The following is a 57,671-nucleotide window of genomic DNA, read 5'->3' on the forward strand; positions in this document are numbered from 1 at the left end:
TAACAATTGAACAATGCTCAAAAGCTTATTCTATAAGGTTTTCATGATTCTAGGGCTGAAAAACGCTATAAACTTTGACCAATAAGGGTTTTAGCCATTTTTTTAGCTTAATTCCCAACAACTCTATTATTCGGGATTTTATTAACCAGAATAATTTAGGAAAAGTCCTTGAAAAAAAGGAAACAGAAGTTAGTCTGAAAATCTCTTCAGATACTGTAAATCAATTAGATAATAGTTTGGGATTTAAGAGTGATTCCATTTCACCTCCACCAGTACCAGAAGTCACTCCTAAGTTTTGTAGTAGTTGTGGAGCAAAGCTGCGTTTAGGAAATCGTTTTTGTAATAATTTTGGTACTAAAATTGGATCATTTTTGTAATAATTTTGGTACTAAAATTGGGTAGTCAATAGTTATGTATTTGTGTAGAACACATCTCTATTTGATGAACCACATTTTCACAAGCAAAACCCAGTAGGCACCTCCCATGGAACGTCCCTACTGTGGTCTACCGTGCAGGAAAACCGCTGTAAGGAATCATTCGCAATCCTTTAGCCAAAGCATCGTTATTTTCTCTGAGACCTTCATAGAAAAATAACACTTCTCCGTTAATCCCTACAGAACGATTATAAGCGATCGCCTCCAACAAATAATCTACGCTAATTCGATAAGAGCCAACTTTAATTAAAATCCCTGGAAACACCTTACTTAACTGACTACAAGTAAACTGTTGTTTCACTAACTGTTGGACAATAGTTTTGTAACTAGCAAAGTCACGACGGTAAAGTTGAGGGTGAATAATATCGACAATTCCTTGATTTATCCAAGTGGGGTAGTCTTGTAAGTATTCATTTAAACTCCACTTGTAAAAACTGGGAGCCATTGAAACCAAAAGTTCAGGCTTAATTGCTTTCACTTCCCGATGTAAACGAGTTAAAAAATTTGTCAAAATATCTGCACGCCATTGTAACCACTTGTGATGTTTATGATTTTTGGGTGGATGACAAGAAAATTGCTGACGATAACGTTCTACTGTTTTTGCATCGTAGCCACCTTCTGAAGGAAATGCTGGCATTCGGTCGTCTCCCTGGATGCCATCAATGTCATAATTTTTCACAACTTCCAATACTAGATCGAGCAGAAAATTCTGCACTTGCTCATCCAAAGCATTCATCCACTCAAAACCATTTTTTACTAATAAATTTCCCCTACAGTCACGAGCTGCCCATTCTGGTTTTTTTGCTAGAAGTAACCCTCCATTTTGTTTGTAAGAACTGACAAACCCATATTCAAACCAAGGGATAATTTTAATACCGACTCGCCGTGCTTCTATAATTACTTCTGCTAGGGGGTCGCGACCTTTGTATTGGGAGTCTATTTCTCTACCAAAAGTTGTCTGCATCAGTTGACTGGGGTAGAGGGTAAATGCTTTATTCCAGACCACGGGAAATACAACATTAAATCCTGTTTCAGCAAGAAAGTCCATTGCTTCAGCAATATTATCTCTGGAATAGAGGACTTTACTATCAACATTTGTGAGCCAGATACCGCGTAATATCATGTCCGGTTGAATAGTTATAAATAAACTACGGATGAGTCAGGAGTCAGGAGTCAGGAGTCAGGAGTCAGGAGGAAAAAAGAAGGAAGAGAAGAAGAAAGTTTTTTATCACTAATTATCCGGACATGATATGATACTATGTCCGGTAGCATCGGTATTGTATAGAAAAGGTAGGCAACAGGCAACAAACAGGAAGGCAATTGAGCAAGAAAAAAACTTAAATTTCCTGTAGATATCCACGCTAACTTTTACACAAACGATACCCGCGGACATGATATAACCCCATAAATTAAGGAAGAAAGGAATAAGGTTAAGTATTTACATCTGAATTATATAGTCATTCTGAATAAGACTGGAACACTTTTTTAGCTGAAACTCTTTCAAGGTAAGAAACCCTTGTCTCAATCTTAACTGGAATGACTATATATAACAAAACTGTCATGTTTTTGTAGTGCTAATATCTTGATTCATAAATATAGTTTAGTTGAAATGCACAACTGCTTTTGAATGCTGTACTCAATAATTATTATTTCTAAAGTTAGGGAAAATCTAATATATTCTTAGCAGTTACTTCTTAATCATTCTTAATGTAAATTCTCATCCATTCATTTTAATCTATAGAAATAGGCAATAGATTTCTAAATTTCTGTAGGAATTGATACGCCAAATCGTATAGTTTAGTATTGGTAAGGAAAATTTAACATGAGTGTAAACCTAGCAACTCAATTGCGTGAAGGAACCAAAAAAGCTCATACAAATGCAGAAAACGTAGGTTTTGTCAAGTGTTTTTTAAAGGGTGTTGTAGAAAAGAATTCCTACCGGAATTTAGTTAAGAATCTTTACTTTGTTTATTCCGCCATGGAAGAAGAGATGCAACGCCACCAGAAACATCCAATTCTTTCTCAGGTTTATTTTGCCGAGCTAAACCGTAAACAGAGTTTAGAGAAAGACCTAAAGTATTATTATGGTGCTGGTTGGCGCGATCAAGTTGCTCCTTCTACTGCGGGTGAAGCTTATGTACAGAGAATTAGAGAAATTTCAGAAAAAGAACCAGAATTATTAGTAGCTCACTCCTATACTCGCTACTTGGGAGATTTGTCTGGCGGTCAAATTCTCAAGAAAATTGCTCAGAGAGGTATGAATTTAATTGATGGGGAAGGTACTGCTTTCTATGAGTTCCCAGAAATTTCTGATGAGAAGGCATTCAAGAATATGTATCGTCAGAGGATGAATGATTTACCCATAGATCAGGCAACAGCAGATAGAATGGTTAATGAGGCGAATGCTGCTTTTGACATGAACATGAAAATGTTCAATGAACTAGAAGGTAATTTAATTAAGGCGATCGGTGTGTTGTTGTTCAATACTTTAACTAGAAAACGTAGTTCAGGCAGTACAGAGTTGGCTACTGCTGCTGAATAATAACGGTTGATTGGTTAATATTTCTATCTTAGTAGAAAGAATACTTTTAAGTTATCTTGATAAATCCTGGGGATTTGATGGCTGTCAAGCAGTCACCAAGTATCCAGGATTTTGCTTTTGAAGAGGAGCATGGAAAGGAATCTCAGACTAAATCTGGTTTAGTTAGTATCTTTAGATTAGTAATATTGTTTTCCTTTTTTTTTCTTCTCTCTTCCTTCTTTTCCACTTTTAATTGTTGTATAGCGCTGTGCGCAGGGAACAGGCAACACTTAACTGGGAACAGGGGGAATAAATTGCCGTTTGCGCAAGCATTCCGTAGGAATCATATAAGACTTCTAGCTCTTTTGCCCCTACTACAATTTGTAAATATACCAGCGCTCATTGCTATAGTAGTTAAACTGGTAATGTAATACCAAGCGTGAAAAAAGAATGTGTTCAAATAATACAGCGCTTTTCAAATTGATGAACCACATCTTCACAAACAAAACTTTGTAGGGACGTTCCATGGAAAGTTCCTACTGTGGTCTACCCAAATGAAAACCGCTGTAAGTGCCATTGGTATAATTTCATTTTTTGCGTAAGTCCTGATTATAGTTAATCTCAAGAATGTGTAGCAGTTTTTCACGCTATTGAAGCTGGAAATTCTAAATCACAATACTCTTTTAGCAAGCTTTGAATATCTGCAAACTTTTCCATCAGCTATTCACTCTCAATTTATCTAATATCTAAGTCTTAAGATAACTTTACTGCCACAGATAAATGTCAAATCCTTCTTATTCCTCATTAGACATCTCCAGAAAAGAGGGAACAGGGAACAGGGAACAGGAAACAGGGAACAGGGAACAGGGAAGAGTAATTGATGATTTCTGGATAATAATTGATTTTACTTTTGATTATTGGGGATGTGTATTAGAGATAAAATAGGCTTCCATACAATATGTCTTTCACAAGGAATCACTTTCAAGCTCTATAACGCTAAAGCTCAGTGATGTGGATTCTTTGAGTCCACTACAGCAACTTGTTATGTTTCAAGTTTCTTGTACATGACATAAGCATCAACAAATCCTTCCTTAGGATGTTTGAATGCTTCGGGAACCGTGCCGATGATATCAAAGCCATGCTTTTGCCAAAGACGAACAGCACCAGTATTAAGGCATTGCTGAATTAAGGTATGAAAGTAGGTTTATAGGGAACACTTAACTGGGAACACTTAACTGGGAACAGTTAATATTAACAAGTAGTTCAAACCATCCAAAATAAAAAATCCCAAATACAAAATTATCAAATCATACCCACCAGTCAGCAATGCCAGTATTAATGGATACAACAAGGTTGTACTGCATGGCGTGGAAACCAAGCTCCACCGCTTCCTTCTGAGAATGCTCACACATAGCAGAGGCGACCCCTTTGCCACGAGTCGCTTCCCTGACCACATATCCGCAGTTGCATACATGAGACCCCTGGCCAGGTTGATTCGGCTTGAGGTAGTAGGTGCCCAATATCAACCCTGAATCATCTTCAGCAACGTAGGTTGCCTCTGGCACCTCAATCCAGGCATGAAAGGCATCCTGCTCAGGAATATCGGTGGGGAAGGTATAGGTCTCGCCAGATCGAAATACTGGCTTGACAATCGCCCAAATTCTTGGCCAATCTTGCTCCTGAAAACGGCGGATTTTAATCATGGGTAAGTAACCTTTCTTGAAGTATAAACTTGTAAGTACATCGCAGTTGGGGTACAACATTTTGTATAAAATGACTGTTCTGCAAAACAATATAATTACGTCAATGTTCTAAAAATGTCTAGAACCCGTGGTTGTTCAGGATTTATATCTTGTTGACGTAAAAGCCTCTGCTAGTCTATATTTGAGACTGTTTTCCGGTTCTATTTTATTTAAGTCCCAATAGCTCGCTTAACTGATAACTGATGACTGAACCTCATGCTGGATATACTCTACCTGTATTTGCTTGTGCTGCTGCTGTAGCTGCACTCCGTTGGGTACGTCAAAATATCTCGTCTTTGCCTACCGTATCAATTAATTTACTAGAACCAGCAAAAATTGTCGATATTCTTATCGAACAGGTAGCTTTACTGAAAAATAATACTGCCTTAGCTATTACCCGTTCTGACCCCGGTAATAATCTCGACCTAACTCGCAATACTCCTGTGTGGGCTATGATAGAATTGGCCAAAGTTTCCCCTACAGAGGCTTCAGAACAAATTGTAATTATAGGTGGAGCAGGAATTGGACATAATATTCATTCTGGGGAAGCAGCTATATATAGTTATGCGCGACGACTGCTGCAAGAAAATCTTCCACCCTTGCTCAACCAAAATGAACAAATTAAGGTCTCCATCATTTTACCAGAAGGTCGTCAATTAGCAACTCGGACTTCTAATTCTGCTTTTGGTATAGTTGAAGGTCTTTCTTTGTTAGGCACTACCGGGGTTTCTCAACCTTTAAGTGTGCCTGGGCAACTTGATGCTTATCGGGATGAGTTACAACAAAAGGCAGCACAGTTTAATTGTTTGGTGTTTTGTGTGGGAGAAAATGGTTTAGACCTAGCGAGGAAAATGGGGATACCACCACAGCAGACTATTAAAACGGCTAACTGGTTAGGCCCAATGTTAGTAGCTGCTGCTATTGCTGGATTAGAGTCTATTTTATTATTAGGCTATCATGGCAAATTAATTAAGTTGGCTGGTGGAATTTTTCATACTCATCACCATCTAGCTGACGGACGATTAGAAATTTTAACAGCTCACTGCGCAAATATAGGTTTGCCCACTCATGTACTACAAAAAATTTTTGCTTGTACTACTGCCGAGGCGGCCTTGAAAATCCTACGGAGTTTAGATAAAGATAATGAAAAGAATTGGGTGGGTCTAGTCTATGGGGCGATCGCCTCCCGTATAGAGGAACGTAGTCAAGCTTATATTTTTAATCATAGTCAAAAACAGGTCCAAGTAGGTTCGATGTTATTTGACCGCGATCGCCAAATTGTCCTAAAAACTGAAGTTGCCGATACACTTTTTGCAAAAATTTGTTATTCTATTAAGAATGTTGAAAAAAGACTCCCGTAATAATGCGCGAGATTTAACAGTGAGACGGGGCGTATAAATTGCGCGGGAAACCCATGCAGACAGCCCCTGATAATTTCAACCAGAAAAATAATTGAGCAATACGCACGCATATTTTTGGCGTTATAATTTTATCAATAGCCGTGGGGCACACGGCACGATAAAAGGGCACCGCCTGGGCGGAAGTTTCCTTAGCGTACAGACGGAGCAAGAAAAAGCTTGTGGAGATGGTCTGACGGGGGTGCAACTCAACTAGTTTGATTTGTTATCTAGTTAAGAATCTATATTCGTATAGCGTTGCCTCAGCAAAACAAGAATCTCCCGTTATAATAGCTCTTATTTAACGGCGAGAGTGTCAATAGGAATACCCTCAGCTAGAGTTACAGCGGTTTTCATTTCGGTAGACTACAGAGGAAATGGCCATTTACCCCTACAGGGTTTTGGTTATGACGATGTGGTTGATCAATCAGCAAAAGCGCTGTAGCCTATTGTAGGAAAAATAAACAATAGTGGATCAGGCGCGGGGAAAAATTAAAATAAATTGGTAAATTTCATAACTAGCTAGAGTGAGCAACTGGTTTAGAAGTAGACGCTCTTTCTTTAATCAGAATACCAAAACATTTTTAATAGAACTAGCCTTGATTAATAATTCCCTAGGAAGAGCGATCCCTATTGATAATTAATCAATTTAGCCTGTTAGTTTTTAGTTAGCCTGTTAGTTTTTAGGTTACCATTCAATCCAAGTATAAACCTTTTGTGGCAGTAGGAAAAATTTAGTTTGATACAAAAAGTGTGGAGAAAGAAATTTTCCTCACAAAAAACATATATTTATAGCTTATAAGCTCGGGCTGACAACTTAAAACTCAGGAAAATAAACCTCACAAGTAAAATATCATAGCACATTAACCGTGACTCTAACAAGACAGACAGAAAAAATTTCTGATTCCTCCACTCAGTTTAACCGTCAGATGATTGTGATTCTGGACTTCGGTTCTCAATATTCAGAACTAATTGCCCGCCGGATTCGCGAAACTCAAGTATACTCAGAAGTTATTTCTTATCGGACAACTGCTGAAAAACTGGTAACTCTCAATCCCAAGGGAATTATTCTTTCTGGAGGCCCTAACTCAGTTTACGATCAAGTGGCACCTCATTGCGATCCCGAAATTTGGCAGTTGGGAATACCAATTTTGGGCGTGTGTTACGGTATGCAGTTAATGGTACAGCAATTAGGGGGTGAAGTTCAACGCGCTCAATTAGCTGAATATGGCAAAGCATCTTTATCTATAGATAACCCCACAGATTTACTGACTAATGTGGAAGAGGGTACAATTATGTGGATGAGTCATGGAGATGCTGTGACAAAAATGCCCTCAGGTTTTGAAGTATTAGCTCATACGGATAATACTCCCTGTGCAGCGATCGCTCACCATGAGAAAAAGCTCTATGGGACTCAGTTTCACCCAGAGGTAGTTCACTCTCTTGGTGGTCAAGCGTTGATTCGGAATTTTGTCTACCATATTTGTAAGTGTGAACCAACTTGGACGACAGAAGCTTTTGTAGAAGAAGCGATTCGAGAAATTAGAGCTAAGGTAGGGGACAAACGAGTATTATTAGCATTGTCTGGAGGAGTTGACTCTTCAACTTTAGCATTTTTGCTGCATCGAGCGATCGGGGATAAATTAACTTGTATGTTTATTGACCAAGGGTTTATGCGGAAGTATGAACCAGAAAACTTGGTGAAAATATTTCAAGAATCTTTTCATATATCAGTTGAGTATGTAAATGCTCGCGAGCGCTTCTTGGCTAAACTCAAAGGAGTCACAGACCCAGAACAAAAACGCAAATTAATTGGCCATGAGTTTATTCAAGTATTTGAAGAAGAGTCAAAACGTTTAGGGCCTTTTGATTATCTGGCTCAAGGTACTCTTTATCCAGACGTGATTGAATCTGCTGACACCAACGTTGACCCCAAAACGGGTGAGCGAGTAGCAGTTAAAATCAAGAGTCATCACAATGTCGGTGGTCTGCCAAAAGATTTAAGATTTAAGTTAGTAGAACCTTTGCGCAAGCTATTTAAAGATGAAGTGAGAAAATTAGCTCGCTCCATAGGTTTACCAGAAGAAATCGTGCGACGACATCCTTTTCCCGGTCCAGGGTTAGCAATTCGGATTTTAGGAGAAGTTACAGATAAACGGTTGAAAATTTTGCGAGATGCTGACTTTGTTGTGCGTGACGAAATCAAACAACAAGGGATGTATCACGATTTTTGGCAAGCGTTTGCGGTGTTGTTGCCTATTCGCAGTGTCGGGGTAATGGGAGACCAACGTACTTATGCTTACCCTATTGTTTTGCGGTTTGTTTCTAGTGAGGATGGGATGACTGCTGACTGGTCTCGGGCACCTTACGATTTGCTGGAAATTATTTCTAACCGCATTGTGAATGAGGTTAAGGGAGTTAACCGAGTGGTGTATGATATCACTTCTAAGCCTCCTGGTACTATTGAGTGGGAGTAATATAGTCTGCACTGTAGTAGACTGACACAGCTAAAATAGTGTATTAGAAAAATGCTCTAATCTTTACGGTTCATGTATTTGAATAAAAATCTATTGCACCATTTTAGGCGTGTCACGCCAGTAGTGTCGTGTCAAGCTGAAAATGGTGTATTAAATTTTTGAGTATAATTCTTGCTCTGACTAAGGTTTGGAGAATTTTCCTAAAACACTATTTCAAGCTTGACGCGCTAGTAGGTTGGGTTAAGCGGCAGTGCAACCTAACATAACTAGGGTTTTTGAACCCATCCCACTATTCTTGAAACCCTTATATTGAGGTGATATAAAATTCGTTAAATTCCCAAAAATCATGTTAGTTGGATAGACTTATGGTTTTTGGTTTTCAAGCTACCTCAATTAAATCAACCTCGACAATTCGAGGGTGTTGGGTTTCGTACCTTAACCCAACCAACCTACAACTTTACTATTGAATAGGAGTAACATAGTGTGTACTGTAGTGCCGTGACACACCTAAAATGTTATACATCTGTATTTATTAGGAACAGGAGATTGCTATTACCATATAATCTAATTTTAGTAGATAAACCCTGCTTCTTTGCACTTTCGGCACAGAAACAGAATTAGTTGGTTCAATGTAAAAACTGGAGTATTAATCAAAGCTTTGAAGCGCCAACCCTAGTAGAGGTATTACATAGAACGTTTCTACTGTGTTTTACTTAAATGAAAACTTCTGTAGGAGTAGCGATCGCTACTATTAAATCCCACCCAAATAATTAACAATAGACTTGTCGCTTTATCACTTAAAAAATCCCCAAAAACCCTGTTCTGTAAAGATTTCAGCTATTGGTAGCAAAAAAAATTGGAATTATTGCTCTGTCTAGGTTGGAGCAATTTTTTCCCTCTATTTAGCGATAACTCTAATTTATAATTTCGTTGTATCACAAATAGTAGTACTATTTAAGTCATGGCAAACCTATCTAAAGAATCATCATAAAAATTCGGTAAGTGGAAAAGCACATTCCGAGTTGAATTATGTGTAACTGGCGGATAAATAATTAAGTTTAAGACTCCACCAAATCTTTAATAATGGGAATTATCGCCACAATTAATTCTTTCTTAAACGAGCTGCTATAGGTCATCAATCCAAGTCTCCCCTAGCTAACTTTTTCTTCAATAGACCTCTCCGAATAATTAATTTAAAACCCTTGTAATGGCAGGTTGAAGAAGGAGACAGGAGACAGGAGACAGGAGACAGGAGGAAAATTACATGGGGATAGTCAACGACCTGCCGCTCCGCGTCTACGCTCCCCCAAGTAATGCGTGAACACCCCCGTTGACGGTGGGGTATTAAACCCACAAAGAAAATGATAAAAAGTTAGTTTCCGGAGATGTCTAATGCTTCTAGAATTATCTAAACTGAGGACCGCCTACCCAACAAACTAGCGCCCATCTCTTACCTTGAGTAATAGGTGTTACTTCATGGAGTATTATAGAAGGAAACAAAACCATTGTTCCTCTTTCTTTTGGTAATTTTTCTGGTTCTCTGTTAGTATACAACTTCAATTCTGAACCTTCATAATCTTGAGGATTGGAAAGTTGGATCGAGATAGAAATTTTGCGATAATAATAAAGATCCCCATTATCTAGATGTTTATTGTAATGATCCTGAATATTTTCCTGATTGTTATTAGCTTCATAACATAAAAGGTTTAAAGAATCAACAATACCGTAAATATCATAATTCCACCACTTATTATTGGCATATTTAACACTATTAGTTAACCTTTCCCACAGCCATCTCGTTGATGCCGAATAATTCACACCCCAGGCTTTTACTTGACGAAACTCTGGTTTCAATTTTCCATCTACAGTTGGCTTTGATGGCTTTATTTGTTTTGATAAAGAAATAACTGAGTCACACTCTTTTGCTGTTAAAGCACCCCAGTTTTCACCTGGTTTACAGAAATGTTCTTTTTGAGAAGCATCATAGCAAGCGTATGTAATTTGACGATACTTTTGTTCAGGAGAAATCCAAACCATATTTTCTCAATCCTAACTTTATGAAAACCATTTATTTTTGCAAATTATCGGAACTGATGACCACTAACCCAACCAATAAGTTCCCATCTTTTACCTTCAAGAATAGGCGTTACTTCATACAAAATAAATGAAGGAAACATAATCATTGTTCCTCTACTTCTAGGTAATATTTCGGGATTTTCTTGTAGATACAAATTTAGTTTCGCACCATCATAAGTATTGGGATCGGATAATTCTACAGAAAAAGAAATTTTCCTACAAGAAAAAGGATATTCATTATCTATATGTAAATCACAATTATCTTTAATCTGATTAGAATTATTTGTGCTGTCATAACAGAGGAGCTGTAAAGGCTCTATAATTCCCACAATATCATAGTTCCACCAACGATTATTTGCAGTTATAAGATTATTAATTAATCGTTGCCAAAGCCAATTTGTTTCTTTTGTTTGAGATATTTCCCAAGCATTAGCTTGACGATAGTTCTGGTGAAGACCTTCAAACCTATGGCTTTTATCCTTGAATAAATTTTGTGAAAATGAGATAATCAAGTCACACTCTTGTGTTGTAAAAGCTCCCCAATTTTCACCTTTTTGACAAAAATGACTTGGCTGACTACCATCGTAACAAGTGAATGGAGTTTGATTATATTTTTTCTCAGGATACATCCAAAACATCTTTAATGCGTTGTCTATGTAATCTAGTTAGTTTTTATAAATATCTAAGAAAATATTATACCGATTATTACGTATGAATATTATAAAAAATAAATTTTAAACTTAGATTAAGGAGATATCTCCAATCCTAGAAGCTACCTATTATCATTGTTTCGGTTTTTTTATTCTTTCTTGATTTCTTCTTCTTTCTGCCTTGAAATTCTAAAATAACTTGTTCCCAATATAATAATATCATGTCCGGTTGAATACTTATAAATAAGTAAACAGGGAGCAGAGGAGAAAAAGAATCTAAAGCAAAGATCGGGCAGGAGAAATTTTTTTGATTGTGCTACTAAGCGGACATGATATAATACCAAGGGTGAAAAAAGAATGTTTTTGTTAGGTGAAACTTCAATTATTAAGTAATTAACATAGGCGCAATGAGATTTTTGATAATTATTAGCTAGTAGCGTATTAATTAGGGTTTGCTGAAAAAGTCTTATGGGTGAGGGGAGGAGACAGGAGACAGGAGACAGGAGACAGGAGGGACGGGGAATGTAGAAGAGGTAGGAGCTAAGTTTTGTCCCTTAATTTTTCTGCCCAACTCTTGCACAAAATGCTAGTTTTTTGAGCTTTCTTGAGCGAAAACAGGCGCACTTTTTTCAACCTAAAACAGCTAAAACCTTTATATATCAATGCTTTTATCTTTGATCGGTAAGCCCTAATTATTCTTATGTTTACTTCTCCCCCACTCCCCCTAATGGGATGGGTTAGGGGTGGGTCTCCCACTCCCCTACTCCCTTACTCAAGAAAATGTAGCAAACATTGATCAAATTGGTATAAAAGTGAATCTTCAGGTCAGAGTAATGAAATTTTTTTATTCATCACATATACAATTTATTGGTGCTGCCATAAATATTCAGAAAATCTAGAAAAGCTATAAATATATATAGCGATCGCCTAAAATGAAAACTGTGATAAATATACCTTTTCTAAAATCCTGAGTAAAGTCATTCCATGGAACGTCTGTCTATACATTCTTTAAAAACATCAAAAACTCTGATGGAAAAATCACGATCAATATTCGCTGTTGTAATACCAGGTTAACTTTACTATCTAAAAACTAGACAACTCTTCGCCAAAAAATATACTTAAAAACCAGAGCTACTATAACGTTCTTCTGCCCAAGGTTCACCTCTTGTGTGATAACCATTCTTCTCCCAGAAACCTAACTCTTCATCTTTGAGGAATTCTAATCCATTAATCCATTTGGCACTTTTCCAAGCATAGAGGTGAGGAACTACCAATCGCACAGGGCCACCATGATCTGCTGGTAATGGCTCACCAAATAAAGTGTGGGCAAAGAAATTTTCTTCTCTGAGAAAATCAGTCACAGAAATATTAGTAGTATAGCCTCCATAACAATGTTCCATAATATGGACAGCTTTAGGATCGACTTCTACACGCTCCATCAAATCTGTAACTTTTACTCCTGTCCACTGAACATCTAATTTTGACCAGCGAGTCACACAATGAAAATCTGCTGTGAAGTGATTTTGTGGCATGGCCATTAAATCCGACCAACTAAAGGTTAATGGTTTAGCCAAACCCCATATTTTCAATTCCCATGTATCTGTACTGATATTAGGAGTTTCGCCATAAGTCAGTACGGGAAAGCCTTTAGCCAAGTATTGACCGGGAGGAACGCGATCGCTATTTTCTGCTTCTGGTTTGTGGAAAAATTTACCTAACATGGTTAAAAACTTTTAGTAACTTACCTTGAATAATTGAAATTAACTACTTTAGTTTCTGCAAATGCCGATATTCCTGAATTATTTCAGGAATTTATTCGTTTAATGATGAATAAAATTGATAAGTTTCTGCTTTTATTTTTTTAGTTGAGGAACTCAAATTTCACCTAAAAAATTGATAGTTTGGAAGTCTCCGTGCTTCCACTGAGGAAGGAAAACCTTTCAGTGATTTTTCAGTGATTTCACTGTTATTCTCAAGTAACAAATTCCATAAGAAATATGGTAATTGCAACTATTATATATTTTTATTTTTGCACAAATTCTGTTTTGTGTGCAATCCCAAGGTCAAATTATACCTCAGATTGAAAGTCAATGAAGCCTTTTACAGTTATGGAGCGCAATGGATCGAATTTCATATTCCCGATCCCGTTTCTAATCGTTAGGTACTAACTCTATATGATGGGAACTTATTCGATCTTTAGCTATACTGTTTATCTAGATCACTCATTATTTATAAATCACTCATAAATACCATGAATCTTAACTATATAATTCCCTTATGTATTTCTTGTCTGGCTATTTTTATCAGTGTCAATTCTGATGTCAAAACTCTGGATGGGATTCCTCGCTTGCTCGCACCCTGTATCGGATTCATTGGATTAATATGGTTTTTTAACATTATTCCTTGGTTATTGAAGGTTGCTTGTATACTAATTTTACTTTCTATTCGTAAAAATTTTTTAATCCAATAACGAGATTTTTTTTATGTTAAAAAACTTTTTTTTGATAAAAACTACCAATCTTTTCAGAATATAATTTTACTGAATTAAGGTATAGTCTTAGGAGCTATAAGGTAGTTTTTCGCAGCTTATACTGTGAAAAATAGATATCATTTTCTATGATCGCGGAGACTTGTTTATAGCTTTCATTCATCTTTTTTTGAAGTAACACTCAGCACTCAGCTATTAGCGATCAGCTTCTCAAGGTGTATAATGGGAGATTCAAACCCCCATAAAAGTCGCACCACGCGCTTTTTCAAATATAGTTGAGGCCTTAAACCCTTGAATTTTGGCGTTGCTGATTGGTAATAATTTATGCTTCCATAGGAAGAGTTTGAAATTTGAGATAGTGCAGCAGAAGACGAATGGAATACTTGAGCATCTCAAGGGACGCGCGAGTAGCAAAGGGTTTTGCAGTGAAGGCGAGCTAGGTAATGTCCTAGTCGAGTATTTTCCCCTTCTACCCTGGTCATATAAGTTTTACTTACCAAGTTATCCTCTGGAGCAATAAAACAAGGGTATACACAATCACCATCACTTACATACCAAAAACTATGCCAGCACCTAATTATTGACCACAAATATTGAAAGGTTTTATTACTGCCATCGCCTATAACCCAGGACAAGATTCCCTGGTTCCAATGATTCACGCTCTGTCCAAATCCACACTTTGTTTTTCGGCGTTGCCAACGAAAGTCTGTAACTCATCAATTTCAGTTATTTCTGGTATTTCCTCATCTTCGGGTGCATCCGGTAACTTGATACCTGGGTCTTTAATCTAGTTGATCAAGGTTGTATGATCAATCTCTGTTACTCGTTGGATACCTCGTAAACCCATACCATTAACATACATCTTGAGACATAGTTCTTTAATCTGTGGTGAATAGGGTTGCATTTTAGAGGATTCAACCAATTGCCGACCACATACTCGGCATTGGAAACATTGTTGGTCACAAATATGGCCATTTTTCCTGGTGTGGAGTTACATTTTGGACATTTCATGTGGATAATTATAGAATATTTATCATTACTTTTCAGCAACGCCCAAGTTCCTGTGTTCTCTACTGCCAAGATGTACCTCATCAAATAGAAAATTTCTGCAAGTATAGCGCCCTAACTGCAAAATTTGACTTTTGTACTACCAATCTCGTGAATTTTGAGACTCATCCTGAATTGATAACCAATCTTTTCCTAACTGAATAGTCACATCTGACCTTAAATATCCCGTACTTTCTACAAAAACTTCTCCAAAACCTAGAGACTTTTGAACTTCCTGCGCAGCTTGCATATCTCCTTTCTGAGCAATAATTCGAGTCACTTCCAAAGGTGAATTCCAACGTTTAGCCACTTTGACATTCCAATAACCAGCATCGTTTAAGGAATTTACTAATTCATCAACAGAGTCCCAATCATCTGTACTATCTTGAATTGCTACTCTAACATAAGAAGACTCATAATTTTCTAATTGTTCGCGATCGTAACCAAAATCAAAGTGTTTGGCAATCATCGTATCTAGAGTTGTCAGATCGGGCAACCAGTAACTAGCATTATACTTTTCAGGGTTGCTAAACTCACCAGGTACCATCAACATCTGCACATTCGAACGCTCAGTTTTAGCAGCAAAATTCATCAAAGCGACTAACTCCTCAACACTCAAATTTGTATCAATATGAGACTGAATTACCGAAAGAATTTTTGGTAGTCGTGATAAAGTTTTGACATTAACCAACTGTTCCATAAATGCTCGCATCAGAAGTTGCTGGCGTTGCACTCGCCCAATGTCCCCTAAATTATCGTAGCGGAATCTCAAAAATTGTAGAACCCGATCGCCATCGAGATGTTGTTCCCCAGCTTTGAGATTAATATACAAATGTTGACTATCATCTTGATATTTCATGTCTTTGGGCACATTAACTTTGACACCCCCAAGAGCATCTATTAATTTTTCTACTCCTTGTACATTGACTCGAATATAACGGTCAATTCCTACCCCACCAAGAAGTTCACTCACAGCTTTGGCACTTTTAGCAGGTCCTCCATAATAGTTCGCAGCATTAATCTTGGTTAAGCCTCGATCTTCCACATAAGTACGAGTATCTCTAGGAATAGAAAGCAAAGTTAACTTCTGATTTTTCGGGTCGAACCTTACTAGAAGCATCGTATCAGATAATCCTTTAAAAGAATTAACCAAAGCGTGATATCCTATATCATTATCATGGGGATATTCTTCTAAATCTGAGGTTAATACTTTTATTCCCAATAACAATATATTTACAGGTCGGGTTAACTCTGGCAATCTCATATTACTTTTGGCCAGGTCTTGTTGAGAAAATACTGCTGCTTCTTCTGGAGAGAGCTTTTGTTGCATTAGTGGAGTGCTGGAAAGAGATACGGCTAAGAGAGCGCCTGCTGTTGCAGATATCATTGCCACTCCGGCTAAACCTAGACCTAAACCAAACCAATGTCCTGGACCAAATTGGGTAGGTTGTCTCTGTAGATTTTCTGTTATTGAATATTTTCTAGAGGTTGAATGTAAAAATTTATTAGCGGGCACTGGCTTCCTCACACACTAAATATTAAAATAAGGTTTTATTGTCAGAAAAATTTTACTGAAAATTAGAATTTTCAATAGTTTAATAGAATCTTCGACTATCATAAATGTTTACCTACCACTTTTTCTGCTATCCGGCTAATTCCTGGTAGCCATAATGGTTGTTTTTTCCAAATACGAACCATTAGCCCTAAACTTATTATGAAGTAGCTAGTAGTTAGCAGGCTATTTATTAATAACAGTGTGATAGTCCCAGATTCCCCAACTTCAGTCCCTGGTTGTAATAAAATATTGCCCAAGATCCACATCATGGTTAAAGTAATAACTAATTTGCTGACTGCTCTATGTTGTGGACTACGGTGTTGACGATACAGAATCCACATTGCCATGAAGAAACCTAATACTGGAGTGACTAATAAATATAGTTGTAGGCGGTTAATGTTAGAGTTTTCTAGTTGCTGAGTATTTTTCATTTTGGTTATTAGCAAAAGTTCAGTTTTTGTTGGTATTTATATAACTTAAATCTGTCAGATTCTGGTAATCTCTTTTTTTTGAGGGTACAGAAAATCAAAGTCACTATAATAACAATAAGAAGATTTGAATTAGAATAAGTATATCCCATTTTGGTTTCTTCGTTTAATTACCTTAAATTAACAACTGAAAAAATATATAGAGGTGATGATACATTTAATTCAAGCTGAAAATATAAAATATATACCACATTTAATCAATGAAAAACTTGACTTAAACAAGTTTATTTTTCATCTACAAACTAATGCTTCTATAGAATAAGTTGAGAGATTCATCCTAGATTATCAAAAAAATAGAGGGGAGCACTGGAAGTTTGATATGAATTTTGAGTATGTACTTGAGGATGAAAAATATACATTTACAATCATGGTAGATAGCAAATTACCGATATTTATTGCGTATATATATCAAAATAATTTAAAAATTCATGTTTGTCAAAAAGTTAAAATAACTGATTTTTTATGATTTCACAAATAAAAGTTATATGTTATTATTCAAAAGTTAATTTTTCTTATAATAAACTCATAAAAAATTCAGTATCAATGCCAGGATTTTTACCTGATATTGGTGAATTTTTTGGAGATTTTGATGATTATTCTGACCGGAATGATATATCTTTATTAGATTTTCCTAAAACAGATTTCTCTACTCACCATGTTACTGACTTTCTTGGTAAGTATTTTGTAAGTTATTAATTTTTTTTCCTCCTAAAAACCCTGTCAAACATTTGACTTTCCCCTGTTTCCTCAAACATTTAATTTTTTGTTTATATCTCAAATTTCAATGCTACATATATATTCTGACAATAAATTATTAAATTAGTGTTAAAATTTACGCAACAGAGAATAGTAGGAGAACATTCACTCTTATGACCACTATGCAGAAAAAACCTATTGTTATTGCCCCATCTATACTATCAGCAGATTTTAGCCGTCTTGGAGATGAAGTACGAGCTGTAGACCAAGCTGGTGCTGACTGGATTCATGTTGATGTAATGGATGGCCGTTTTGTACCTAACATTACTATCGGTCCATTAATAGTCCAAGCACTTCGCCCTGTCACTGAAAAAACTCTTGATGTCCACTTAATGATTGTGGAGCCAGAGAAATATGTTGAAGATTTTGCTAAGGCAGGTGCTGATATTATATCTGTTCATGCTGAACATAATGCTTCACCCCATTTGCACCGAACTCTAGGCCAAATCAAAGAGTTGGGTAAGCAAGCTGGTGTAGTTCTTAATCCTTCTACACCATTAGAATTAATTGAATATACTTTAGATTTGTGTGACTTGGTGTTGATTATGAGTGTCAACCCTGGTTTTGGAGGCCAGAGTTTTATTCCTGGAGTAGTATCTAAGATTCGTAAGCTTCGTGAAATGTGTGATGAGCGAGGACTCGATCCTTGGATTGAAGTTGATGGTGGTCTTAAGACTAATAATACTTGGCAGGTATTAGAAGCTGGTGCTAATGCTATTGTTGCAGGTTCTGCCGTGTTTAAAGCTGATGATTATGCAGAAGCAATTAATGGTATTCGTAACAGTAAGCGTCCTGTTTCTGCACCTGAGTTAGTTACTGTTTAATAATAAAAAATACAGTTTAATAAAAAATTATTAAAATTAAAAATGGATTGTACAATCCATTTTTAATTTTTTTTTGGTTGAGATTGATTTAAACCTCTAGCAAAAGTCAAAATTCAATCTTTTTTAATGCTTTTGTCTCTTGCAAGACCAGGCAAAGTATCTACTAAATAACTTTAGCTAAAGCCATCTCCATATCTGATATCAAATCCGTTTAATTGGACATAAAAAAAATCTTCAATCGTCATAACTACGCTCATCTTTGTAATTCTTTCTTCTCCTGACTCCTGAGGACTGACTCCTGACTCCTCCTAACTTAACCATTCTATGGTTGTTTAACCGGATTTGATATGATACTTTTTCTGGTGCAGTAAAAGTTTCTCCATCCATCACAAAAAAAAGGCGTACCAGAAGCACCAATTTCTTGAGCTAGTTAAACATCTTGTTGAATTTAATTAATTGCTACTTGAGAATTACGTTGGTGCGCGTTCCCTCACAGGAGTCAGCATTCCCTTGCGTCTTGCGCTGACGCAGGATCTGACCGCTCTGTTGGTCGATTAGATATGGTGAGGATACCCGCTCTTGACAGAGAGAGTCGCTGCCTCTTTTCCTGCGGAATGCTGCGCAAACAGAGGAGCTTTCCTAGCGGAATGCTATCGCAAACGCTAACGCCATCCCTCGACCTCTTGCGCCATGCGACGGCGCGGGGTCCCATCCGTTTTGTCCCCTATTCTATTTCTGAATTTCCTGACTCCTGACCCCTGACTTCTATGCCAAAAACACATACCTTTGCAAAGATACCAAATGAGTTCTATATGGTATCTGCAATTAGTTGGAGTTTGTAGATGCGGACCAAATACCCGTTAGCTATTCCATCTAACTTTCTCTTCTTCCCTTTTCAAGCCATCTATTTTTAATTTTTTCAAAAGGTAAATTTATTGACTAACTTTAGCCAAAAGTTTCTCCATATCTGATACTTTTACTGCACCAGAAAAAGTTTCTCCATTCATCACAAAGAAAGGTGTACCAGAAGCACCAATTTCTTGAGCTAGTTGAAAATCTTGTTGAATTGACTCAGTTGCTTCCTGAGACTTTCGATCGCTATTAAACTTCTCTATATCTAAGTTCAAATTATTAGCAATTTCTATATAGAACTCTTCACCTAATTTATCCTGTTGTTCAAATAAAGCATCGTGATATTCCCAAAATTTACCTTGTTGTTGAGCTGCCCAAGATGCTTTAGCTGCTGGAATTGCTTGAGGGTGAATTCTTACTAGAGGTAAATGCTTAAATACTAAAGTTACTCTATCTTGATGTTTATCCATAAATTCTTTAAGATTTCCTTGCACTTTAGAGCAGAAAGGACATTGAAAATCGGAGAATTCAAACAACACGATTTTTTGCTCGGTAGAACCCAAAGTTGGAGAATTACCAATTTTTGTTTGAGGATTGGTTTTAAACTGTTTTAATGCTTCTTGCTTACTAGCTTGCTGTTGTTCCAGTTGTTGTTGTTGGTAAGCTTGTACTGATTCAATAATTGCTTCTGGATTATTACTAATAATCTGTAATACTTGCTTTTCTAATTCTTCTGAATTTACTTGAATACCAGTTGATTGAGCTGATGGAGTACAACCACTAATGGCAATAACTATACTGAATATTGCTATAAAGTATAAAACTTTCAAGTTATATAGATTAAATCTAGTAGAAAAATTACTCATAGTCCTCCATTTAAAGTCAAAAAAATCATGAATATAATATAGTATAAATTTCATTTTAGTTGTTTCAAAAATCTGGCAAATTTTAGGAAAAAGGCGAAAGGCAAGAGGCAAAAGGTAAGATGGTTTACCGGACTTTTTAATGTTAGTAAATAACTAACTATTGTTTGACATTGCAAATAAAAATGCTATATAGCGCTGTGCGCAGGCAACAGGCAACAGGCAACAGCTCCGGAAGGGGGAATAAAAAACCGATAATATCAGGCTTTTAGCTATTGGACAGTTACTGTAATTTGTAAATATGCCAGCGCACATTGCTATACATGGTAGTCCTATTTTAGTTGTGAATAAAATCTAGGAATTACGAAAATTTTTAATTAGGGGTTAGAGATCAAGTTTTTTGATTTTCTATCTATAAGTTCTGGATTTTTCACAAATCATTATCAGACTGCTTAAATTAAATAATAAACAAAACCTTTCTCCGTTCGAGTAGCTATAAGGTTGAAAATTATATGTAACTAGAGAGAGAATAGTAAAAAATAAAATTAGGGAAATCAATAAAATTTTTGAGAAAAATTATTTAACAGAATTATTCCGCAAAAAAAATTTAGTATATCTTTCAGTATTTACCGAATAATTCATAGTTAAAGCATCTTTATCATCTGAATAAACAAACAACAAACAAAAAAATATTTTACTTTTTGTCAATCCTATCTACTTCAAGGATAGGTAATAATGAATAGTGAATTATTTATTGGATATCTCCAATAATCAAAAATAAAATCAATTATTGCACATAAATTATCAATTATTTCTCCCTTTTCCCTACTCCCTACTCCCTAATCCCTCTTTTATAGTTACAGTTTGCCAAAATAATCTAAATTTTGACAAACAAACGTAATTAATAATCTATAGACACACTTTCTAAATTAGAAGAAAATGGTTAAATTCTAATCTAAAAAACCCATCAAACCTTCATTATCAACCTGATTAGAAGCAACTGGACGATTCATCAAAGTTTGACTAACTTCTAAATGATTAGTACCTATAGGGCGAACTCCAGAAGCAGTAATAGTACTATTAAACTCTAATCCACTAGAAACAACTGGACGAATTCCAGAAGCGGACATTGTATGATGTACTTCAAGACCTGTTGAAACTACAGGACGATTAGAAATTGTTTGAGTATACTTAAGATTAGTTGTGCCAATAGGACGATTTCCAGGTAAGGCTAATTTTCCAGAGACTTGAGACTCTTGTGCTTGCTTTTCTTGTACTGGTTTAGTTTCAACTTGTAAAGTGGTACGCTGTTGAGACCCTTGATCCAATTTTGTTGGCTGATTACTTTGAGTAGTAGTTTTACTACTGGTGTCAGTAGTTTTATTAGTTTCTGTCATATTACCGTTAGTACTCATAATTTTACCTCTCCATTATTAAAATTGGTTTATCGCTTGATAATTAGAACAACCAATTTTTGTGATTGGTCTTTGTTTGTTTATTGAATTCTTAAATTTTAATAAACCTGTAGTTATTGTAACCATAGTTAAAGTAAAAAACATAGTTTTGTTAAAAAATCCAACATCTCAGGGAGTGTGGGGAGATGGGGAGATGGGGAGATGGGGAGGTGGGGAGATTTGTATAGTATATTTGTACAACTAAAATGTATTTTATATTAGTATTTTCTGGCGACAAAAAATTAGCCCTGGGGGGATGGGGCAGTAGGAGAAATTAAAAAATATATAATAAATATCCTTACCATTACCATGCAGGACTACTGAAGAAGGTTGTTGGTTCAGGGTTTTAGGTTTAATCAGCCTAAAGTTGACGATAAAATTTATTTAGAGTAGGCAACAGCGACCGAGCAGTCTTACTTTTAATTTTTGATTTTGAACTTTTAAATTATGCAAACAACAATTCCTACTCTTCTAGCTCTTGACTTTGATGGCGTTTTATGCAATGGACTGGTTGAATATTTTCAAACGGCCTGGCGCACCTACTGTCAAATTTGGCAACCATCACAGCAAATACCAAATAATGATTTGGCAGAACAGTTTTATCAATTACGTCCCGTAATTGAAATTGGCTGGGAAATGCCTGTTTTGATTCGGGCATTAATATTAGGTATTGAAGAAGAAAGTATTTTACAGGAATGGCAGGCGATCGCTACAAAAATTGTGACTGAAGAGAATCAAAATCCAGGAGAAATTGGTAGTTGTCTAGATACTACTAGAGATGAATGGATAGCAAAAGATTTAGAAGGATGGTTGTCTTTACATGAGTTTTATCCAGGAGTAGTGGAAAAATTAAAGCAGTTAATAGTATCAGAAGTTAAACCAGTTATTGTGACAACTAAAGAGGGGCGGTTTGTACGATCGCTCCTCCAAAAACAAGGTGTGAATTTACCAGAAACGGATATTATTGGTAAAGAATGTAAACGTCCTAAATATGAAACTCTGAGAATGTTATCAGCAGCATCAGGAGCAGGAACAATTATTTGGTTTGTTGAAGATAGATTGAAAACTTTACTATCTGTACAAAAACAATCGGATTTAAAAGAAGTAGAATTATTTTTAGCAGATTGGGGTTACAATACTCAGAAAGAACGAGAATCTGTAACTCAATATCCACCTATTCATTTATTATCTTCTACTCAGTTTTGCCAGAATTTTTCTAAGTGGAAAGTATAAAGTATAAAGAAAAAAGTGGGAAAGTAGGGAAAGTAGGGTGCTGTTAGCGATAGCGTAACGCACCAGGCAAAATCAACAGGACTTACACAAAAAATGGAATTATACACCATCTGTAAGGCGAATGGCATTCGCCCCTACTAAATATGGTGGATGCGTAAATCTCGATCAAAAACGGTGCGTTACGCTCCACTTCGTTTCGCTAACGCACCCTACTGGATTGTTTCATCTAAAAATGTGCATTAGAAAATGGGGGTAGGGGAATGTAATGACAGGGTGATGGGGTGATTATCAAAAAGGCTAATGCACTATTTTAGGCGAAACAGTCCACTACTAGACTTCCTTATTAATTAACTACTTAAATCTCTAAAAATTAGGAAATAAAAACAATGCTAGACCTAACAAAACTAGCGAAACAAATGCAAGGGATGAGCCAACATCTCAAAGCAGAAGCAATGGCAGCACAAAATAGATTAGAAATAGCTCAAAAATTATTAGAAGAGGCAAAAACTGAACAAGAAGAATTATTAGAATTAGAAGAAAGTTGGAGCGATCGCATACTTTTTAATCCAGCTATTCCTATAGAATCTTTAGATACTTATCCCTTAATTAATCCTCCGCCAAAAAATCATACAGTATTTGCTACAGACGGTTCTCAAATAGCACCAAGTCACCATGAAATAGCCTATTGTTATTTGCTAAATATTGGGCGAGTAATGTTGAATTATGGTGAAAGTATTTATCCACTTTTAGATAGTATTCCAGAAATTTTTTATCAAGCAGATGACCTTTATATTTCTCGACAATGGGGAATTAAAACTGAAGAATGGATGGGTTATCGACGGACTATTTCTGAGGCTTTGGTTTTAGCAGAATTAGGTTGTGAATGGAGGGAAAATAATTCTAATAATTTAGGTTCGCCAATATTAGCAATGGTTGATGGTTCTCTGATTTATTGGTTCTTAGAATCTTTGCCTTCTGAAGCACGGGATAGAATTTTAAATCCGATTTTAGATGCTTGGAATAAATTAAAGTTAGCGGGTATTCCTTTGATTGGTTATTTGAGTGCTTCTCGGAGTAGTGAAAGTTTATCTTTTTTACGTTTAAAGGCTTGTATTTATGATGAACCTGATTGTATAAGTAATTGTCCGAATGTTGGTTTAGGAGGATTTGGTTTTACGGAAAAAGCACCTTGTCAGTCATTTGAACCCTTGCGAGATGTGGTATTTTGGGGTTCAATATTGCAACCTGGGCAAAGAAGTCCTTTATGGCAATCTTCGGCTAGAATTTTAGATTTATATGGGGATAATATTATCTATTTTTGTTATGTGAATGTTGGTACGGAAGTTGCCAGAATTGATATGCCAGAATGGGTGGCTGAGGATGAAGAAATGTTGGAGTTAGTGTTAGGAATGATGTTGGCTCAAGTGCAAAAGGGTTATGGTTATCCGGTGGTATTAGCGGAAGCTCATAATCAGGCGGTGGTTAGGGGAGGCGACCGGGCGAGTTTCTTTGCTTTATTGGAACAGGAAATGATTAAAGCTGGTTTGAAAAATGTGGGAACTTCTTATAAAGAGACTCGGAAGCGGGGGAGTATTGCTTGATGAAGTTAAAAGTTAAAAGTCAAAAGTCAAAAGTCAAAAGTAATATCATGTTCGGTTGGCGAACCGAAACCCTAAATTTATCACCAATTCCCATTACAGGTGTTTATAGTTGTCAAAGACAACAAAAAATTCCAACCCTCCATTGCTATAGTCCTAATGTTCTACCAAAACCTTCAGATTGGCAAGATTGGGCTTATGTTACAGGATATTGGTTTTTAGATAGCCCGGCAAATTGGCAACCACCACAAGAATTAGTAGATTTCCTTCAAGGAGGTTCTCCCCCTGTGTATATTGGTTTTGGCAGTATGAGTGATACTAACCCAGAAGCGTTAACAAAATTGGTACTTGATGCTTTGAATGAAAGTGGACAAAGAGGTATTTTGTTGAAAGGTTGGGGTGCATTAACCAATGCTGATTTACCAGAGAATATATTTAAGATTGACTCAGTTCCCCATGATTGGTTATTTCCCCAGATGGCAGCAGTAGTTCATCATGGTGGTGCAGGTACAACTGCTGCGGGGTTGCGAGCTGGTGTTCCTTCTATTATTATACCTTTTGCTGTAGATCAACCTTTCTGGGGGCAAAGAGTGGCTAATTTAGGCGTGGGAACTCAACCCATACCACGACAAAAATTAACGGCTGAAAAATTAGCTGCTGCAATTAAGATTGCTACTAGCGATGAAACCATGAAAGAAAAAGCGCGTATCTTAGGCCAAAAAATCTCTGCTGAAAATGGAGTTAAACAAGCTGTAGAAATAATCAATTCTCATTTGTCTACCCATAACTAATCAAAAAATTCTTAATTATCCTTAATCAAAATGAGTACCAAAATTCTTCATATTCAAAAGAAAAATCGCACCCCTGCTAATACAATTGCTAAACTAGAGGATTTTGATTATCAGGAAGGGGAAACAATTGACCCCAAAACGATTATTAAAAATCCTAATATTAGTTTATATTGTCTCGACGCACAAAATCAACGAGCAATTTTTGTAGAAACTCCCTTAGATATCGATCTTTCTCAGGCAGCCTTTTTTTATCATGCTCAATATGACCATGCTCAGAAATTAATTGCTGTTCCTTTGGCTGAAATTCCACAATTAATAGAAGAAATAGAACCAATTAAAAATCTAGTAATAATTTATTCTGTAGGGCGTTGTGGTTCGACTTTACTAAGCAAAGTATTTAACCAAGTAGATAATGTGCTTAGTTTATCTGAACCTGATGTTTTTTCCCAAATAGTAGGAATGCGAAATACTGATGGTAGTAATGATGATGAAATAGCTGAATTACTTAAGCTTTGTATTTATCTTGTAAGCAAACCTAATGTAAGAGGAAAATCTTCATGCTGTGTCATAAAATTGCGGAGTTTTTGTATTGAATTAGGAGAATTAATACACAATGTACTTCCTAATTATAAGGCAATTTTCTTATATCGAAATGCTGAAGATTATGTAAAATCTGCTATGCGTGCTTTTGCCTTTATGAGTTCGATACTTCCAACTATCAAAGAAAACATAGAACGTTACAGTAAAGCTATCCCATTGCTCAAGGATTATTCTAATTATATTGATTTTACAGACCTTAATGCAATTGATTTATATACAACTATGTGGTTATCCGTGATGCAACGTTATCTATACCTCTACAAAAAAGGTGTTCCTGCTTGTGCCGTTCGTTACGAAGATTTAGTAGCAAATCCACAATTAATAGTGACATCTATTGTTCAGTATTGTGGATTACCTATTTCTGAAGTTGATAATGCTTGTAAAGCCTTTACTAAAGATTCTCAAAGTGGCTCTAATTTGTCACAAGAAAATACTCGTAATAATCAAATAGATAAACCAGATATTGTAGATATTCGCCAAAAAATTTATCGGTTATTAGAGAAACATCCAGAGATTAAAATACCAGATTTTATTGTTCCTGGTACTTTAGGTTATGACAAATAAAATTACAAATCATGATCGCCTCAGTATTGCCCAAAAGATTTCCCCCAATCTTAAGTAAATATAGAACTAATTTCAGCAATTAACAATTAACAATTAACAATTAACAATTAACAATTAATAATTACCTCTTCTTAAAACGGATAGGATTGAGTCAAAGGACTTTTTTTATTTTATCCCCTATCCAAGGGGATGCTTCAAGGCGTGAATTGTTGAATGAATAATTATTAACTATCAACTCTTAATTATTAATTAGGGCTTGCTGATTAAATTTAAAACCATTGACATATAAAGGTTGAGCGCATTTTTGGGTCTAGCAATTGTACAAGGTTTTCGTTCTAGGGAACTCAAAAAGCTAGGATGTAGGGTTGACTATCGCAGAAAAATCAAGGGATAATTCTTCCTACTACCTCCTTTAAATCCCCCATTTCTCCTGTCTCCTGTCTCCTGTCTCCTGTCTCCTACCTCAGCAAAAAGACTTTTTCAGCAAACCCTAATTATTAATTATTCGGTAATTTATGATTCATCTAACTAAAATTAAATGAAATATAATCTCATACTTGCTCCAAGGCCATAAATAATACAAAAAGATGAATCTGACCAAAAAAACTATCGCAGCTTTTGTCTCTCCCGCAATACCCCTTTCCGCTCTTGGTCTTCCTCTTTTGGTCTACCTCCCCCCTTTTTATGCAGAAGAAATGGGACTTGGCCTTTCTCTGGTGGGCACAATTTTTATGATTACCCGTTTCTGGGACGTTTTTACCGATCCAGTTCTTGGTATTCTCAGTGATAAAGTCACAACTCCCCTTGGACGTCGCCGTCATTGGATTATATTATCTGTTCCCATTTTAATGATTTGCGTTTACAAAGTATTTATTCCCGAAGCACCAGTCACGGGAAATTATCTTCTGTTTTGGATGTTGCTGCTGTATGTGGGTTGGACTCTGTTGAGTATCTCTCATATGTCTTGGGGTGCAGAATTATCATCTGATTATTATGAGCGATCGCGAATTCAAGGTTGGCGAGAGTTTGCTCTAGTCTTTGGAATGTTAGCTGTCTTGATACTTCCAACGATTCTTGAGCAGACTAAGAGTGTTGATGCTGGGAATAAAGTTGCTGCTATGGGTTGGTTTACTATTGTACTACTGCCTATTACTGTAGCGATCGCTGTTTGTCATGTTGAAGAAAGACTTGTGACACCACCACCTCAACTTGGTTTGCTCAAGTCAACTTCTCTGCTGTTGAAAAACAAGCTACTAATGCGAGTTCTGCTGGCAAATGTTATGATTGGTCTTGCTCCTGGAATTATTGGTTCAATCTACATTTTTTTTGTTACTTATGCCATGGATCTAGGTCAATGGTCTAGTCTCATGCTTTTACTCTATTTCATTGCTAGTTTTTGTGGCATTCCTTTCTGGATGCGTCTTAGTTATAGCTTGGAGAAGCATCGAACTTTTGGTGTTGCTAAAATTTATGGTTGTATAATTCTCATTACTTTATTGCTAGTTCAACCAGGGAATTTATGGCTATATGCTTTAGTTAATATTCTGTTTGGCATCGAATCTGGTGCGGGAGCATTTTTGTTACGCTCGATCATGGCAGATGTTACAGACCATGACAACCTGGAATCTGGTACACAGCGTACAGGTCTGTACTATTCTTTGTTGACCATGACTAACAAAGTTGGTTCTGCTTTAGGAGTTGGTCTGGTTTACCCTATTCTAGATTGGATTGGTTTTGTTCCTGGAGGTACAAATACTCCCGCAGCAATTGAGGCGCTTAAATATATATTTATTTGTGTTCCTATCCCAATTAGTCTTTTAGCAGCGATCGCTATCTGGAATTTTCCACTTGATAGCGCTCGACAACAGGAATTACGTCGTCTACTAGCGGAACGTGATTCTGTGCTTAGTTCAGAATAATTTGAGCATAATTCTATAGAACACTGAAATGATATCAAATTCGGTAGCATTGATGTAATTAGATCGGGAGTTAGGAGGCACGAAAGGAAAATAATTTAGAAAAATTTGGCAATGACACTCAGATGGAACATTGATGGGGAGCTAAAGATATGGGGTAGATTGGGAGATGGGGGATAGCACAATTGTTTGGCGTTGCTTAAATGTAATGATAATTAGACATCTCCTCCACGCATAGGGAGTAGGCAGCTTTGCTGTAGGGAGTAGGCGTAAAGAATTGATAATTTCTTTGGAATAATTGATTTGATTTTTTATATCATGTTCCCCCGGAGGGGGAGCTACGCTAACGGTTGAATACTTACACTTTAGAGGAAGGAAGGCAGAAGGCAGCTTTGCTGTAGGCAGTAGGGAAAGAAAGCTTCAATGCCAGAAGTTTTTTTATATAGCAATGTGCGCTGGCATATTTACAAATTACAAGAACTGTCCAATAGCTAAAAGTCTTATATTATCATTTTCTTTGTGGGTTTAATACCCCACCGTCAACGGGGGTGTTCACGCATTACTTGGGGGAGCGTAGACGCGGAGCGACAGGTCGTTGACTATCCCCATGTAATTTTCCTCCTGTCTCCTGTCTCCTGTCTCCTGTCTCCTTCTTCAAAGGTTTTTTATTCCCTCTTCCGGAGCTGTTGCCTGCGCACAGCGCTATATAAAGTGCGACAAATGTATAACCGGATTTCAGATCAGGAGAAAAGTAGAAGTTGAAAAATTGTTTCTGCCTTCCTAGTTTATCGTTCCTGCTAAGACAGGTTTTCCTGTAGATACTGCTTGTTCAATAATATCAGCAGCACGAGTTACCCCACCCGATCGCTGAATTGCTGACTGTAATCTCAAAGCATTTTGTTTATATGACGGTTTTGTCAGCACTTTAGAAATTGCCTTTTTTAACCGAGGTACAGTCAAGCGCTTCAGTGGTATAGCTTCCCCTGCTCCACTCCAAGCTATTCGTGCTCCTATTCCTGGTTGATCCAGAGCAATAGGAATAGCAATCATTGGTACTCCATTGTTTAAACATTCTAGAGTTGTGTTCATTCCTGCATGAGTAATAGTCAGAGTAACTTTTTGCAGCAGTTCTAACTGAGGTGCATATTTGACAACTAGGGGATTTCCCGGTAAGTTCGGTAGAGATTCTGGAATTGCTGAACCCCCCAGAGAAATTACTAACTGAGCATCCAACCCCTCACAAGCTGCTGCAATTTTATCAAAGATATCAAAAAAACGATTTACTAAACTTCCAAGAGAAGCATAAATTAAAGGTTTCCCAGTTAACTTATCCCAAGGGAAGGCAACAGGTTCTCTAGTACCTGAATAATGAAATGGTCCTGTGAAATGAAAGCACTCAGGCAAATTTTTCCTGGGAAATTCTAACTCAGCAGGTTGGTGACTAATTTGAGCTAATTGATAATTAGGAGTATCAGGCTGAGGTTGCAAAGGTAAATTCCATTGAGTACGATATTTACTCACGACCTCTATCAAAGGTTTAGCCCAGCGTCTAGATCTACGGTACTCAAATTTGTTACGCAGTTTTGCCCACCAGGTGGGGCTAACTACTGAAGCCAAATAATTGGACAAAGTTGGACAATTATTAAGAAATATTGAAAATATGCTGATGATCTGCTATCATACATTAAAATTATCTTAAAATAATTTAATAGACTTTATTTTCATGGCTTAACCTGTTCAAATGAAATCAATTAGGACCAAATTAAAAGTCAACAATTACCAAAGAACTATACTTGCCAAACACGCAGGTGTAGCTCGTCATGCTTATAATTGGGGATTAGCAACTTGTATAACTGAGTACGAATCAACTAAGAAACGGCCTAGTGCTATCACTTTGCATAAACGTTTAATTGCTGAAGTTAAAAGTGAAAATCCCTGGTATTATGAAGTATCAAAGTGTGCCCCCCAGCAAGCTTTAAGAGATTTAGACAGGGCATTTAAAAACTTTTTAACTATTCCCAAATGTGGATTTCCAAAATTTAAGAAAAAGGGGAAAAAAGACAGTTTTTACTTAGAAGGAAGTATCAAAATTGTTCAAGGAAACTATATTAAACTACCAAGAATAGGAATAGTAAAAACTTATGAAATCTTACCATCTGTACCAGTAAAAAATGTCACAATCTCAAAACGTGCAGATAATTGGTACATTAGTTTTAAATATGATGAATGTGAGCCCAAACCTCCGACTAAAAAACGAGATATTATCGGTGTAGATATTGGCATAAATACTCTAGCAACTTGTAGTGATGGAACAAGATTTGCTAATGTCAAAGCCTACAAACAAGCCAAAAAACGACTAACTCGTTATCAACGGCGTCTCAAGAAAAAAGAGCCTGGTAGCAAAAACAGAGCCAAAGCCGTAAAAAGACTAGCCAAGACTCACAAAAAAGTAGCTGATATCAGAGCAAACGCATTACATAAACTGACAACATGGTTAGCTAAAAACCACAGCACCATAGTCATAGAGGATTTGAATGTAAGTGGAATGCTGAAAAACCATAAACTGGCAAGTGCGATAGCAGACTGTGGCTTTTATGAATTTAGGCGTCAGCTATCGTACAAGTGTAAATGGTATGGCTCAAAGTTAGTAATAGCTGATAGATTTTATCCAAGTTCTCAGCTCTGCTCTCATTGTGGGCATCGACAAAAAATGCCGTTGAGTATGAGAACTTACGAATGTAGCAACTGTGGTTCAAGAGCAGATAGAGACTTCAATGCTGCTATCAACCTAGAAAACTATGTGCATCAGTAGCTTGAGTTCCAAGCGATTTTAAGCCTGTGGAGAAGATAAGTTACAGACTGCGGTCAGTGGTCTTCAGTGAAACAGGAAGCTAGCTCCAAAGCTCAAAATACCATTTTGGGTAAGTTTGGGTAAGTTTAGTAGAACGGTTATATTTCCAGTTAGTGAAAATAGGAGGAACGGTATTCTCTTGAAGAGATAGCACTACGCTATAAATAGTGATAAAAGGAATTTTGAGAAGCTCGGCGATCGTTGCCCCTCCTGTTGAAACCGAGTCAATAAGCAAAGCATCTATGCCAGCATGTTTGATAATTTGTGGAGCATCCTGAAGAAAAGCATTTGCATCTTTTTCCAAAATTGTAACTACAGCATAGCGAAAAGCAGGTATGCCACTAAGTTGACTGAGATGATCCAAATATTCTGTCATCACTCTTTGAGGAAGTTCTTCTTTACCATAGCCAAGATATTCTAATCCTGCTCCCAGTACCTTAGCTTCATAACCAACTATTCCAATAAAGGTGACGCGATGACCCCGCCTTTTTAATTCTTGTGCCAAAGGTAGCATTGTATTTAGATGTCCTGTAAAATGTGTAGGACAGATAGCACCAAAATGAGTCATAATAATTAATTTTCTCCTAGTTATATAGTTCCTGCTAAGACTGGTTTTCCTGTAGATACTACTTGTTCAATAATATCGGCAGCACGAGTTACCCCACCTGCTGTGTCAATCGCTTTCTGTAGTCTCAAAGCATTTTGTTTATATGAAGGTTGTGTCAATACCTGGGAAATGGCGTTTTTTAACCTAGGTACAGTCAAACGTTTCAGAGGTACAGCTTCTCCTGCTCCACTCCAAGCAATTCGCGCTGCTATTCCTGGTTGGTCGTTAGCAATAGGAATAGCAACCATTGGCACTGCATTATTTAAACATTCCAAAGTTGTATTCATACCTGCATGAGTAATAGTAAGAGTGACTTTCTTGAGCAACTCTAACTGGGGCGCATATTCCACAACTAAAGGACTTCCTGGCAAATTAGGTAAAGATTCTGGAGTTGCAGACCCACCCAGAGAAATTACTAACTGAGCATCCAACCCCTCACAAGCTGCTGCAATTTTATAAAAGACATCAATCAGACGATTTTGCACAGTTCCCATAGAAGCATAAATCAGAGGTTTTCCTGTCAATTTATCCCAAGGAAAGGAAACAGGTTCTCGACTACTGGAATAATGATAGGGTCCAGTAAAATGAAACCACTGGGGCAAATTTTTCCTGGGAAATTCTAACTCAGCAGGTTGGTGACTAATTTGAGCTAGTTGAGAATAAGCATCACCAAGTTGAGAGTATAGAGGTAAATTCCATTGGCGACGATACTCAGCTACTACTTGCGCGATCGGTTTTCTCAGGCGTTTATACAAAGCATAACCAGCTTGATTGCGTAATTTTGCCCACCAGGCGGTGCTATATTTCCAGTTGGTCAAATAAGGGGGGACATTCTCATCTGGATTTAATACTACTGCGCTACAGATAGTGATAAAAGGAATGTTGAGAAAATCGGCGATCGAACCTGCTGATGAAGCTTGGTCAATTAGTAAAGCATCTACGCCAGCATTTTTGATAACTTGCGGAGCATCCCGAAGCAAAACATTTGCCCCGTCTTTAAATAGGTTAATGGTATAGCGAAAGGCAGCTAACCCGCTAAGTTTACTCAGCTGATTTAAAGATTCTGCCATCCCTCCTTTGGGATATTCTTCTGTACCATAAGCTAGAAATTCTAATCCTGCTGCTAATGTTTTAGCTTCAGCATCAAGCACCCCGATCATAGTAACGCGATGACCGCGCCTTTTTAATTCTTGCCCCAAGGGAAGCATTGTGTTTAGGTGTCCTGTCGATCCGGGACATATTAAACCAAAATGAGTCATAGTAAGTTTTTCCCTTGTGTTCTAAATTTTTCTCTACAATGATACTCTCAAGCATTACGAAAATCAATCATTGTCTGCCAATACACATCTGGCATTCCGGTGTCAAAGCATCTCCCTTTTACCAAATACCCGTTCATTCCTTCTGTTTTTTGCAACTTATCTAAACAAGATGTCAGTTGAAATTCTCCTTTTTCTCTAACATTTTGTTTGATATTTTCTTCTAGGTAATCAAATATTTTGGTTGTCAATAAATATATGCCAAAAACTCCTAGAAATTCATCTTCTTTCATTCCTGCCACATGAAGTTTTTGTCTGGCATAATTTAGTTCTGGTTTTTCATAAATTGTATCTATATTAATTATGCCATCGGCAACTAAACTCCCACTAATACAACCATAATGATGTATTTCTGTCCCTGGTATTATTCTCACGCCAATTACACTTTTATTGGTCTGTTCGTAGACTTGCAAAATTTGACTTGCACAAGATTTTTTTACCTCTGAAGTATAAATATGGTCTCCTAGTAATAACACAAAAGGTTCATCTCCCACCCACTCTTTAGCACAGAAAACTGCATGACCATAACCAGCTTGTTCTGACTGAGTTAATAGAGTAATTTTACTGCCTAAATTTTGTAAATATTCACAATATTCTTGTTTCTCTGGTGAAAGTTTCTGATAATAACTAGGGATAGCTTGGAAAAAATCTGTAAAAACTTGGAAATCGCTTTTTTGTATTACTATTCCCACATTTTCTATTCCTGCATTTATGGCTTCTTCCACAATTATTTGAATTATCGGTTTTGCCCTACCATCCTTGTCAATAATCGGAAATAGTTCTTTTTTGACAACTTTAGTAGCTGGAAACATCCGAGTACCAAAACCTGCTGCTGGAATTACTGCTTTTCTAACTTTAGCTTTTGATTCTGTCATATAATTTTAGTTTTTTGGCTAACCAATAGACTTGTCGCTTGATAACTTAAAAAATCCCCAAAACCTTTGTTATGTAAGGATTGTAGCTATTAGTAATACAAAAGTATTGGAATTATTGCTCTGTCTAGGTTGGAGCGATTTCTTCCCTCTATTTAGCGACAACTCTCATAAATGATAATGAATATGTTGGTAGTTTTTACAGTTGTCTCAATTTAATTTTTAACAAACTTTGTTTCGAGTTGTATACCATTGCTGAAAGCTATCAGTTTTTTTTGATCATTTTCTTTGTGGGTTTAATACCCCACCGTCAACGGGGGTGTTCAAAATTACTTGGGGGAGCGTAGACGCGGAGCGGCAGGTCGTTGACTATCCATAAGTAATTTTCCTCCTGTCTCCTGTCTCCAGTATAGCTGTCTCCTGTCTCCTTCTTCAAAGCATAGGATAATAGAATCATATCACGTCCGCTTGAATACTTATACTTTGGTGGAAGGAAAGCAGAGGGCAGCTATGCTGCTATGCTGTTTGCGTAGCATTCCGTAGGAAAGGGTTTCTTTTAATTGAAACTTATTCTATATACGCTACGATCCTACCGGAGATGATATCACTGGGAAATTCCTGGTGATTCTATTATTTTGAACAAATTGTAGTTAATTTTGGGTAGTTATGACGAGAAAACGTTTAATTATTGAAATGGGTATGGGGATAGACCAACATGGCCAGGAACCAACAGTAGCTGCAGCTAGAGCTGTCAGAAATGCGATCGCTCATAATGCTTTACCCGGAGTCTGGGAAGTAGCAGGTTTAAGTCATCCCAATGAAATGATTGTAGAAGTACAGGTGGCTGTACCTTATCCAGAAGAGGTGAAGGTAGAAGAAGTTTTGGCTGTATTGCCTTTTGGCCAGAAAAGTATCACTATTGAAGATGGGGGTATGGTAATACAGGGTAGGGCGATCGCTGAATTGGAAGATAAAAATGATGAAATGTTAATTGCTGTAGCAGCGGTTACTGTATTGGTAGAGACTTAAATCGGTTGTTTGGGTTTATACGGACATGATGTAGTTCATAGTTTTTGAAACAAGAAAAAATCTGCTATGCTTGACTACAAAATACATAGCAGATATATCTAGGTTACTTAGTTGAGGTTAATAAGTTAGTTGAAATTCACACTTACTATTATGAACTTTTTTTTTTGAAAAAACATCAATTTTTGCTGATCTTCATCAAATCTTTAAATAAGAATGGAGTATTTTAAAGTTCTGATGAAGATGGCTATATTTCAACTTGGTAGTTATCCCACCCTACTTTCCATTCCCAGCGCGTAGTGTTATAATTCCTTGAAATTTGAGTGAAAGCTCTCATTAAAATGAAATTAAATCAACTCACTTGTCTGTTCTTATGCAGAAAAAAACAGAATAAATCAGCCTTGGCAACTGAAATAACTGGTTGATAAAAATAAAGTTTTAAGTGTTAGGTGATATCATTTCCGTTTAATAGCGTTCAGGAAAAACTTTCTTCTCTTCTTAACTCCTGACTCCTTCATCGTTATTTATAACTCACATTCCGCACTTCAATTTGTAACATTAAAAGTAGTAGAAAAATCCGTAATATCATGTCCGTTGGTATCGTTTGTGTAAAACTTAGCGTGGATATCTACAGGAAATTTAAGTTTTTTTCTTGCTAAATTGCCTTCCTGTTTGTTGCCTGTTGCCTGTTGCCTGTTGCCTGTTGCCTACCTTTGCTATACAATACCGATGCTACCGGACATGATATAACTTGGTAGATATTTATACTATATAGCTCCTACATTTGACCTTTCTCAGCAGTCAGATTCTCAGGAAAATATTAAGTATAAATACTCAATTATATCATGTCCGCTGGGGCGCGTTTGTGTAAACCCAAGGGTGAATATCTACAGGGAATTTAAGTTTTTTTTATTGCCCTTAAGTATTCCTGCCTGTTCCCAGTTAAGTGTTCCCAGTTAAGTGTTCCCTACCTTTGCTATACAATACCGATGCTACCGGACATGATATTACTTACTCCTATTGACAACTATAATTGTCTCCTGTCTCCTGTCTCCAGTATAGCTGTCTCCTGTCTCCTATTTTTTATACGACATTTTGTCGTGCGGAATGTAGGTTATAAGTATTCAACCGGACATGGCATAATACATAATTATTTTGGTGTTGGTGATTTGAGGTATGATATCATGCCTGGATAATTAGTTAACAAAAAACTTTCGGTAGTCCTGTATATGTAGTGATCAGTCAATATAAATGATTAGTTCTTGACATTAATCTTGAAAATATTAAGTTTTTCCTGCTCAAAAAAAATCAAAATTATTGCCTAGGCGATCGCTACATATAATCAGAGATCAAAATATCAGGAATCAATCCCAAGTATCCTGAAAAAAAGTATGCTATTATCTATGACAGTAATCATAAAAAAATCTCTATAATTCAGATGTCAAATCATCAATTAATCTGTCCTAGTTGTGGTAGTAATTATATTGTCAAAAACGGGACTATTCACAACAAAAAACAAAAATATCAATGTCAAAATAGTCTCTGACAATTTGTCGAAAATACTCACAGAAATTATATTAGTCATGAAACCAAAGAACTGATTGATCAGTTATTACTAGAAAAAATTAGTTTGGCTGGTATAATTCCAGTAACAGGTGTGTCATAAAAATGGCTCCAGAATTAGGTCAATAATAGAGTTGTCGCTAAATAAAGGGAAAAAATCACTCTAACCTAGACAGAGCAATAATTCCCAGCATTTTTGCTATCCAATAGCTACAATCCTTACATAACAAGGTTTTTGGGGGAATTTTAAGTTATAAAGCGACAAGTCTAATAAGTATGCTCATGTTTCACAGTCTATTAAATGTACAAAAAAAACAGGTAATATTATGTCCGGTAGCATCGGTATTGTATAGCAAAGGTAGGCAACAGGCAACAGCTCCGGAAGGCAACAAACAGGAAGGCAATTGAGCAAGAAAAAAACTTAAATTTCCTGTAGATATCCACGCTAACTTTTACACAAACGATACCAACGGACATGATATAAACTCACTATCCAATGTGATGAAATGTGGTTATTTGTAGGTAATAAAAATCACAAACAATGGCTCTGGTTAGCTCTGGATATAGAGAGTAAAGAAATTGTGGGTTTTTACTTAGGGGAAAGAGGAGAAAAAGGGGCATTAGGATTGTGGAATTCATGACCAGGTATCTATAGACACTGTGCAGTTTGTTATACAGATTTTTGGTCAGCTTACGATCTTGTTTTTCCTGATTTAAGACATAAATCAGTGGGGAAAGAAACAGGTTTAACATCTTATATAGAAAGATTAAATATAGCGCTGTGCGCAGGCAACAGGCAACAGGCAACAGCTCATCTGGGGGAATAAATTGCCGATAATATAAGATTTTTAGCTATTTGGCCACTCCTGCAATTTGTAAATATACCAGCGCTCATTGCTATAATACTTGACGTCAAAGAATTTCTCGGTTGGTCAGAAAGAGTTTATCCTTTTCTAAAAAGCTATAAAACCATTTAGGAGTTATTTGGTATTTCATTGATAATTATAATGAAGCGTTGGCGGATCCTAGCGGCAGCTATATCGCCTGACCACCATTTGATCACTACATATACAGGACTACCAAAACTTTCTCTTATACTACTCTTTCTTCTTATTTCTTCTCTCCTGACTCGGTTCTCCTGACTCCCCCTCCTGGGAGGGGTTAGAGGTAGGTTGACTCCTAAAGAATAGACATCTGGTAAAAATCCAAAATAAAATCAATTCTCACACATAAATTATCAATTATTTCCCCTCCTGGGAGGGGGAGGGGCGAGGGGTGGGTTCCCTACTGCCTACAGCAAAGCTGCCTACTCCCTCTTTTCTGGAGATATCTAATTAAGATTAATACCATACACGATTTTCAGCAACGCCATTATTTTAAAGTAATCACAGTTTTCACCACACCTGAACGTTGCCCCCGCGCCGTCATTTCAATTTCACAACCAGCAAAACCTTTAACCACCCATTCAACATGACAACGATAATCATTACCTTGAGCAAAATTAGCAAAAGCTTTATTCGATCGCCCCTCTAAATGACCTATTTCCTGTAACTGCTTCCCACTAAGCAACATTACACTTTCAGGCAAAGTCAACATCACCTCTATAGGTCGAACACTTTTTCCTTTCCTAGCTTTTTCACTGGTATAAGTAGGCAAAAATCCCTGATTTTCCAACTGCACCACTACCAAATAAATATCACCACCCTGATGCTCAACTACCGTCTGACTCACTGCCAAACGAGGTGACATCAAAGCATGATAAATAGCAAACTGACAATGTTGCTCGCACAACTTTGGTAAATATTCCACAGGAGCATTTTGCCAAACCTCCTTATGATTCCATCCACCAATTTCTACAGTACCCAGTTGCGGATGTTCAAACGGTTGCCAGTCAATAAAACCCTTCCCACCCAACTTTTCATCATTCCACTGCATCAATTTCAGATCGTCTGAAACAGGATGGTGTCGTAACCACTTAACATAATCCTCCTTCTCAACTCCTGCTGCCGTAGGTGCATCCCAAAGTTCTATAACAAAACCAAACCAACCAAAGCGCTCATAACAATAATCATCCATTGCACCATAAGTCTTCCGATTAGCAGGATAGCAAAAGTTATGATAAACCGAAACACATTCATAACCAGTAATTTCAGTACCCTTTTCCCCAATCAACTTGTAAATTTCTAAATCCTTCACAGGAAAGCGGTGGTCTGGGTAAATGCTATAAGGACGTAAAATTACCGCAGAAAAGGTATGATAACTAATAAAACCATTAATATTAGAATGCTCCCGCCAAAATTCTGCTACAGCACGAGTTTCCGGTTCAGAAAAAGGAAAATCTCCAGCACCTTTTTGTTTTCCTTCCGGTTGCCATCCATAAGGATAGTTGCGATTAAAATCCATTCCTTCCAGTGCAGGAGCAATTTTAATATCATAACCATTATAGTTTTTGATAATTCCCTCTGGCAGAATAGTGTAGTAAGTGCCTCCAAATTCATCGGGTTCGCGACGCACCATTATTCTAGAGTCTTCTGGCGAAATTTTCCACGCTCCACAATCATCTTTGAGTCGCATCTGCAAAATTAACCCATCCCCATTTACATCTTCCCAGTGAAGTCCGTCGCGTTCTTCGGGATATGGATAATGACGAATACTCGATCGCAATCTTTGGGGAGTTGTTAAATATTGTTCTGCTCCGTCAACAGCAATACGAGGTAATACATAAACTGTGTAGTTGTCTAATAAACGAGTAATTTGAGGTTCCCTAGGGTAATTATTTAGTAGATGATAAATAATATATAGAGCAACAGCAGAACCTGTAACTTCTCCAGCATGAATATTAGCATCTATCCAATATCCAGGTTTTTCTTTTGCTTTTCCTGTATTTTGATTAGTAACAGTAGCTAAGAAAATATCCAGTCCGCCGTAGCTTTTACCAATAACTTTTAACTCAATCAAATGGGGATTACTTTCACTCATTTGATATAAAAAATTAACCACTTCTTGATATGTATAGTAGTGGCTAAAGTCAAACCCTGATTCTGTCATCTTAAATTATTAAGTCTCTATCTATGTAATTAAATTAGAATAAGTATTTGTTGGAATTATCAAGCCAAACTGGAGACTAACATTATCAGTTTTAACCATAATTATTAAACTCTTTGTGACTATTAGAAATGTCCAATAAGAAAAAATAAAATCAATTATCGCACATAAATTATCAATTATTTTCCTTTACCGAAAAATTCAGGTATAAAGCCTCTCCATTCATGGAGAAAAAGCGGTCGTTTGCGGAGCATTCTGTAGGATGGGATGGCGTTAGCGGAGCGGGTCTGCAAGAACGGGTCTCCTCGCCATATCCAATCGACCAAGAGAAGAAAAAAATCCTTTTATTCAATCTTCTTATTTATAAGAAGAGGTAATTCTAAACTCTTAATTCTAAATTCTAAATTCTAAATTCTTGAATCCCTACTCCCTCTTTTGTGAAGATGCCTATTTGTAATTAGGGCTTGCTGATTAAATATCAAACCATTGACTGATATTGGTTTTAGGCTTTTTATGTCTTGAAAAAGTATGAGCTTTTCGGTAGCTTAGGTTAAAAAAGTGAGGATTTTCACCGAAGCAAAAGCCGAAAAATCACTCTGACAATTCTTACTCCTACCTCCTCGCTCCCGACCCATTTCTCCTGTCTCCTGTCTCCTACAAAGAGCAAAAAGACTTTCCATAAGCAAACCCTAATTATGTTCCCACTTCCACATACTACTAGAAATCAAATTTGTCAAAATGTGCGCAATAATTGGTATTAATAAATTACCTGTTGCTAAAGCACTATATCCCAACACCATTCCAACTATTATTGCCCAAATCATATAAGGCCATTGTTGCTTACCACTCAAATGTAAAACACCAAAGAAAATACTTGAAGCAATTAATGCCACTGTATCCAATCCCAAGGCAGACAAAATTACACCTCGAAATAACAATTCTTCACTCAATCCTGGTAGTAACCCCAACCAGATTAAATCGGGCCATAACAAAGGAGTCACAACTAATTTAAGATATTGATCTGCACTACGACGGTAGGTAGGCCAAATGCGATAAACTAAGGAACTGGCGATAGTAATACCTAAAGCGATCGCTACTCCCCACAATAATGCTCTTGGATTCCAACTCACAGGTAATAAATTCACACCAAGTAGCAAGCAGGTTTTAGAGATTGCCAGTAATACCAATGCTGTTACTCCCATTGCCACCAATACTTGAGTACGAGTTAGAGGCTCGATTTCTGGATTTTCAGGAATTTGCTCTGTCACTTGTCCGCCATCAAATTAAGTTTGGATTTTATATTTAACTATTGTACAGGATGGTATAGCAGAAGAAAGAAGGAAGAAGAAAGAAGGAAGAAGGAAAAACCTTGCCTTGTCTGAGTTTGACCGCACTTTTTAAGATAGTGAGGTACAGTTCAATATTAATCTCTATCCCCTCTTTCCTACTCCCTCTCTTGGTGCGCGTTCCCTCACAGGAGTAAGCATTCCCTTGCGTTTGGTGCCGACGCGGGGTCGCACCGCTACTCCCAAGATGTACCTCATCCACTAGAAAACTGCTGTAAGCTTTTTATCCCACATTCCGCACTTCATTTTGCAACATTAAAAGTAGTATAAAAAAAACCGTGGCTTGGTAGGTATTTAGAGCTTGCTGATTAAATCTAAAAGCATTGACATATAAAGACAAGTGCCTTTTTGGGGTCGAATTGCAGTGCAAATTTTTCAGCTATTCATGCTCATGCATGGCTCGTATTTTAGGCTCATAGTTGGACAGAAAAATCTCAAATTGACAATTGTTACTCCTACCTCCTCGCTCATTCCCATTTCTCCTGTCAGCTGTCTCCTGTATTCCCCTCCTGGGAGGGGGAGGGGCGAGGGGTGGGTTGTCTCCTACCCCTACTAAAAGACTTTTTCAGCAAACCCTATTTATACTATGCAAATCATCTCAATTACTTTTTTCGTTGATCAAATTCTGAGTAAACAATTAAGCATAAATACTTGCTTGATTATGTACTCAATCACGATAGCTATGATTTTCTCCTAAATTCTGACTCCTGACTCGGTCCTCCTGACTCCTTCTTCTATATATAATACATTTTGTGGTGCGGAATGTGGGTTTATATGTCCTAACCTTTGCTTCGACTGCTGTACTACTGAATTTTGGCAATTGGTAATATTTCTGGCCTTAATGCCTCTGGATTAATGCCAGACCGATGAGCAACCAATACCCCCAACGCCTCCAAATATGAATTCACCTCTAATGCTTTTATCCCCAAACTTTCTGGTGAAGCTTGCATTTGAGTTTGATTTTCTCTAACAGCAATAATTTGCGCTGGAGTTTGACTGAAATTCATTACTGCACTACCGCCACAAGCAGTAGCAGGTACAACCACAGCATCTACTTGTTTTGCCAAAATGGTATTAGGGAGTAAGGAACTATCTTTTGTTTTTACTAATTGGGGCGCTCGACTCAATCCCACTAATACACAAGGTAAAAATGTGTAACCAATTTCTTCCGCAGCAGACCGAGGCGATAAGTTAGGGTCTAAAGGTAGAGGTAATAAAGCAGGAGCATGAGCACAGGGAACCTGAAAAGTTTTGACAATCAGATGACTAATAACTGCTTCTGCACCAGCTAAAGGGTCAACTCCTTGTCCATGGCGATATAATTGTAATCCTGTACTACCTTCATCATCGGGAAATCTGGCAACAACAGCGATCGCTTCTGCTTTAGCTTTGTGAATTAGAGTTTCTGCTGCTCGTAGTAAACTATCAGAATTAGCTATTGTGCCCCAGGATGCTCCAGACTCAGATTGTTGTAATTGTACTTCTAGTGGAGCATCTGTAATTATATAATCTGTCAGATTTAGCCCTAAAGTTGCTCTAGTCGCATCCGCAGCTTGTAAATGGCGCAGTTGCAATTCTGGCTCAATTCCTTGGTCGAGGATTAAACCCACTCGGTTTTGATGTACAGGTTGTAATCCGTACCATCCCTGAGCAAATTTGTCAAGGGCATAGCCTTCTACATAAAGAGCATTAGATAATGGCCAATATAGTTGTGCCCCATTCAGAACATTGGGGTGAGTAATTAGGAGGTCGCAAGTTTGTGCGATCGCTCGTGCCACTGGTAGAGCATCTCCAGCATAACCACCAATAGATGCACCGATACCAGTTGGAATAATTAAGACTACTGTATAAGGTTTTAAGTCGAAAGTCAAAAGTCAAAAAGTAAGTTCGTTTTAACAAGTTTTTGATTCAAGAATTTCAGCAGAAAAGCTAATTTTTAAACTCTATTAAAAATAATTTTAGGTTAGGTATTATCCTAGATAAACCCAACCCTAAACTCAACAATTATCAATCAAAAAGCATGAATAACTAATTAAACATTAGTGCTTAAACTTTCTGATTCAATTACAACAGCTTCTACATGAGCTGTTTGTTTTTCTGTATCTATCTTTGTCACTGCCCAACGTAGAGGTTCGCCACGTTTTTCTAACTCTTTTTCAATTTCTTGATTGAGTTTATTTGGTGATTCTTGCAGGTTAATTTCAGCATTAATAAAATGAGTAGTCATTTCAGTTATCAGTTATCTGTACAATGTTAAGTTAATTAGTTTACGAAATAAACTTTATTTACCGAATAATTAAGCTTTAAAGCCTCTCCTTTAAAGGATAAAAAAGCGGTCGTTTCGACCAAGAGAATAAAAATTTTTCCTTTTACCTTTTCTTTTCTAGGAGAGGTAATTATTAATTATTAATTATTAATTTTTAAGTCTTCCTTTTCATTCATTTTGAAGCTATTTATGAAGAACCAAATTGGCGATCGTAAACCTCATCTTCCTTTCCAGTTTCTATCTTTAAATTAGACCGAGGATAGGCAACACATAATAAGACATAACCCTCTGCTTGGAGTTCTGGACCAACTCCCATACCATCAGCTTGATCTACAGTACCCTCTCCAATAATTTTTGCTGCACAGGTTGTACAAACCCCTGCGTTGCAAGAATTAGGCAAACCTAGTTCAGCTTCCTCAGCAACCTCTAATATTTTTTTATCATCTGGCACCTGAATAGTGTGAGTTTGTCCCTGGTGTTGAATTTCAACAGTATAAGTCTTTGACATATTGTAATTTGTAGATTTAATTCCAGAGAGGAATTTAGGCTCCTTGATTTTATGAAATCCTATGTATATTAGCCCTTTTAGAGATTGAGGGCAACGCTAATTCTCCGAAATGAAACAAAATTTTACAATCCGAATAGTTACAAAATTTTTCAATATTCAAAAATCACTTAACTGAGAGAAAACTTATTTTTATCTTTAGAACTATTTTTTATTCAAATGGCATTTTTATTAACAGTAGGTATTACTAATTAAAGAAAACCTCAAAGTAATTTTATCTAGAAAATAACGTTAAAAATTTTATTTGATTTATTATCTGTTTTTTAGCTTTACTTCAAGACAAACTTAAATAGCCATGCTAGAAATATACAAAGGAAATGGTGCGGACATATCAAAAGCTTAAAACTCAGACAAAGCAATATTTTTCCTTATTCCTTCTTCTTTTTTTCTTCTGCTATACTATAAAAAAACCGGCGTTGCTGATTTGGGGTATGATTTGTATTTTTTTGCAATTGCTAAACTATATTAATGACAAATATTTGAGATTCTTCAGTTTTTATTTTCATACCTTGATTCAGCAACGCCAAAAAACCTTGCAGTATTAAAAAAAATAACTTAAGTAGCTAGACATAATTCAACGCAAAAGAAATGAGGCGTTGGTGAAACGCGTGTATGATATTAATCTTAATTATTTAGGAGTCAGTCCTCAGGAGTAAGGAGGAAACAAAGAAGAAGAAAGAATAGTAGAGGGAGAAAGTTTTTTGTTTGCGCTCTTATCCGGACAAGACATCATACCTCTTTTCACCAACGCCAGAAATGAAATTACTTGATTTCATCAAAACTATTATGTAGTTCATCAAACTGTCAACTTCTATACCTATAATCTCCTGATTAAAATTAATTTAAAAGTAAAATCAGACAGTTTTGATATTTTTATTGCTTGTTCTCTGTGTAGCTAATATCACAGTTTTTTAACATTGTTTTCTCCAATTGATATAATTAATTTCAACAGGACTTACACAGAGACTCTACTTATGGTGAGGGCGAATACCATTTGCTAACCTAGAGCTGCAACTTTATATGTCGCAGAGCAAAATGGTACTTTAAAAGTCAATTTGCGTAAGTCCTGTTCAATTCAATTTTCATTATCTTAGGAAAAAAAATGGAAGGTCAACAATACGAATTCGAGCAGTCTCAAAATGAATTGATTTTGGACTTATCCAACAAAATGCGCTTTGTGAGCTACTTTTTAATTGCTATTGGAGTTCTTTCTGGAATAATTGGGTTGTTTAGTGTAAATCCAGGTGCTATTATTCAAGGGGTTGTTCAGACATTCATTGGTATTTGGACTCTAAATGCTGCTTCTTCTTTTAAACTCATTGTTGATACAGAAGGTAATGATATTGTTAACCTGATGGGTGCTTTAGGTGAACTCCGGAAACTATATCGACTACAATATTGGTTATTAATTATTGCTCTAATTTTTATGGCGATCGCACTTGTTATAGGCATTATTGCAGGTTTTTTTAGTACCTAGTGCCGCTACGCGGAAGTTAAAAGTCAATCATTTTTGATTTGTAATTGTTTGAGGATTTTGTAACTGGTCAGTTATTTCCGCCATCTTGCACGAGTAATATCAAATCTGGAGAGTAGAGGAGTGGGGGAGTGGGGGAGTGGGGGAGATTGAATATTGAAGTAATTATAGAATTATCAACATATAGCAATCAGGACTTACGCAGAACCACCGCATCTTGTAGGGGTGAACTGTCGTTCATACCTAAAAATGGTGTCTGATAACAAATTCGGTTATCATGCACCACGTTTTTCCTCTTTCCTGGAGTTTAGACTAAATTTTGGAATCTTCAAATAACATCAAATCCGGTTAAACAGCCATAGAATGGTTAAGTTAGGAGGAGTCAGGAGTCAGTCCTCAGGAGTCAGGAGGAGAAAGAATTACAAAGATAAACGTAGTTATGGCGATTGAAGATTTTTTTTATGTCCAATTAAACGGATTTGATATAATCTACCCAGAAGCAATGAAGAATTGGAACTCACTACCCTTGGGTAATATCAGGGATGCGAATGTTCTTGATGCTCTTTATGATTTGTATTTTTTAGGGAGTTTGGGTCAGGAGTAGGTTATTCAAACTCTTCAAAAAGTCTTGCCATGGGACAATTAACCCATAGCAAAAGCTCTGGATAATTAACTTAAAAGTTGTTGCAATGCTGATACAGAAATAGTTTCTGCCTAGGTTCGACTATCTCACTCTTCTCCCTCGGCAAGTTTTCAGCCCGCTGTCATTAGTCTAAACTCCAGTCTTTCCCTATTCCCCCTTCTCCCTTACCTCTTCCCTCTTCCTTCTGCTATCAGAAATACCCTGCTATAAAAATTTATAGCAAGGGATAAATGCAACTTAAAACCTCAGAAAAATAATTACTGGTTTAACTGCGGTCAGCTATAGCTACAGGTTCAAAACTCGGTATAACCAAATCATCATTTTGCTTAGTTAACTGGTTATACAGTTTTTCAGTATTCGGGAAATTAGCAGCAGGTAAAGTCGGGAAGCGACGATAAGGAACAGTATCCTCGCCAAACATCTCAATATATTCAGCACTATTCACCATAGCGTTGATAAAACCTTTAATACCCAAAGTTGCCAGAATCTGATTATACTTACGAATCTCAACTTGATTGCGAGGAGCACGTCCTAAGAAATGTTTAGTACCAAGTTCAATTACCTTAGTATTAGGATAAGGTGTATAAAACTCCTTAACATAAAGTTTAGAACAACCTAACCCTTCAATAAATTCCTTGAGGTTGATTTCATCATTCCCTAACTTACTTTCTAAGGAAGAGAACTCACTCTTAACAATGTAAGGATCGATATCGCGTTCAAAAATCTGACGATAAGCAGCAGCAATAATCAATTTCACCTGTTGCTTATCTTGGGTACTTGTCAACTTAAATACCTTAGACTGCTCCCGTTGCTTGTTAACACCTTGACCAACCCGGAACTCAATATCAGGTTCAGTGCGCATTTCGGCAGGAGTACCCAACTCCACAAATCTTGGCGTAACTTCTTTCTCAACTTGTAGATTTTTGTCACCAATACTGCCAACTCTTGTATTTCGTAATGACAAACCACCAGGAGTTAGATAACGTTCATAAGGAATAGTATCTTCTCCAAAAGATTCATTGTATTCTTGACTATCGATGATTGCATCTACTAGAGCATAGAAACCCTTCTTGGCACAAATATCAAAGTAATAATTAATTTCCTTACGTCCATAAGTCGGACGACCTAACAACCTTCGGTGAATGTACTCAATAGCTTTGCACACATACAAAGAACTCCAGTACATATTGCGGAAAGTATCAGACTTCGCTAAAGCACGAATGAACTCGCGAACAGTAATATCACCATTTTCTAGTTTGTTCTCAGCACTCTTTAGACGCTGACCATCGTAAACATCACGACCGAATACCTGACGATAAGCGGCTGTAATAATTTTTTGAGTAGAACTTTCAGAAAACTTAATGCTAGCACCGTTGCTGCCACCAGAGTTACTAAAACCACTACTAACATAACCTCCAGGCAGTTGGTCAAGTTTGAAAACCTTTGGACCAAGAGAACCAGGATTTTTAGCTCTTGCACCAGGGTTACTAATTTGGCTATCAATACCAGCACCCTGACGAATTAGAATCCGACGAGTATCTTTGCCAAAAGGTGCAGGACGATTTTTGGGACTACGGGTTTCTTTCGGGAAGATTGCCCCAAACTGGATTTCTAATGGATCGTTACCCATACCATAAACGTGTTGGTCTGGCAAGGGCTGATTGTAGTCAGCAAATAAGGTAACAAATTGAGGTACCTTTCGGAAAGGGGCACTATAGTTAAACAGATCTATTTGTGGTCCCCAGTTACGACATTCCTGAGCCTCTTGACCTAAACCACGCAGATATGGTACTGTCTCTTCACCAAAATAATCCGAGTATTCTTGAGAGTCCACCATGGCATCTACCAAGGCTGACAAACCACCTTTGGTAACAATGTTAAAGTATTTGCTGAACTCTTGGGGTGAACTCAAACCCCTACCCAGAAAGTGACGAGCTGCCAATTCCACAACACGACTATTGACAAAACCTTCATAAAACTGTTTCCGGTACAAAGGAGATTTACCCAAACGACGGATAAACTCTTTCATGGAGATTTCGCAATTTTTGGCTTGAGATTCCAGGTAGGAAATATTCAAACTATAAGCTCGGACAATATCCCTTTCAAATACTTGGCGATAAGCAGCTTTAATGACATCCTGTTTCTCGAAGTTAGACAAACCAGGTTTCATCACAAATTTTTGTCGCTTTTCAGCAGCATTAAAGTAAATTTGTGGTAGTTCTAAACCTTGTTGGTCTGAACTTTGGCCCCGGCGTTGCTTATTAGAGGGTGTTGAGCCACGGAATTCAGTTAAAAGGACATCAAAGTATTGCGCAACAATCTCCCTTGCTTCCTGGTCTTGAAAATATCTAATCGAAGCTTGTCGCATCTGTTGGATAGCTACAATTGTAGCTGCAGAGGAACAGGCATTCTCAATGATTTCTCTTAAACCACGAACGTTGACTGAGATAATATTAGGGTCTCCCGCCACAATAGCGTAAGTAATATAGCGTAAGAACCAAGATAAATCCCGCAAGGATTTGGTCATATTAACTGGACCATACCGAGACACACTAATTGGCCTAAAACCAGCAGGTACAGGGCCAGCACTACTAGCTCCTAAATTAGTGAACAGCGAGCGTATACCCTGAAGTGGGTTGTTTTTACTTTTGTTCTCTACATAAGTAACAGTACCTAGCTTCATGCCTTCAGAAACTGATGTTGTTGCAGCCGTAACAGCACTCATGGCCATTTCTTCTTCATCTGGCTTTTCTAAAAAGGCTAAAGGCGAACCACCAGTAAAAATAGTATTGGCAGCAACAGAAACAATTCTTTCTGAATTATTAGTCAGTATCTGAGCAATTTCTAAACGTTTTGCTCCTGAACTAAAAAAAGTTGCTAGTTCATCTAGTTCTCCTTTTCCTAAAAAGCGGTCTTGTTGTTCCGCTTGAGAAATAGTTGATACTGGTACAGTTTGATATAGTTGCGGACGTGCAACTGAGCTTCCACCACTTGCTTTGACAGTCATTCGATTATTATTGCTCCCTATTTTGAAGTTTTTACAGCTTCTATTCAGACTGTTAGCTTGAATTTTTATGACATTTCCCAGACATTTTCTCTAGAGAGTAAGTATGGGTTTTTCTGAAGTTGCAATGAAGATTTTCCCTACTGTAAAAGCTGGTTTCCACAGACTAGAAAATATTCTTTACTATCTGTGTTTTATTGACTTTCATCAGCAACTTAATTGATACTTAAGGCGATGCCCCACCTCAAAGTTTATATCTTATTTAAGCTACTTTCTCTGCTTACCTCTGGATTATTGCTGAAAGCATAGTTATTTTTCTTAACACCATACTTGCTGAATTTCCACAGATAAACTACTGTAGCTTTACATCAAAATTTTTCGTTCAGATGTTTCTCACATCAGCATTAGAAACCTATACCTTATTTTTGCAGATATTCAGTTAGAATATCCTTAAAAACTAGGCTGAATTTATATTAAGTATTGCCTAGCCCAATGTACCTGTTTTATTTCTAATCTTGGCTTAGTTATTTAACCTTAAGTTGTCTAACACTAACCATATAGAAATATTGAGGCATAAAGAAAGTAAGTATTTTTGCTATTTTTATGTTCTAGCTTTTCCTTACTTTGTTTCAAAGGTAAAATATTTTAGGCTAATTACCCGTGTTTGTTAAAAACCTTACAGAATTTTATTTTATAGATTTATGGTCATTTATCTTAGAAAAAATAATAATTTTTGTTAAGTAGAGTTTGCTGAAAAAGTCTTTTGGCAAGAGTAGGAGTTAGAAGTCAGAAGTCAGAAGTCAGGATCTTAGAAGTCAAAAGTCAAAAGTTAGAAGTTTAGAACTTAGGAGTTAAAAGTTATAAGTTAGAAGTTTAGAACTTAGGAGTTAAAAGTTTGAAGTCAAAAGTTAGGAGTTAAAAGTTTGAAGTCAAAAGTTAGGAGTTAAAAGTTTGAAGTCAAAAGTTAGGAGTTAAAAGTTTGAAGTCAAAAGCCAAAAGTCAAAAGTTAGAAGTTTAGAACTTAGGAGTTATACCAATTATCTATGAAGCTGCGCTTAATATAAAGATGAGAATAGTCAGTGTAATAAGGTCTGAGCAAAAATTATTAAGTGCATTGTTACAGAGAAATGGTATTAGAAGTCAGAAATTAGAAAAAATGGTAATTGTAGAGGAGATAGTGGGAAGAATTGTCACTTGATTTTTCTGCTCTTGTCTGCCCAAAATGCTAATATGCATGAGCTTTTTGGACCTATTTGAACATTCAATTTCATTATGAAGGATAAATTAGATATCAGTTCTGCTGTAGAGGGACTATACGATACTTTTCCATTTCCCCCAGACCCATTAGTAGATGAAGCACCACCTGGATATAACTGGCGCTGGAGTTGGCCAGTAGCTTACAGTTTTTGCACTGGTCAAATACCCCAAAAACAAGATATTAGAATTTTAGATGCAGGTTGTGGTACTGGTTCTAGTACAGATTATTTGGTTCATCTTAATCCTCAAGCATCTGTAGTTGGAATTGATTTGAGTAGTGGTGCTTTACAAGTGGCCAAAGAACGGTGTAGTCGTTCGGGAGCTTCACAAGTAGAATTTCATCATCTCAGCATATATGATGTCGGCCAAATAGAAGGAGAGTTTGACTTTATTAATTGTGTAGGAGTGCTGCATCATTTACCCGATCCTATTAAAGGTATTCAAAATCTGGCTTTGAAGTTAGCTCCGGGTGGAATTATGCACATCTTTGTTTATGCAGAGTTGGGTCGCTGGGAAATTAGACTCATGCAACAGGCGATCGCTATCCTTCAAGGTAATCAACCTAGAAATTACAAAGATGGAGTAAAAATCGGACGTCAACTTTTTGCTTCTCTACCAGAGAATAACCGTCTTGTCAAATATGAACAGGAAAGATGGGCTTTTGAAAATAAAAGAGATGAGTGTTTTGCAGATATGTATGTCCATCCCCAAGAGATTGATTATAATATCGATACTCTGTTTGAGTTGATAGAAGCATCTGGTTTAAAGTTTCTGGGATTTTCTAATCGTGAATACTGGAATATAGAACGACTTATCGGAAAATCTTCCGAGTTAGTGGAAAGAGTTGTTGATTTGGATGATCGGGAACGTTATCGTTTGATTGAATTATTAGACCCTCAGATTAGTCATTACGAGTTTTTCTTAGGTAGGCCACCTTTACCCAAGATTGATTGGTCTGACGATCGCCTTCTATTAGCAGCAATACCTGAATTAAGTCCTTGTCTTCAGGGATGGCCTAGTGAGAATATATTTGATGGTGACTATAAATTGGTAAATTTGTCAAGGAAAGAATATGAATTTCTACAAGCTTGTGATACTAACTCAAACAGTCAATCTCCATCCACAGTAGGAGAAATATTAGCTAATATACCAGTGGAATTAGAAATTGTGCGATCGCTTCAGTCCAGACTTTTGATTCTACTTACCGAATAATTAAAGATTAAAGCCTCTTCTTTAAAGGAGAAACAAGCGGTCGAGGGATGGCGAGGTCTCCTCGCCATATCCAATCGACCAAGAGAGAAAAAATTTTCCTTTTATTCAATCCTCTTCCTTTTAGGGCTATGCTTTACCCACATCTTTAACTTAGCAGAAAACTTGACAAAATAGACGAGTTATGCATAAGTCTTGGTTCAGGTTTTTCGGGAGAAAAAATGTATGGAAAAAGACTTTTTTTTGACAACTTCAGTAGTTTTACTTAGCTACTATGGTTTTTTCTCCTTTCTCCCCTGCTCCCTCTCTTGCTGCGCGTTCCCTTGGGTCTGTCGCCGACGCGGGGTCGCACCGCTGCTCCCCTCCTCCCCACAAGGGTTTCAAGACTTATGGGTAAGGGATAGCTTTTAGGGAGAGGTAATTAGGGTTTGCTGATTAAATCTAAAAGCACTGAAATATAAAGGTTGAGCGCATTTTTTAGTTAAAAAAAGTCCAAGCTTAATGGTCATAATGGTTCAAAAAAGAGCGCATTTTAGGCTCATAGTTGCGCAGAATAATCCCTTGGTTATTCTTCCTCCTACCTCCTAATTAATTCCCATTTCTCCTGTCTCCAGTATAGCTGTCTCCTGTCTCCTACCCTTGCCCATAAGACTTTTTCAGCAAACCCTAATTATCAATTATTGAACAATGCCCAACAGAGAATATAAAAAAATATAAATGATTCTTAGGTAAGTCATACCTAAGTGATGTCTAATTTTAGGTATCACTTAAACTTTTATTTTCAAAATTAACCTAAATTGATGAAACTATGAGTCAAGAACCTCAGAGTATTAGTTCTGCTTGGGCAAATAACCCTCCTGTAAATGCTTCAAAAGTCGAGGCAGATTATGACTTTTTAGCTGATGATTACGACGATCTGATCAAGCAATGGGCGTATGAAGGCCCTCGAATTGGTGTTGAGCTAGCCAAGCAGTTTTTCTCACTTGAAGACTTGATTCTAGATGCTGGTTGTGGTACTGGCCTTACTGGAGAATTTCTCTACAATCAGGGTTTTACCAATATCATAGGTGTTGACATCTCCCAAAAATCACTGGATAAGGCGGTTCAGCGCCAGGTATATCGTGAATTAGTGAAAGCCAACCTGCAGGAACCGCTTTCATGGCCAGACAACACCTTTGATGCTACATACTGTATTGGAGTTCTTACCTATTTTCCAAATCACTTCCCTTTACAAGAATTTTGCCGTGTCACCCGTCCTGGGGGATGGGTGATCTTTTCACAGCGGGTTGATTTATTTGAAGACGGGGGTCACGGAACAGAATATAACTCTATGGAATCCCAAGGATTATGGCAGCAAAAATACATCTCTCAGCCAATAGCTTACCTTCCTGGACATTCAGAATATGCCCAGAAAATTCTTGTCTATTACCTTGCTTATCAAGTGACTCAATAACTAGGGCTTGCTGATTAAATCTAAAAGTTTTTATAGATAAAGGTTTTAGCCTTTTTAAGTATCAAAAAGTGCGAGGTTTTAAGTGGTAATGGTTCAATTTAGGAGCGGATTTTGGTCAATATTTGGGCAGAAAAATTAAGGGACAATTCTTACTCCTACCTCCTCGCTCATTCCCATTTCTTCTGTCTCCTGTCTCCTGTCTCCTGTCTCCTGCCCCTACTAAAAGACTTTTTCAGCAAACCCTAACTACATTGCATTGATTCTAAAGAATTTATAAAGGACTCATCCATGTCTACACTTGCACCTAACCTGAATGAGGCTGATATCCCTTGTATTTCAGGTCCATTTCTCTCTGAGGACACTAAGAGCACTTCACAGCTAATCGATCGGCAAGCAGAACTTAGACCCCAGGCAACAGCTCTATGTCAAGCTAACAATCAACTAAGCTATTCAGAATTGAAAACGCGATCGAATCAACTAGCCCATTTCCTGCAATCTAGAGGATTAGGTTCGGGTCAATTTGTGGGGATTTGCATGGATCACAGTTTTGAAATGGTGATTGGATTGCTAGGGATTATGAAATCTGGAGCTACTTATGTTCCTCTAGATCCAAGCTTTCCAGCAGAACGGTTGAAGTTTATGATAACTGATGCTGGAATTCAGTATATTTTATCAACCACAAAGTTTGCCTCCGCGATTCCAACGCTTAATGTGGAAGTTCTACAGTTAGATTCATTATATGAACAACTTACCACACTACCAATTGATTCGCCAGAGGAAACTCCCTTACCACAAGCTCCTGTTTATCTAATCTATACATCTGGCTCCACTGGAAACCCAAAAGGGGTGATGGTACCTCATAGTGCCTTGGTGAACTTCTTACTATCCATGCAGATTTCACCAGGGATTAAGGCTAGCGATCGCCTACTTGCTCTTACTACCATTTCCTTTGATATATCTGGTCTAGAACTCTATCTCCCCTTAATTACTGGTGCGAGTATTCGCTTGCTAACGCGCAGGGAAGCACGCAATGGCAAGATTCTAAATCAACTCACTGAAAGTGGTGAGATCGCGCTCATGCAGGCAACACCCACAACCTGGCAAATGATGCTCAATTTAGGTTGGCAAGGACATCCTAACCTCAAAGTCCTGGTTGGAGGAGAAGCATTTCCACCCGCATTAGCCAAACGAATGATTGACAAATGTGCTGAAATTTGGAATATGTTTGGTCCAACCGAAACCACAATTTGGTCAACCCTAGCTCCAATTACAGATGCAAAAATCTCAATTGGAATCCCAATTCACAACACTCGCATCTACATTCTGGATAAGAACGAGATCGGTATTGGTGGCAAAGGTTTAGCCTTGGGTTATAAAGACCGCCCCCAGTTGAATGCAGAAAAGTTTGTGGATTCTGAAATCGCAGGCGAACGCATTTATCGCACTGGTGATATGGGTCGCATTGATGAGTCTGGACAATTACATTTCCTGGGTCGCATCGATCATCAAGTTAAGGTGAATGGATTTCGTATTGAAACGGGTGAAATTGAAGCCCATATTGACGAAGATGAAGGTGTACAGCAATCCCTAGTTACGGTTAAATCCTATGGTTCCGATGACTCCAGATTGGTAGCTTATGTGGTTCCTCAGTTGCACACTACACCCGACATGGTTGCACTTTGGGAACAGGTTTGGACTAAAGCACACAGCGATGAATCGGCAGTTTACGATCCAACCTTTAATTACAGTGGCTACAACAATAGCTTCACTGGTAAACCGATGCCTGAAGCTGAAATGCGGGAATGGGGTCAAAATACCCTAAAGCGCATTCGATCGCTGAATCCCACTCAGGTGCTAGAAGTTGGCTGTGGAACTGGTATCCTGCTTTTTGCTCTTGCTCAAGATATCAGACGTTATGTGGGAACCGATATTTCTCGGGCAGCATTATCCTATATCCGAAAACAGCTAGATCGAGACTCGGAGTTATCCTCCAAGGTAGAATTACATCATCGTTCTGCCCACAATCTACCAAATCTGGAATCTGAAACTTTTGATGTCATAATCATAAATTCAGTGGTGCAATATTTTCCAAGTATTGATTACCTGGAAAATGTCATTAAACAGTTAATTACATTGCTTTCTACTCATGGCTCTATTTTTATTGGGGATGTTCGTAACCTTCTGCTCTTGAATAACTTCCACAAAAAACTGTTGGAAACGGTTACATCTCAAACGGTTAGTGACCAGCAAGTACAGCAGTCCATGAGCAAAGAAGAAGAGCTAGTAATTAGCCCGGAATGGTTTTTAGCCTTGAAAAAAGCGATTCCAGCCATTTCCGAAGTCCGGATCGTGCCTAAAGCAGGAAACTTTGAAAACGAGTTCACCTGCTATCGCTATGATGTAGTTATTTCAATAGGTTCCCGTCCAACTAAGACATTCGAGTGGGTTCATTGGACGCAACAAAACTGGACAAAAACTTACCTAACACAAACACTTCAGAATCAACCAAAGGTCTTAGGTTTGGCAGCGGTTCATAATTCCCTGATTGTTCCAAGAGATAATGAGAGCGCTATCAAACCAGCAGAATGTTTTGCTCTGGGTGAAATCTATGACTATCACGTTTACATCAGTTGGGCTAATAGTGATGAAAACGGCGTATTTGATGTTGTTTTTCTCAAGGATAACCAGGTAGCTCCGATTTTTCCAGAGTCAAACTCAGTAGCATCGGTTAAAAAGATGGCTAATTGCCCGATATTACTGAGCTTGGGGCGACAATTAGAGCCTCGCTTGCGGAAGCATTTGCGGGAATTTCTACCCGACTATATGATTCCAAAGGCATTTGTATTTCTAGACTCCTTTCCGCAAACACTTAATGGCAAGATCGATCGCAAGCAACTTCCTGAACCAGATATCAAACGACCAGTACTCACAAACCGTTTTCAACCACCCAATACAGATGAAGAACATATTTTAGTCGAGATTTGGGCTGAAACACTACAAATTGAAGAAGTAGGAATCACAGACAACTTCTTTGAGCTAGGAGGAAGTTCCATTCTTTTAACCCTACTCCATGCCAAAATTCAAGAGCGGTTTGAAGGATCTAATGTCATCGATCAAGTTGACCTCTTTCAATACCCAACAATTCAAGCTCAAGCGAGATATTTACGAAATCAAAAAAATATAAGTCTCTCTGAGGAAACGGAGCAAATTCAAAAGAATTCTGAGCAAAATTTCCCTACACAACCTCACCGAGATGTTAGAAAAGCTCTAAACAAACAATCTACTAAAAGTCAGGTTGCAGAAACAGATATTGCCATCATTGGACTCAGTTGTCGGTTTCCTGGTGCAGATAATCCAGAAACATTTTGGCAAAACTTGCAGGAAGGGGTCGAGTCTATTACATTATTTACGGATGAAGATTTACTGGAAAGTGGTGTTGAGCGAGAATTATTACAGAATCCAAATTACGTCAAAGCCAACCCGATCCTGAAAGATATCCAGAATTTTGATGCCAGTTTCTTTGGTATTCCCCCATTTGAAGCCGAGATTATGGACCCACAACAACGGCTTTTCTTGGAATGTGCTTGGGAAGCTTTGGAAAGTGCTGGTACTATTCCTACTCAAACCACAGATACCATCGGTCTATTTGCTGGAGCCGGAATTAGCTCTTACTTACATCAGATTTTGTCCCATAATGGTGACTTCTTTTCATCAGTGGACAACTTTCAGGTTATGCTTGGCAATGACAAGGATTACCTACCAACCAGGGTCTCCTATCGATTAAACCTAACTGGCCCCAGTATCAACGTCCAAACCGCCTGTTCCACATCGCTAGTGGCCCTGCACCTAGCGTGCCAAAGCATCCGCAACGGCGATTGCGATTTAGCCTTAGCTGGAGGTACTTCGGTTGTTCATCCCTACCAAGCTGGCTATATGTTCCAGGAAGGCATGATTTTCTCTCCAGACGGCCATTGTCGCCCCTTTGATGCCAAGGCTAAAGGGACCACTTTTGGCAGTGGGGTCGGCGTAGTCGTCCTCAAACCCTTAAGTCAAGCATTGGCAGATGGCGATCCAATTCGGGCTGTGGTCAAAGGTTCAGCAATTAATAATGATGGTGCCGAGAAGGTTGGGTTTACAGCCCCGTCAGTACAGGGGCAGGCTGCTGTAATTGCTGAGGCCATGAGAGTCGCCGGAGTTTCACCAGAATCTATTTCCTATGTGGAAGCCCACGGGACGGCAACGGAGTTGGGAGATCCTATTGAAATTAGAGCACTCAGCCAGGCATTTGGGAGTCAGACCGATCGGCGTGGCTATTGTGCCATCGGCTCAGTAAAGAGCAACATTGGACACCTGATTTCAGCCGCTGGCGTTGCCGGATTGATCAAAACAGTCCTCGCTCTGGAAAATCAACAAATTCCACCGAGTCTCCACTTCCAATCCCCCAATCCAGCAATTGACTTTGAACAGACTCCTTTCTTTGTCAACGCTCAACTCAATCCTTGGACGACCAATGGTAATCCCCGTATTGCCGGTGTTTCTGCATTTGGTATTGGCGGCACCAATGCCCACACCATCATTGCCGAAGCTCCAACTGTTAAGGCGCAAACTAGACCCAGTAGCCGACCTAGAGTATTACTTACCCTTTCCGGCCAATCCGAGCAAGCCGTCGTCGAACTGGCTGCTAAGTATACTAACTTTTTCCAAACGCATCCAGATATCTCCCTACCCGATGCTGCCTACACCACCCATTTAGGTAGGAAGCACTTCAACGTTCGAGCAGCCTATGTGGCAAGCGATCGTAGTGAGATGATTCGGGAACTGGAACGCAACCCTGTCCTACTATCCAGC

The 57,671-nt window shown here is 37.5% G+C and carries 41 protein-coding genes and 3 pseudogenes (1 of these 44 running past the window's edge); 20 read left to right on the forward strand and 24 right to left on the reverse strand.

Going from position 1 to position 57,671, the window contains the following annotated elements:
• Positions 1 to 74 precede the first annotated feature (74 nt).
• Positions 75 to 377 (forward strand): hypothetical protein, encoded by a 303-nt coding sequence (locus F6K18_RS17640; RefSeq protein WP_287522562.1) that lies wholly within the window; start codon positions 75 to 77, stop codon positions 375 to 377.
• Between the two features lie 127 nt (positions 378 to 504).
• Here F6K18_RS17640 and F6K18_RS17645 read toward each other — a convergent pair whose 3' ends face one another.
• Entirely contained in the window at positions 505 to 1,557 is a 1,053-nt protein-coding gene (locus F6K18_RS17645) for a glycoside hydrolase family 10 protein (protein WP_287522563.1), read from the reverse strand.
• 699 nt (positions 1,558 to 2,256) lie between these two features.
• On the opposite strand from F6K18_RS17645, the gene F6K18_RS17650 reads away from it, so the two are divergent.
• Entirely contained in the window at positions 2,257 to 2,976 is a 720-nt protein-coding gene (locus F6K18_RS17650) for a heme oxygenase (biliverdin-producing) (protein WP_287522564.1), read from the forward strand.
• A 1,286-nt stretch (positions 2,977 to 4,262) separates the two neighbouring features.
• On the opposite strand, the gene F6K18_RS17655 is transcribed toward F6K18_RS17650, so the two are convergent.
• Entirely contained in the window at positions 4,263 to 4,658 is a 396-nt protein-coding gene (locus tag F6K18_RS17655) for a GNAT family N-acetyltransferase (RefSeq protein ID WP_287522566.1), read from the reverse strand.
• A 242-nt stretch (positions 4,659 to 4,900) separates the two neighbouring features.
• Between F6K18_RS17655 and cbiD the strand changes: the two genes are divergently transcribed.
• Both cbiD and guaA read left to right on the forward strand, forming a co-directional pair.
• A complete protein-coding gene (cbiD, locus tag F6K18_RS17660; RefSeq protein ID WP_287522568.1) occupies positions 4,901 to 6,058 on the forward strand; it encodes a cobalt-precorrin-5B (C(1))-methyltransferase CbiD in 1,158 nt (385 codons plus the stop codon).
• A gap of 965 nt (positions 6,059 to 7,023) precedes the next feature.
• Positions 7,024 to 8,571 carry a glutamine-hydrolyzing GMP synthase gene (gene guaA / locus F6K18_RS17665; RefSeq protein WP_287522680.1) on the forward strand — a complete coding sequence of 516 codons (1,548 nt, stop codon included), beginning with the start codon at positions 7,024 to 7,026 and terminating at the stop codon, positions 8,569 to 8,571.
• Between the two features lie 1,404 nt (positions 8,572 to 9,975).
• Here guaA and F6K18_RS17670 read toward each other — a convergent pair.
• The 6 genes and pseudogenes from F6K18_RS17670 to F6K18_RS17695 form a co-directional block, all read right to left on the reverse strand.
• A complete protein-coding gene (locus F6K18_RS17670; protein WP_287522569.1) occupies positions 9,976 to 10,608 on the reverse strand; it encodes a 2OG-Fe(II) oxygenase in 633 nt (210 codons plus the stop codon).
• A 44-nt stretch (positions 10,609 to 10,652) separates the two neighbouring features.
• Entirely contained in the window at positions 10,653 to 11,276 is a 624-nt protein-coding gene (locus F6K18_RS17675) for a 2OG-Fe(II) oxygenase (RefSeq protein ID WP_287522570.1), read from the reverse strand.
• Positions 11,277 to 12,415: 1,139 nt separating this feature from the next.
• The gene (locus F6K18_RS17680; RefSeq protein ID WP_287522571.1) at positions 12,416 to 13,018 is read right to left on the reverse strand and encodes a sulfite oxidase-like oxidoreductase; all 603 of its coding nucleotides are present in this window, start codon (positions 13,016 to 13,018) and stop codon (positions 12,416 to 12,418) included.
• Positions 13,019 to 14,107: 1,089 nt separating this feature from the next.
• Positions 14,108 to 14,796, reverse strand: a pseudogene (locus tag F6K18_RS17685) (IS1 family transposase).
• 136 nt (positions 14,797 to 14,932) lie between these two features.
• The gene (locus F6K18_RS17690; RefSeq protein WP_287522572.1) at positions 14,933 to 16,360 is read right to left on the reverse strand and encodes an LCP family protein; all 1,428 of its coding nucleotides are present in this window, start codon (positions 16,358 to 16,360) and stop codon (positions 14,933 to 14,935) included.
• Between the two features lie 86 nt (positions 16,361 to 16,446).
• Entirely contained in the window at positions 16,447 to 16,818 is a 372-nt protein-coding gene (locus F6K18_RS17695; RefSeq protein ID WP_287522573.1) for a hypothetical protein, read from the reverse strand.
• 600 nt (positions 16,819 to 17,418) lie between these two features.
• Between F6K18_RS17695 and F6K18_RS17700 the strand changes: the two genes are divergently transcribed.
• Both F6K18_RS17700 and rpe read left to right on the forward strand, forming a co-directional pair.
• Complete coding sequence (locus tag F6K18_RS17700) at positions 17,419 to 17,571, forward strand: hypothetical protein (RefSeq protein ID WP_287522574.1); 153 nt, start codon at positions 17,419 to 17,421, stop codon at positions 17,569 to 17,571.
• Between the two features lie 173 nt (positions 17,572 to 17,744).
• Positions 17,745 to 18,455 carry a ribulose-phosphate 3-epimerase gene (gene rpe, locus F6K18_RS17705; protein WP_287278844.1) on the forward strand — a complete coding sequence of 237 codons (711 nt, stop codon included), beginning with the start codon at positions 17,745 to 17,747 and terminating at the stop codon, positions 18,453 to 18,455.
• 234 nt (positions 18,456 to 18,689) lie between these two features.
• Here rpe and F6K18_RS17710 read toward each other — a convergent pair whose 3' ends face one another.
• The 3 genes from F6K18_RS17710 to F6K18_RS17720 form a co-directional block, all read right to left on the reverse strand.
• Positions 18,690 to 18,869 (reverse strand): hypothetical protein, encoded by a 180-nt coding sequence (locus F6K18_RS17710; protein ID WP_287522575.1) that lies wholly within the window; start codon positions 18,867 to 18,869, stop codon positions 18,690 to 18,692.
• Positions 18,870 to 19,387: 518 nt separating this feature from the next.
• On the reverse strand, positions 19,388 to 20,173 hold the full coding sequence (locus tag F6K18_RS17715) for a DsbA family protein (protein ID WP_287522576.1): 786 nt from the start codon (positions 20,171 to 20,173) through the stop codon (positions 19,388 to 19,390).
• 947 nt (positions 20,174 to 21,120) lie between these two features.
• Positions 21,121 to 21,585: a hypothetical protein gene (locus tag F6K18_RS17720; protein ID WP_287522578.1), complete on the reverse strand. Its 465-nt coding sequence runs from the start codon at positions 21,583 to 21,585 to the stop codon at positions 21,121 to 21,123.
• Between the two features lie 486 nt (positions 21,586 to 22,071).
• On the opposite strand from F6K18_RS17720, the gene F6K18_RS17725 reads away from it, so the two are divergent.
• The 5 genes from F6K18_RS17725 to F6K18_RS17745 all read left to right on the forward strand — a co-directional run bounded on the left by F6K18_RS17725 (position 22,072) and on the right by F6K18_RS17745 (position 28,329).
• A complete protein-coding gene (locus F6K18_RS17725; protein ID WP_287522580.1) occupies positions 22,072 to 22,857 on the forward strand; it encodes an HAD family hydrolase in 786 nt (261 codons plus the stop codon).
• 386 nt (positions 22,858 to 23,243) lie between these two features.
• Positions 23,244 to 24,458 carry a DNA double-strand break repair nuclease NurA gene (locus F6K18_RS17730; protein WP_287522582.1) on the forward strand — a complete coding sequence of 405 codons (1,215 nt, stop codon included), beginning with the start codon at positions 23,244 to 23,246 and terminating at the stop codon, positions 24,456 to 24,458.
• Entirely contained in the window at positions 24,458 to 25,246 is a 789-nt protein-coding gene (locus F6K18_RS17735) for a glycosyltransferase (protein WP_287522584.1), read from the forward strand. The genes F6K18_RS17730 and F6K18_RS17735 overlap by 1 nt, the downstream gene beginning before the upstream one ends.
• 30 nt (positions 25,247 to 25,276) lie before the next feature.
• Positions 25,277 to 26,410 carry a sulfotransferase gene (locus F6K18_RS17740; protein ID WP_287522586.1) on the forward strand — a complete coding sequence of 378 codons (1,134 nt, stop codon included), beginning with the start codon at positions 25,277 to 25,279 and terminating at the stop codon, positions 26,408 to 26,410.
• Positions 26,411 to 26,997: 587 nt separating this feature from the next.
• Positions 26,998 to 28,329 (forward strand): MFS transporter, encoded by a 1,332-nt coding sequence (locus tag F6K18_RS17745; RefSeq protein ID WP_287522588.1) that lies wholly within the window; start codon positions 26,998 to 27,000, stop codon positions 28,327 to 28,329.
• A gap of 777 nt (positions 28,330 to 29,106) precedes the next feature.
• On the opposite strand, the gene F6K18_RS17750 is transcribed toward F6K18_RS17745, so the two are convergent.
• Positions 29,107 to 29,955 (reverse strand): nucleotide disphospho-sugar-binding domain-containing protein, encoded by an 849-nt coding sequence (locus F6K18_RS17750; RefSeq protein WP_353735105.1) that lies wholly within the window; start codon positions 29,953 to 29,955, stop codon positions 29,107 to 29,109.
• Between the two features lie 112 nt (positions 29,956 to 30,067).
• On the opposite strand from F6K18_RS17750, the gene F6K18_RS17755 reads away from it, so the two are divergent.
• Positions 30,068 to 31,138, forward strand: coding sequence for an RNA-guided endonuclease TnpB family protein (locus tag F6K18_RS17755; RefSeq protein WP_287522590.1), 1,071 nt, complete (start codon positions 30,068 to 30,070; stop codon positions 31,136 to 31,138).
• A 79-nt stretch (positions 31,139 to 31,217) separates the two neighbouring features.
• Here F6K18_RS17755 and F6K18_RS17760 read toward each other — a convergent pair whose 3' ends face one another.
• The 4 genes from F6K18_RS17760 to F6K18_RS17775 form a co-directional block, all read right to left on the reverse strand.
• Positions 31,218 to 31,745 carry a hypothetical protein gene (locus F6K18_RS17760; protein WP_287522592.1) on the reverse strand — a complete coding sequence of 176 codons (528 nt, stop codon included), beginning with the start codon at positions 31,743 to 31,745 and terminating at the stop codon, positions 31,218 to 31,220.
• A 20-nt stretch (positions 31,746 to 31,765) separates the two neighbouring features.
• Positions 31,766 to 33,043 carry a glycosyltransferase gene (locus F6K18_RS17765; protein ID WP_287522593.1) on the reverse strand — a complete coding sequence of 426 codons (1,278 nt, stop codon included), beginning with the start codon at positions 33,041 to 33,043 and terminating at the stop codon, positions 31,766 to 31,768.
• 47 nt (positions 33,044 to 33,090) lie between these two features.
• Positions 33,091 to 33,975: a UTP--glucose-1-phosphate uridylyltransferase gene (locus F6K18_RS17770; protein ID WP_287522595.1), complete on the reverse strand. Its 885-nt coding sequence runs from the start codon at positions 33,973 to 33,975 to the stop codon at positions 33,091 to 33,093.
• A gap of 307 nt (positions 33,976 to 34,282) precedes the next feature.
• Positions 34,283 to 34,429, reverse strand: a complete 147-nt coding sequence (locus tag F6K18_RS17775) for a hypothetical protein (RefSeq protein ID WP_287522597.1) — start codon at positions 34,427 to 34,429, stop codon at positions 34,283 to 34,285.
• Positions 34,430 to 34,638: 209 nt separating this feature from the next.
• Between F6K18_RS17775 and F6K18_RS17780 the strand changes: the two genes are divergently transcribed.
• The 3 genes and pseudogenes from F6K18_RS17780 to F6K18_RS17790 all read left to right on the forward strand — a co-directional run.
• Positions 34,639 to 35,001: a Lin0512 family protein gene (locus F6K18_RS17780; RefSeq protein WP_124143178.1), complete on the forward strand. Its 363-nt coding sequence runs from the start codon at positions 34,639 to 34,641 to the stop codon at positions 34,999 to 35,001.
• Between the two features lie 1,435 nt (positions 35,002 to 36,436).
• Positions 36,437 to 36,661, forward strand: a pseudogene (locus tag F6K18_RS17785) (IS1 family transposase); the annotation flags it as partial.
• A gap of 382 nt (positions 36,662 to 37,043) precedes the next feature.
• Positions 37,044 to 37,340, forward strand: a pseudogene (locus F6K18_RS17790) (IS1 family transposase); the annotation flags it as partial.
• A gap of 592 nt (positions 37,341 to 37,932) precedes the next feature.
• Here F6K18_RS17790 and F6K18_RS17795 read toward each other — a convergent pair.
• The 7 genes from F6K18_RS17795 to F6K18_RS17825 all read right to left on the reverse strand — a co-directional run bounded on the left by F6K18_RS17795 (position 37,933) and on the right by F6K18_RS17825 (position 43,726).
• Positions 37,933 to 39,609 carry a M14 family metallopeptidase gene (locus F6K18_RS17795; RefSeq protein ID WP_287522599.1) on the reverse strand — a complete coding sequence of 559 codons (1,677 nt, stop codon included), beginning with the start codon at positions 39,607 to 39,609 and terminating at the stop codon, positions 37,933 to 37,935.
• 542 nt (positions 39,610 to 40,151) lie between these two features.
• The gene (locus F6K18_RS17800) at positions 40,152 to 40,286 is read right to left on the reverse strand and encodes a hypothetical protein (RefSeq protein ID WP_287522600.1); all 135 of its coding nucleotides are present in this window, start codon (positions 40,284 to 40,286) and stop codon (positions 40,152 to 40,154) included.
• Positions 40,287 to 40,295: 9 nt separating this feature from the next.
• Entirely contained in the window at positions 40,296 to 40,874 is a 579-nt protein-coding gene (locus F6K18_RS17805; protein WP_287522602.1) for a CPBP family intramembrane metalloprotease, read from the reverse strand.
• 745 nt (positions 40,875 to 41,619) lie between these two features.
• The gene (locus F6K18_RS17810) at positions 41,620 to 41,772 is read right to left on the reverse strand and encodes a hypothetical protein (protein WP_287522603.1); all 153 of its coding nucleotides are present in this window, start codon (positions 41,770 to 41,772) and stop codon (positions 41,620 to 41,622) included.
• Entirely contained in the window at positions 41,756 to 42,823 is a 1,068-nt protein-coding gene (locus tag F6K18_RS17815) for a DUF3326 domain-containing protein (protein ID WP_287522604.1), read from the reverse strand. The genes F6K18_RS17810 and F6K18_RS17815 overlap by 17 nt, the downstream gene beginning before the upstream one ends.
• A gap of 161 nt (positions 42,824 to 42,984) precedes the next feature.
• A complete protein-coding gene (locus tag F6K18_RS17820) occupies positions 42,985 to 43,179 on the reverse strand; it encodes a hypothetical protein (protein WP_287522605.1) in 195 nt (64 codons plus the stop codon).
• Positions 43,180 to 43,405: 226 nt separating this feature from the next.
• The gene (locus tag F6K18_RS17825; RefSeq protein WP_124143172.1) at positions 43,406 to 43,726 is read right to left on the reverse strand and encodes a 2Fe-2S iron-sulfur cluster-binding protein; all 321 of its coding nucleotides are present in this window, start codon (positions 43,724 to 43,726) and stop codon (positions 43,406 to 43,408) included.
• A 1,159-nt stretch (positions 43,727 to 44,885) separates the two neighbouring features.
• Between F6K18_RS17825 and F6K18_RS17830 the strand changes: the two genes are divergently transcribed.
• Positions 44,886 to 45,260: a hypothetical protein gene (locus F6K18_RS17830; protein WP_287522606.1), complete on the forward strand. Its 375-nt coding sequence runs from the start codon at positions 44,886 to 44,888 to the stop codon at positions 45,258 to 45,260.
• A gap of 905 nt (positions 45,261 to 46,165) precedes the next feature.
• Here F6K18_RS17830 and F6K18_RS17835 read toward each other — a convergent pair.
• A complete protein-coding gene (locus F6K18_RS17835) occupies positions 46,166 to 48,907 on the reverse strand; it encodes a phycobilisome rod-core linker polypeptide (protein ID WP_287522608.1) in 2,742 nt (913 codons plus the stop codon).
• Between the two features lie 1,063 nt (positions 48,908 to 49,970).
• Here F6K18_RS17835 and F6K18_RS17840 point away from each other — a divergent pair.
• The 4 genes from F6K18_RS17840 to F6K18_RS17855 form a co-directional block, all read left to right on the forward strand.
• On the forward strand, positions 49,971 to 50,102 hold the full coding sequence (locus tag F6K18_RS17840; protein ID WP_287522609.1) for a hypothetical protein: 132 nt from the start codon (positions 49,971 to 49,973) through the stop codon (positions 50,100 to 50,102).
• Between the two features lie 74 nt (positions 50,103 to 50,176).
• Positions 50,177 to 51,373 (forward strand): class I SAM-dependent methyltransferase, encoded by a 1,197-nt coding sequence (locus F6K18_RS17845; RefSeq protein ID WP_287522610.1) that lies wholly within the window; start codon positions 50,177 to 50,179, stop codon positions 51,371 to 51,373.
• Between the two features lie 805 nt (positions 51,374 to 52,178).
• Entirely contained in the window at positions 52,179 to 52,823 is a 645-nt protein-coding gene (locus tag F6K18_RS17850) for a class I SAM-dependent methyltransferase (protein WP_287522612.1), read from the forward strand.
• Positions 52,824 to 53,111: 288 nt separating this feature from the next.
• Positions 53,112 to 57,671, forward strand: partial view of a polyketide synthase gene (locus tag F6K18_RS17855; protein WP_287522613.1) — the 5' portion only. The gene runs 3,174 nt beyond the window's last position; 4,560 of the gene's 7,734 nt are visible here — the first part of the coding sequence; its start codon is at positions 53,112 to 53,114; the stop codon falls past the right edge of the window.

Source organism: Okeania sp. SIO2C2 (genome assembly GCF_010692625.1).
Lineage (GTDB): Bacteria > Cyanobacteriota > Cyanobacteriia > Cyanobacteriales > Microcoleaceae > Okeania > Okeania hirsuta.

What these genes read in the sequence shown, in the direction of transcription:
- F6K18_RS17645 (WP_287522563.1), bottom strand. Translation starts at nt 1,557, where the DNA reads ATGATATTACGCGGTATCTGGCTCACAAATGTTGATAGTAAAGTCCTC.
- F6K18_RS17650 (WP_287522564.1), top strand. Translation starts at nt 2,257, where the DNA reads ATGAGTGTAAACCTAGCAACTCAATTGCGTGAAGGAACCAAAAAAGCT.
- F6K18_RS17655 (WP_287522566.1), bottom strand. Translation starts at nt 4,658, where the DNA reads ATGATTAAAATCCGCCGTTTTCAGGAGCAAGATTGGCCAAGAATTTGG.
- cbiD (WP_287522568.1), top strand. Translation starts at nt 4,901, where the DNA reads ATGACTGAACCTCATGCTGGATATACTCTACCTGTATTTGCTTGTGCT.
- guaA (WP_287522680.1), top strand. Translation starts at nt 7,024, where the DNA reads ATGATTGTGATTCTGGACTTCGGTTCTCAATATTCAGAACTAATTGCC.
- F6K18_RS17670 (WP_287522569.1), bottom strand. Translation starts at nt 10,608, where the DNA reads ATGGTTTGGATTTCTCCTGAACAAAAGTATCGTCAAATTACATACGCT.
- F6K18_RS17675 (WP_287522570.1), bottom strand. Translation starts at nt 11,276, where the DNA reads ATGTATCCTGAGAAAAAATATAATCAAACTCCATTCACTTGTTACGAT.
- F6K18_RS17680 (WP_287522571.1), bottom strand. Translation starts at nt 13,018, where the DNA reads ATGTTAGGTAAATTTTTCCACAAACCAGAAGCAGAAAATAGCGATCGC.
- F6K18_RS17695 (WP_287522573.1), bottom strand. Translation starts at nt 16,818, where the DNA reads ATGAAAAATACTCAGCAACTAGAAAACTCTAACATTAACCGCCTACAA.
- F6K18_RS17700 (WP_287522574.1), top strand. Translation starts at nt 17,419, where the DNA reads ATGCCAGGATTTTTACCTGATATTGGTGAATTTTTTGGAGATTTTGAT.
- rpe (WP_287278844.1), top strand. Translation starts at nt 17,745, where the DNA reads ATGACCACTATGCAGAAAAAACCTATTGTTATTGCCCCATCTATACTA.
- F6K18_RS17715 (WP_287522576.1), bottom strand. Translation starts at nt 20,173, where the DNA reads ATGAGTAATTTTTCTACTAGATTTAATCTATATAACTTGAAAGTTTTA.
- F6K18_RS17720 (WP_287522578.1), bottom strand. Translation starts at nt 21,585, where the DNA reads ATGAGTACTAACGGTAATATGACAGAAACTAATAAAACTACTGACACC.
- F6K18_RS17725 (WP_287522580.1), top strand. Translation starts at nt 22,072, where the DNA reads ATGCAAACAACAATTCCTACTCTTCTAGCTCTTGACTTTGATGGCGTT.
- F6K18_RS17730 (WP_287522582.1), top strand. Translation starts at nt 23,244, where the DNA reads ATGCTAGACCTAACAAAACTAGCGAAACAAATGCAAGGGATGAGCCAA.
- F6K18_RS17735 (WP_287522584.1), top strand. Translation starts at nt 24,458, where the DNA reads ATGAAGTTAAAAGTTAAAAGTCAAAAGTCAAAAGTCAAAAGTAATATC.
- F6K18_RS17740 (WP_287522586.1), top strand. Translation starts at nt 25,277, where the DNA reads ATGAGTACCAAAATTCTTCATATTCAAAAGAAAAATCGCACCCCTGCT.
- F6K18_RS17745 (WP_287522588.1), top strand. Translation starts at nt 26,998, where the DNA reads ATGAATCTGACCAAAAAAACTATCGCAGCTTTTGTCTCTCCCGCAATA.
- F6K18_RS17755 (WP_287522590.1), top strand. Translation starts at nt 30,068, where the DNA reads ATGAAATCAATTAGGACCAAATTAAAAGTCAACAATTACCAAAGAACT.
- F6K18_RS17760 (WP_287522592.1), bottom strand. Translation starts at nt 31,745, where the DNA reads ATGACTCATTTTGGTGCTATCTGTCCTACACATTTTACAGGACATCTA.
- F6K18_RS17765 (WP_287522593.1), bottom strand. Translation starts at nt 33,043, where the DNA reads ATGACTCATTTTGGTTTAATATGTCCCGGATCGACAGGACACCTAAAC.
- F6K18_RS17770 (WP_287522595.1), bottom strand. Translation starts at nt 33,975, where the DNA reads ATGACAGAATCAAAAGCTAAAGTTAGAAAAGCAGTAATTCCAGCAGCA.
- F6K18_RS17775 (WP_287522597.1), bottom strand. Translation starts at nt 34,429, where the DNA reads ATGATTCTATTATCCTATGCTTTGAAGAAGGAGACAGGAGACAGCTAT.
- F6K18_RS17780 (WP_124143178.1), top strand. Translation starts at nt 34,639, where the DNA reads ATGACGAGAAAACGTTTAATTATTGAAATGGGTATGGGGATAGACCAA.
- F6K18_RS17795 (WP_287522599.1), bottom strand. Translation starts at nt 39,609, where the DNA reads ATGACAGAATCAGGGTTTGACTTTAGCCACTACTATACATATCAAGAA.
- F6K18_RS17800 (WP_287522600.1), bottom strand. Translation starts at nt 40,286, where the DNA reads ATGGAAAGTCTTTTTGCTCTTTGTAGGAGACAGGAGACAGGAGAAATG.
- F6K18_RS17820 (WP_287522605.1), bottom strand. Translation starts at nt 43,179, where the DNA reads ATGACTACTCATTTTATTAATGCTGAAATTAACCTGCAAGAATCACCA.
- F6K18_RS17825 (WP_124143172.1), bottom strand. Translation starts at nt 43,726, where the DNA reads ATGTCAAAGACTTATACTGTTGAAATTCAACACCAGGGACAAACTCAC.
- F6K18_RS17830 (WP_287522606.1), top strand. Translation starts at nt 44,886, where the DNA reads ATGGAAGGTCAACAATACGAATTCGAGCAGTCTCAAAATGAATTGATT.
- F6K18_RS17835 (WP_287522608.1), bottom strand. Translation starts at nt 48,907, where the DNA reads ATGACTGTCAAAGCAAGTGGTGGAAGCTCAGTTGCACGTCCGCAACTA.
- F6K18_RS17840 (WP_287522609.1), top strand. Translation starts at nt 49,971, where the DNA reads ATGAGAATAGTCAGTGTAATAAGGTCTGAGCAAAAATTATTAAGTGCA.
- F6K18_RS17845 (WP_287522610.1), top strand. Translation starts at nt 50,177, where the DNA reads ATGAAGGATAAATTAGATATCAGTTCTGCTGTAGAGGGACTATACGAT.
- F6K18_RS17850 (WP_287522612.1), top strand. Translation starts at nt 52,179, where the DNA reads ATGAGTCAAGAACCTCAGAGTATTAGTTCTGCTTGGGCAAATAACCCT.